The sequence below is a fragment of the Hymenobacter segetis genome, assembly GCF_038448715.1.
GTDB classification, from domain to species: Bacteria; Bacteroidota; Bacteroidia; order Cytophagales; family Hymenobacteraceae; genus Hymenobacter; species Hymenobacter segetis.
The window spans coordinates 1-56,588 of the sequence record NZ_JBCEVZ010000017.1; the positions used below are offsets into that span (position 1 = coordinate 1).

General features: G+C 57.6%; 56 protein-coding genes and 1 pseudogene (1 of these 57 running past the window's edge). 5 read left to right on the forward strand and 52 right to left on the reverse strand.

Annotated features, from left to right (window positions below; all coding sequences use genetic code 11):
- Positions 1–918 (reverse strand): hypothetical protein (locus AAFH49_RS08990; RefSeq protein WP_342297466.1); only part of this gene is annotated, 918 nt, incomplete at its 3' end.
- 1,022 nt (positions 919–1,940) lie between these two features.
- A complete protein-coding gene (locus AAFH49_RS08995) occupies positions 1,941–2,831 on the reverse strand; it encodes a murein L,D-transpeptidase catalytic domain family protein (RefSeq protein WP_342297468.1) in 891 nt (296 codons plus the stop codon).
- A 530-nt stretch (positions 2,832–3,361) separates the two neighbouring features.
- Here AAFH49_RS08995 and AAFH49_RS22205 point away from each other — a divergent pair.
- A pseudogene (locus tag AAFH49_RS22205) lies at positions 3,362–4,282 on the forward strand (alpha-amylase family glycosyl hydrolase); the annotation flags it as partial.
- A 960-nt stretch (positions 4,283–5,242) separates the two neighbouring features.
- The gene (locus AAFH49_RS22210) at positions 5,243–5,545 is read left to right on the forward strand and encodes a T9SS type A sorting domain-containing protein (protein ID WP_425293327.1); all 303 of its coding nucleotides are present in this window, start codon (positions 5,243–5,245) and stop codon (positions 5,543–5,545) included.
- 294 nt (positions 5,546–5,839) lie between these two features.
- Here the strand turns inward: AAFH49_RS22210 and AAFH49_RS09005 are convergent, their stop codons facing one another.
- From AAFH49_RS09005 to AAFH49_RS09030, 6 genes are all read right to left on the reverse strand, one after another.
- The gene (locus tag AAFH49_RS09005) at positions 5,840–8,125 is read right to left on the reverse strand and encodes a TonB-dependent receptor (RefSeq protein WP_342297471.1); all 2,286 of its coding nucleotides are present in this window, start codon (positions 8,123–8,125) and stop codon (positions 5,840–5,842) included.
- Positions 8,126–8,248: 123 nt separating this feature from the next.
- On the reverse strand, positions 8,249–8,485 hold the full coding sequence (locus AAFH49_RS09010; protein WP_342297473.1) for a hypothetical protein: 237 nt from the start codon (positions 8,483–8,485) through the stop codon (positions 8,249–8,251).
- A 145-nt stretch (positions 8,486–8,630) separates the two neighbouring features.
- On the reverse strand, positions 8,631–9,020 hold the full coding sequence (locus tag AAFH49_RS09015) for a hypothetical protein (protein WP_342297475.1): 390 nt from the start codon (positions 9,018–9,020) through the stop codon (positions 8,631–8,633).
- Between the two features lie 72 nt (positions 9,021–9,092).
- Positions 9,093–9,785, reverse strand: a complete 693-nt coding sequence (locus AAFH49_RS09020) for a HupE/UreJ family protein (protein ID WP_342297476.1) — start codon at positions 9,783–9,785, stop codon at positions 9,093–9,095.
- A 1-nt stretch (position 9,786) separates the two neighbouring features.
- Positions 9,787–11,070: a tetratricopeptide repeat protein gene (locus AAFH49_RS09025; protein WP_342297477.1), complete on the reverse strand. Its 1,284-nt coding sequence runs from the start codon at positions 11,068–11,070 to the stop codon at positions 9,787–9,789.
- Positions 11,071–11,233: 163 nt separating this feature from the next.
- Positions 11,234–13,426 (reverse strand): DUF4331 family protein, encoded by a 2,193-nt coding sequence (locus tag AAFH49_RS09030; RefSeq protein WP_342297478.1) that lies wholly within the window; start codon positions 13,424–13,426, stop codon positions 11,234–11,236.
- Between the two features lie 330 nt (positions 13,427–13,756).
- On the opposite strand from AAFH49_RS09030, the gene hscA reads away from it, so the two are divergent.
- Complete coding sequence (gene hscA / locus AAFH49_RS09035) at positions 13,757–15,628, forward strand: Fe-S protein assembly chaperone HscA (RefSeq protein WP_342297479.1); 1,872 nt, start codon at positions 13,757–13,759, stop codon at positions 15,626–15,628.
- Between the two features lie 71 nt (positions 15,629–15,699).
- On the forward strand, positions 15,700–16,872 hold the full coding sequence (locus AAFH49_RS09040; RefSeq protein ID WP_342297480.1) for an anhydro-N-acetylmuramic acid kinase: 1,173 nt from the start codon (positions 15,700–15,702) through the stop codon (positions 16,870–16,872).
- Between the two features lie 43 nt (positions 16,873–16,915).
- Here the strand turns inward: AAFH49_RS09040 and AAFH49_RS09045 are convergent, their stop codons facing one another.
- From AAFH49_RS09045 to lepB, 21 genes are all read right to left on the reverse strand, one after another.
- Positions 16,916–17,452 (reverse strand): hypothetical protein, encoded by a 537-nt coding sequence (locus AAFH49_RS09045; RefSeq protein WP_342297481.1) that lies wholly within the window; start codon positions 17,450–17,452, stop codon positions 16,916–16,918.
- Positions 17,453–17,545: 93 nt separating this feature from the next.
- On the reverse strand, positions 17,546–21,916 hold the full coding sequence (locus tag AAFH49_RS09050; protein WP_342297483.1) for a CARDB domain-containing protein: 4,371 nt from the start codon (positions 21,914–21,916) through the stop codon (positions 17,546–17,548).
- A 109-nt stretch (positions 21,917–22,025) separates the two neighbouring features.
- Positions 22,026–22,343, reverse strand: coding sequence for an FtsB family cell division protein (locus AAFH49_RS09055; protein ID WP_342297484.1), 318 nt, complete (start codon positions 22,341–22,343; stop codon positions 22,026–22,028).
- A 75-nt stretch (positions 22,344–22,418) separates the two neighbouring features.
- Positions 22,419–23,690: a phosphopyruvate hydratase gene (gene eno / locus AAFH49_RS09060; protein WP_342297487.1), complete on the reverse strand. Its 1,272-nt coding sequence runs from the start codon at positions 23,688–23,690 to the stop codon at positions 22,419–22,421.
- Between the two features lie 246 nt (positions 23,691–23,936).
- Positions 23,937–24,497, reverse strand: a complete 561-nt coding sequence (gene rplQ / locus AAFH49_RS09065; protein WP_342297489.1) for a 50S ribosomal protein L17 — start codon at positions 24,495–24,497, stop codon at positions 23,937–23,939.
- A gap of 170 nt (positions 24,498–24,667) precedes the next feature.
- Positions 24,668–25,657: a DNA-directed RNA polymerase subunit alpha gene (locus AAFH49_RS09070; protein ID WP_342297490.1), complete on the reverse strand. Its 990-nt coding sequence runs from the start codon at positions 25,655–25,657 to the stop codon at positions 24,668–24,670.
- A 90-nt stretch (positions 25,658–25,747) separates the two neighbouring features.
- Complete coding sequence (rpsD, locus tag AAFH49_RS09075; RefSeq protein ID WP_210521201.1) at positions 25,748–26,353, reverse strand: 30S ribosomal protein S4; 606 nt, start codon at positions 26,351–26,353, stop codon at positions 25,748–25,750.
- A 26-nt stretch (positions 26,354–26,379) separates the two neighbouring features.
- Positions 26,380–26,772: a 30S ribosomal protein S11 gene (gene rpsK, locus AAFH49_RS09080; protein ID WP_035567868.1), complete on the reverse strand. Its 393-nt coding sequence runs from the start codon at positions 26,770–26,772 to the stop codon at positions 26,380–26,382.
- Between the two features lie 154 nt (positions 26,773–26,926).
- Complete coding sequence (gene rpsM, locus AAFH49_RS09085) at positions 26,927–27,304, reverse strand: 30S ribosomal protein S13 (protein WP_196291020.1); 378 nt, start codon at positions 27,302–27,304, stop codon at positions 26,927–26,929.
- Between the two features lie 111 nt (positions 27,305–27,415).
- Positions 27,416–27,532 (reverse strand): 50S ribosomal protein L36, encoded by a 117-nt coding sequence (gene rpmJ / locus AAFH49_RS09090; protein ID WP_046246595.1) that lies wholly within the window; start codon positions 27,530–27,532, stop codon positions 27,416–27,418.
- Positions 27,533–27,553: 21 nt separating this feature from the next.
- Complete coding sequence (gene infA / locus AAFH49_RS09095) at positions 27,554–27,772, reverse strand: translation initiation factor IF-1 (RefSeq protein ID WP_035567874.1); 219 nt, start codon at positions 27,770–27,772, stop codon at positions 27,554–27,556.
- Between the two features lie 5 nt (positions 27,773–27,777).
- On the reverse strand, positions 27,778–28,563 hold the full coding sequence (map, locus tag AAFH49_RS09100; RefSeq protein WP_342297504.1) for a type I methionyl aminopeptidase: 786 nt from the start codon (positions 28,561–28,563) through the stop codon (positions 27,778–27,780).
- 6 nt (positions 28,564–28,569) lie between these two features.
- The gene (gene secY / locus AAFH49_RS09105) at positions 28,570–29,889 is read right to left on the reverse strand and encodes a preprotein translocase subunit SecY (RefSeq protein ID WP_342297506.1); all 1,320 of its coding nucleotides are present in this window, start codon (positions 29,887–29,889) and stop codon (positions 28,570–28,572) included.
- Between the two features lie 15 nt (positions 29,890–29,904).
- A complete protein-coding gene (rplO, locus tag AAFH49_RS09110; protein ID WP_342297508.1) occupies positions 29,905–30,354 on the reverse strand; it encodes a 50S ribosomal protein L15 in 450 nt (149 codons plus the stop codon).
- Between the two features lie 13 nt (positions 30,355–30,367).
- A complete protein-coding gene (rpmD, locus tag AAFH49_RS09115; RefSeq protein WP_035567880.1) occupies positions 30,368–30,547 on the reverse strand; it encodes a 50S ribosomal protein L30 in 180 nt (59 codons plus the stop codon).
- 5 nt (positions 30,548–30,552) lie between these two features.
- Positions 30,553–31,044 carry a 30S ribosomal protein S5 gene (rpsE, locus tag AAFH49_RS09120; protein WP_035567955.1) on the reverse strand — a complete coding sequence of 164 codons (492 nt, stop codon included), beginning with the start codon at positions 31,042–31,044 and terminating at the stop codon, positions 30,553–30,555.
- 90 nt (positions 31,045–31,134) lie between these two features.
- A complete protein-coding gene (gene rplR / locus AAFH49_RS09125) occupies positions 31,135–31,485 on the reverse strand; it encodes a 50S ribosomal protein L18 (RefSeq protein ID WP_342297509.1) in 351 nt (116 codons plus the stop codon).
- 9 nt (positions 31,486–31,494) lie between these two features.
- On the reverse strand, positions 31,495–32,049 hold the full coding sequence (gene rplF / locus AAFH49_RS09130) for a 50S ribosomal protein L6 (protein WP_342297511.1): 555 nt from the start codon (positions 32,047–32,049) through the stop codon (positions 31,495–31,497).
- A gap of 27 nt (positions 32,050–32,076) precedes the next feature.
- Positions 32,077–32,475, reverse strand: a complete 399-nt coding sequence (gene rpsH, locus AAFH49_RS09135) for a 30S ribosomal protein S8 (RefSeq protein WP_068191741.1) — start codon at positions 32,473–32,475, stop codon at positions 32,077–32,079.
- Between the two features lie 254 nt (positions 32,476–32,729).
- Positions 32,730–33,410 (reverse strand): metallophosphoesterase, encoded by a 681-nt coding sequence (locus AAFH49_RS09140; RefSeq protein ID WP_342297514.1) that lies wholly within the window; start codon positions 33,408–33,410, stop codon positions 32,730–32,732.
- Positions 33,411–33,564: 154 nt separating this feature from the next.
- Complete coding sequence (gene lepB, locus AAFH49_RS09145; protein WP_342297515.1) at positions 33,565–34,731, reverse strand: signal peptidase I; 1,167 nt, start codon at positions 34,729–34,731, stop codon at positions 33,565–33,567.
- A 195-nt stretch (positions 34,732–34,926) separates the two neighbouring features.
- On the opposite strand from lepB, the gene AAFH49_RS09150 reads away from it, so the two are divergent.
- On the forward strand, positions 34,927–35,649 hold the full coding sequence (locus AAFH49_RS09150) for a hypothetical protein (protein WP_342297517.1): 723 nt from the start codon (positions 34,927–34,929) through the stop codon (positions 35,647–35,649).
- A gap of 260 nt (positions 35,650–35,909) precedes the next feature.
- Here the strand turns inward: AAFH49_RS09150 and AAFH49_RS09155 are convergent, their stop codons facing one another.
- The 23 genes from AAFH49_RS09155 to rpoB form a co-directional block, all read right to left on the reverse strand.
- On the reverse strand, positions 35,910–36,947 hold the full coding sequence (locus tag AAFH49_RS09155) for a T9SS type A sorting domain-containing protein (RefSeq protein ID WP_342297518.1): 1,038 nt from the start codon (positions 36,945–36,947) through the stop codon (positions 35,910–35,912).
- Positions 36,948–37,048: 101 nt separating this feature from the next.
- On the reverse strand, positions 37,049–37,318 hold the full coding sequence (gene rpsN / locus AAFH49_RS09160; protein WP_035567891.1) for a 30S ribosomal protein S14: 270 nt from the start codon (positions 37,316–37,318) through the stop codon (positions 37,049–37,051).
- A 12-nt stretch (positions 37,319–37,330) separates the two neighbouring features.
- Positions 37,331–37,885 carry a 50S ribosomal protein L5 gene (gene rplE / locus AAFH49_RS09165; protein WP_342297522.1) on the reverse strand — a complete coding sequence of 185 codons (555 nt, stop codon included), beginning with the start codon at positions 37,883–37,885 and terminating at the stop codon, positions 37,331–37,333.
- Between the two features lie 15 nt (positions 37,886–37,900).
- Entirely contained in the window at positions 37,901–38,248 is a 348-nt protein-coding gene (gene rplX, locus AAFH49_RS09170) for a 50S ribosomal protein L24 (protein ID WP_342297525.1), read from the reverse strand.
- A 3-nt stretch (positions 38,249–38,251) separates the two neighbouring features.
- Positions 38,252–38,620: a 50S ribosomal protein L14 gene (gene rplN / locus AAFH49_RS09175; protein WP_035567895.1), complete on the reverse strand. Its 369-nt coding sequence runs from the start codon at positions 38,618–38,620 to the stop codon at positions 38,252–38,254.
- Between the two features lie 9 nt (positions 38,621–38,629).
- Positions 38,630–38,929: a 30S ribosomal protein S17 gene (rpsQ, locus tag AAFH49_RS09180; protein ID WP_168672178.1), complete on the reverse strand. Its 300-nt coding sequence runs from the start codon at positions 38,927–38,929 to the stop codon at positions 38,630–38,632.
- 5 nt (positions 38,930–38,934) lie between these two features.
- A complete protein-coding gene (gene rpmC, locus AAFH49_RS09185) occupies positions 38,935–39,147 on the reverse strand; it encodes a 50S ribosomal protein L29 (RefSeq protein WP_035567897.1) in 213 nt (70 codons plus the stop codon).
- Between the two features lie 3 nt (positions 39,148–39,150).
- The gene (gene rplP, locus AAFH49_RS09190; protein ID WP_035567899.1) at positions 39,151–39,576 is read right to left on the reverse strand and encodes a 50S ribosomal protein L16; all 426 of its coding nucleotides are present in this window, start codon (positions 39,574–39,576) and stop codon (positions 39,151–39,153) included.
- A 106-nt stretch (positions 39,577–39,682) separates the two neighbouring features.
- Positions 39,683–40,573 carry a 30S ribosomal protein S3 gene (gene rpsC / locus AAFH49_RS09195; protein ID WP_092676431.1) on the reverse strand — a complete coding sequence of 297 codons (891 nt, stop codon included), beginning with the start codon at positions 40,571–40,573 and terminating at the stop codon, positions 39,683–39,685.
- A gap of 6 nt (positions 40,574–40,579) precedes the next feature.
- A complete protein-coding gene (gene rplV / locus AAFH49_RS09200) occupies positions 40,580–41,002 on the reverse strand; it encodes a 50S ribosomal protein L22 (RefSeq protein ID WP_227787158.1) in 423 nt (140 codons plus the stop codon).
- Between the two features lies 1 nt (position 41,003).
- Positions 41,004–41,282, reverse strand: coding sequence for a 30S ribosomal protein S19 (gene rpsS, locus AAFH49_RS09205; protein ID WP_068191730.1), 279 nt, complete (start codon positions 41,280–41,282; stop codon positions 41,004–41,006).
- Between the two features lie 3 nt (positions 41,283–41,285).
- Positions 41,286–42,113, reverse strand: coding sequence for a 50S ribosomal protein L2 (gene rplB, locus AAFH49_RS09210; protein ID WP_196291007.1), 828 nt, complete (start codon positions 42,111–42,113; stop codon positions 41,286–41,288).
- Positions 42,114–42,165: 52 nt separating this feature from the next.
- On the reverse strand, positions 42,166–42,453 hold the full coding sequence (rplW, locus tag AAFH49_RS09215; RefSeq protein WP_035567908.1) for a 50S ribosomal protein L23: 288 nt from the start codon (positions 42,451–42,453) through the stop codon (positions 42,166–42,168).
- Positions 42,453–43,091, reverse strand: coding sequence for a 50S ribosomal protein L4 (gene rplD, locus AAFH49_RS09220; protein WP_245115527.1), 639 nt, complete (start codon positions 43,089–43,091; stop codon positions 42,453–42,455). Before rplD ends, rplW begins: the two co-directional genes overlap by 1 nt.
- Before the next feature lie 9 nt (positions 43,092–43,100).
- The gene (rplC, locus tag AAFH49_RS09225; RefSeq protein WP_196291005.1) at positions 43,101–43,721 is read right to left on the reverse strand and encodes a 50S ribosomal protein L3; all 621 of its coding nucleotides are present in this window, start codon (positions 43,719–43,721) and stop codon (positions 43,101–43,103) included.
- Positions 43,722–43,882: 161 nt separating this feature from the next.
- A complete protein-coding gene (locus AAFH49_RS09230) occupies positions 43,883–45,151 on the reverse strand; it encodes an O-antigen ligase family protein (protein WP_342297530.1) in 1,269 nt (422 codons plus the stop codon).
- A 96-nt stretch (positions 45,152–45,247) separates the two neighbouring features.
- A complete protein-coding gene (gene rpsJ / locus AAFH49_RS09235) occupies positions 45,248–45,553 on the reverse strand; it encodes a 30S ribosomal protein S10 (protein ID WP_035567915.1) in 306 nt (101 codons plus the stop codon).
- A gap of 39 nt (positions 45,554–45,592) precedes the next feature.
- Positions 45,593–47,731 carry an elongation factor G gene (gene fusA / locus AAFH49_RS09240; RefSeq protein WP_342297532.1) on the reverse strand — a complete coding sequence of 713 codons (2,139 nt, stop codon included), beginning with the start codon at positions 47,729–47,731 and terminating at the stop codon, positions 45,593–45,595.
- Between the two features lie 102 nt (positions 47,732–47,833).
- Positions 47,834–48,301: a 30S ribosomal protein S7 gene (rpsG, locus tag AAFH49_RS09245; RefSeq protein WP_035567919.1), complete on the reverse strand. Its 468-nt coding sequence runs from the start codon at positions 48,299–48,301 to the stop codon at positions 47,834–47,836.
- 96 nt (positions 48,302–48,397) lie between these two features.
- Complete coding sequence (gene rpsL / locus AAFH49_RS09250; RefSeq protein WP_068191715.1) at positions 48,398–48,829, reverse strand: 30S ribosomal protein S12; 432 nt, start codon at positions 48,827–48,829, stop codon at positions 48,398–48,400.
- 183 nt (positions 48,830–49,012) lie between these two features.
- On the reverse strand, positions 49,013–49,336 hold the full coding sequence (locus AAFH49_RS09255; RefSeq protein ID WP_046245258.1) for a DUF3467 domain-containing protein: 324 nt from the start codon (positions 49,334–49,336) through the stop codon (positions 49,013–49,015).
- A 388-nt stretch (positions 49,337–49,724) separates the two neighbouring features.
- Positions 49,725–54,077, reverse strand: a complete 4,353-nt coding sequence (gene rpoC / locus AAFH49_RS09260; RefSeq protein ID WP_342297535.1) for a DNA-directed RNA polymerase subunit beta' — start codon at positions 54,075–54,077, stop codon at positions 49,725–49,727.
- 390 nt (positions 54,078–54,467) lie between these two features.
- Positions 54,468–56,588, reverse strand: the 3' portion of a protein-coding gene (gene rpoB, locus AAFH49_RS09265) for a DNA-directed RNA polymerase subunit beta (RefSeq protein ID WP_342297597.1). 1,749 nt of this gene lie beyond the right edge of the window; the window shows 2,121 of its 3,870 coding nt (coding positions 1,750–3,870); the start codon falls outside the window, past its right edge; its stop codon occupies positions 54,468–54,470.

A 56,588-nucleotide genomic window follows, 5' to 3' on the forward strand; every position in this document is an offset into this window, starting at 1 on the left:
TTCTGCATTATCGCTGACCTTCGCTAACACCGGTATCAACATCACGGAAAACGCCAGAACGATGCCGTTGCCAAACCAGTTAATTATGCTATACACCAACAAGCCAACGCCATGCGTTACGCCATATACCAGCTTCCCCACGGTGCTGACATGGCTTGCCTCGAGGGATTGGTTTGCAGCGTTTAGTCGCACCGCATTGCCAGGGGCCATCATCACTACGCCGAAAGCGATAACGGCCAGCAGCAACAGGCCTAGCCACCAAAAACGGGTTGTTTTGTTGCGCAGGTTGAGCAATGCCCCTACTCCCACCCCAAACACGGCCAGCATGGCCGCAATAAAGTTGGTGCCTATCAGCAAAACCGTCATGAGTGCCGCAGCAGCCCAGTAGGCCCGGCTCACCTGTTCGTCCTGAAATGTGCGCATCACCAGCAGCAGTACAATGGCTCCCATGCTGATACTCATTTGGTAAGCCCAGTTGGCGTTCAGCCAAAACAGTGCTTCTGAAGTGCTGGGCAACTGGTACAGGTACAACACCATCACGGTGCACGTCAGCACCAGCGTTGCCAGCTTATCCCGCGTTAAGTACTTCATCAGCAGCCACACACTAACAATCATACTGCCCAGCCCGAGCCAGCAGGGTATCCAATACAAATCGAATCGGTTGTGAATTACTGGACTCAGCGGGCTGACCATTATCGCATTCGTCGTGTACAAGCCCTGCCACTTCATGTAAAAGTGTTTTTGAAATTCCAACCAGCCTAAGTGTTTGTAGAGGCTGGAGAAAACGTAGTCATCGGCACCCGGATGGCTATAAAAAGACAGCGCCAAAAAGGGAAGAACACTGATAAAAGCCAGTGCCAGGAAAAACACTTGATAAAGCCTGGTACTGTTGGGGATGAATTTGGCCGGATGGTCCATTGGGCAGTGGTCTATAATTTAGGAGTGAAGTTGTAAATCAACAAGTGTCTTTTACTCAACAGTGGTGCGCGTGCTGGAGTAGTGAGTGTATCGGGTGCATTGCCAGGTAGCGCGTTCGAGACAGGCATGTGGGTGAAGCAGGCCGCTCTCCGGCGCGGGTTGGGCTGGCGGCAGTATCCGAAGCGACTCAATATGCCCAAGCAATGAAGCGGCTGGCCGGCTGCATCTCGCCCCAGGTATCGTGCGAGCCAAGGCCGTTTCGTGCCGGCTGATAGCCGGGCTGCTAAAAAATGCGTAACGCTGCCTCCGCTGCCGCGACGCTGGCTGGCCATGGCGCGGGCCTCGTGCCGCATTGTGAATTGGTTGGTGGAATACCGGGACGTAGCCACGGTCCGGTCTCTGTGGGCAGCTTTGTCCCAAAGCTGACAGTCCTCCCCACACCAGGGGAAGAGGTACGCTAACGTGTTGCACGTCTGCAAATAGCCCTAGCCTTTTGGCGGCAGCAATTTCTGAGAGTACCACGGTGCTCACGCGTAGGATGATGCCGGCCCAAGCACAATGGCACTAGCGGTATTGGCAAAACCCGTAGTTGCCCATTGCACCAATGTTTGGGCGTGGCCGCGCAAAAACGCTGCTCGTTTAGCAACCGCCTGGCGATGTATAGCGCTCGAATTAAAATTACTATTGAGAGTCAAAACATCACCCTAAATTAGACTGCCACTACCTATTAAATACACCAAAATAGGATTTGTGCAAATATACACCACTCACGAGATACTGTCCTCGTTATAAGGTACAGTGGTAGGGTTTTTGCACAAAATCACAGGCCTTTCGGGGTAATAACCGGAGGTACTCTCTGCCACAGGCAGCTCGATTGAACTTGCGTTTGAGGATGCTGCGCGATGAGGCATTGAGCACTGCACAGTTCATTCGCCGGTTGGCTTCCGGGCGGGCTATTTAGGGTAGAAAACAAGGAAAACACCAGGAATACAACTCGTTTTCGCATGGCTTTTCCGGCACCTTCAGCGCCAGCCGCGCTGCAAAAACCGCCGGCCGGCGGCCCCGCCATCCAGCCAGCGCGAGGCCAGGCCGGGGCCGCTCACGAGGAGCATGCTGCCCACCCGTAGCGTGGCAATGATGTCTTTGAACTGCTCGGGCGGCAGGGCCGGGCAGCCCCGGCTGTAGCCCAGGTGGCCGTATTGCTGCACGTATTTCGGGCTGGCGTAATCGGCCGCGTGCAACACCACGTAGCGATCGAAGGCATTGGCATTTTGGCCTTTATCCAAGCCTTCGATGCGACGCGAGTAGCCGTGAATGCCGTCGTAGGTGCCCGCCGTGCGATAGAAGCCCAGCGAGGTGCAGGCCGAGGATTCCTGGTTGGAGAAGCGGCGTGCCCGCAGGTGGCCCGAGCCTTCGCCGTGAGCTACGAGGCTGCGGTGCAGCACCTGGGCATTCTTGAGGTCGATGACCCAAAGGCGCTCGGTGGTGTTGGGCAGGTCCATATCGGCCACGGCCAGCAGGCCGGCGCGTTCGATGCGGCCAGTGGGGTGTAGCGTGAGGTAGCCTACACAGGCCTGCTCCAGCACTTCGGGGCGCAGTGCGGCGGCGGCGGGGCCGAGGGCGGCGTGCAACTGCTGAATGGCTTGGTGCAGCGTATCGGGCACGGCGGCCAGCGCGGGTACCGGCGTTAGGCGGAGGGAATCGGGCAATGGCGCGGTGGTGGCCGGCGCGGCTGGGGTAGCGGCCGGCGTGAGGGGAGCAGCGGCCGAAACGAGTTTTTTGGCCGGCGTTTGTGCTTCCTCGGCCCGCAGTTGGCAGCCGGCTGTGAACAGCGCCGCCGCCAGGCAACTAACTAAGTGCACCCTTGCGGCGGCCGTTTTGGTAATGTCCCATAATGCTCTCAACCTAACCATGAGCCGAAATTACGGCAGGCCGCTACAGCTACCGCAAGCCAGCCAGCTCTTTTACAAAAATGAGTCAGTCATCGGACTGCGGACGGGCGGCGGACAAAGCACAGCACTAGGGATGAGCTAAAGACTAAAGAACAATAAATATTCGCACAGCACAATTATCCAAAAAATGCAATCGAATGCACAAATAATATTTTGTCATTTCAAGGCCATACAAACCATTTCTTCTACCTTGACGCCGTCAATCAGCAACAAAACCCGGTTTTTTGGGTGGCGACTGACTGGCAAGCCACACTTCAATTTTTCTTCACAAAACCCAATTCCCACACATGATGCATTTTACACCTCATTTTCCATTCCGCAAACGATTCCGGTTCACGCTGGCCCTGGCTTTGGCCCTGCTGGGGGCCGGCAACCAGAGCGCCCACGCCCAAAAAGTGGTGATGCAGGGCTTCTGGTGGGATTTCTGGAATTCGAACTACCCCAACGGCTGGGCCAATTACCTCGCCGACCTCGCGCCGCGCCTCAAAACCATGGGCGTGGACGCCATCTGGATTCCACCGACCATCAAAAACGCCAACCAGGGCAACGGCTACTCCCCTTTCGACAATTACGACCTAGGCGATAAGTGGCAAAAAGGCTTCCTGGCAACCCGCATGGGTACCAAGGACGAGCTGCTGCGCGCCGTGGCCGTGCTGCACGCCAATGGCGTAGAAGTAATTCAGGACGTGGTGCTGAACCACAACGACGGGGCTGGCTCCTCGAACGGCGCGGGCGGGCAGGACCCGGGGGCCTGGGAAGATGGCACGACCAGCAAGTACAAGAACTTCCGCTACGTGAGCTACGCCAAGCCCGTGACCGACGAGAGCGCCGCCGACTACTTCAGCCGCTCGGGACGCTTCTCGAAAAACTGGGAGAACTTCAACCCCAACCAAGGCAACAACTCGACCTCGGGCGACTGGAACGCACCCTACTTCGGCCCTGACATCAGCTACTACCCCGGCTCCTACGGCCAAAGCTCCAACGCCACCACCTACAACCCCGTGCAAGCCAGCGACTACATGCGCACCGGCAACCGCAACTGGCTGATTTGGTACAAGAAGCAGGTGGGTTTTGATGGCGTGCGGATGGATGCCGTGAAGCACTTCCCAGACTTCGCCAGCGAAGATTTCCTCTATAACCTGCAGAGCAATGCCGGCTGGGCCAGCGGCGGGGCCACCATGTACGCCGTGGGCGAATGGGTGGGCTCATCGAGTCAGATGGACGGCTGGGTGGCCAACGTGAACAACCGCGCCGGCACCTTCGACTTCTCACTGCGCAACGGGCTTTACAACATCGTGAGCCAGGGCGGCAGCTTCGATATCGGCACGCTGCCCACCTACCAGCAGAATACCCGCGTGGTGAACATCGGCGGGACGTATGTGCACCGCACGGTGCCCTTCGTGAACAACCACGACACGATGCGGCCCCAGGTGGACGCCAACGGCAACTACACCGGCTGGAACACCGGCTCGGAGCTGGCTCCGCACATCGACCCGTTCGACCCGCGCCTCTCGGCCGTGTATGCCGCCGCGCTGGCCATGGATGGCTCGCCGATGCTCTTTTTTGAGGACGTGTTCAACGTGGGCAACACCAGCAAGCGCTACAGCCACAGCCCCAAAAGCACCGTGGACCTGCCCACCCGCGACGACCTCGTGAACCTAGTGTGGTGCCACCAGAACCTGCATTTTAAGGACGGCGCGTACAAGGTGCGCTACCAGGCTGCCGACCACCTCGTGATTGAGCGCAGCACCAAGGCCATCATTGGCATCAACGACAACTTCACCACCTGGCAGAACAACACGGTGAGCTGCGATTTCGCCCCCGGCACCGTGCTCAAGGACTATTCCGGTGCCAACGGCACCGCTACCGTGACGGTGAGCGCCTCGCAGACGGTGGCCATCAACACGCCGCCGTGCAACGGCACAGCTGCCGGTGGCCGCCGGGGCTACTCGGTGTGGGCCCCCACCAACGCCGTGACCGGCTACACCCGCCCGGCCCTGACCACCACCCAGGAATGGGAGCTGGCCAACGACCTCGGCGACTCCGACAGCCGCTCGCTGGGCCAGGGCGGTGCGCTGCCGGCCGCCAGCACGGCCTACCGCACGGCCGGCCGCATCTACGTGGCCGCCAATAAAAGCGTCACCTACAACCTCTTTCCCGTTGATGCCACGCGCAGCCTGACGGTGGCCGTGCTCAACAGCGCCGGCACCGTGGTGAGCAGCCAGACCGGCACCGGCACCCTCACGGGCACCTACACGCCCACCACCGAGGGCTGGTACACCCTCAAAGCCAAAAACGCCAGCACCGCCAACCCCGCCCAAGGTGCCTTCGTGAAGGCCACCTACACCGCCCCCACCGTGGTAACCGGGGCCATGACCGGCCGCCGCGATGCCAACGCCCTGGCCACCACCCAAGAGGCCGCCACCGCCGAGGTGCTGGTGTACCCCAACCCCACCGCCGCCGACCGCATCGACGTGGTGATTACCGCCAACCGCGAACAGGCCGCCACCGTGCAGCTGCACGACCTCACCGGCCGCCTGGTGCACCAGGAAACCGTGCGCCTCTACAACGGCTCCAACGAGCTGCGCCTCGGCGTGAAAAAGTCGTTGCCGGCCGGCATCTACCAGCTGAGCGTGCCCGAGTTCCACGTTAGCCAGAAGGTGGCAGTGCAGTAAGTACCTACTTCATCTAATCAAAAAGCCTCTCTGGGAAACCGGAGAGGCTTTTTTGTGGCTGAGAGGGATGCGTTCATGCCATTTGTACATGCCATCAGGCCATTTGTATGTCCGATTGGACCATTTGCATATACAAACGGTCCATTTGCTCATCCGATTGGACTGTTTGTATGTACAAACGGTCCGTTTGCTTGTCCGATTGGACCGTTTGTACATGCAAATAGTCCATTTGCTCGTCCGATTGGACCGTTTGTATGTGCAATCGGTCCAATCGGACGAGCAAATGGATGTTCGCTAGAAAAACACGCTCACATTCAGCTTGGCATAGAATGGTGTGCCGGGGGTGAAGTGCAGTTCGTCCACGCCTTCGAGGGGTTCGCGCTTGGGAGCATTTATCAGACGGGTTTGGGTGGCGAACTGGGCCTGGTTCCATTCCACGTTCAGCAGGTTTTCGGCCGAAGCCCCGATTTGGAAGCGCGGCGTGGTGTAGGCCAGCACGGCATCGAGCAGGAAATAGCCGCGAGCGGTGATGCTGCCGTCGTCGTTGGCCGGGCGCGAGTCGATGTGGCGGTAGCGCAGGCTGCCGCTCAGGCCTTTGGGCGCTCGGTAAGTGAGGCCGCCGGTGCTGGTGAAGGTGGGTGCGAGCGGGATGTAATTGGCCTTTTCGGGCGCGTCGAGCTGGCGGCCGTGGTTGTAGTTGAAGTCGCCATCGACGAAAACCCGGCTGCCCAACTGGTAGCGCACCGACAAATCGAGGCCGTAGCGCTGGGTGGGGCCGGTGCTTTCCACCACGGCTTCATCGCCCACATACACCAGCTCATCCTGCAAATGCAGGCTCCAGAGGGCCGCATTCACCACCAGGCTGGGCAGAGGCTTGAACGTGCTGCCGATTTCGGAGCCCACGGCGCGGGGCAGCACGTTCGCATTCACGCCCTGAATTACGCCCCGCGCATCATTGGAATGGAACCCGAAGCCCGAGCGGGCAAACAGCTGCACGGCCGGCGTGAGTTGATAATACAGGTTGAGTTTGGGCGAGACGCGGGCGCGGGCCACTCGGCCCCGTAGCGGAGCCAGTTCGCCGGTGGCCTCATCGGTGCTCCGGCCCCGGAAATTGAAGGTGAAGAAATCGGCCCGCACGGCCGCGTTCACCGTGAGGCGGTCGGTCAGGGTCAGGGTTTCGTCGAGGTAGGCGTTGATGTTCTGTTCAAAGAGGCGGCCCGTGCTGATGGTATCGAGCACCTGCCGGCGCACGGTGTGGCGCAGGCCCAGGGTCGAGAAATCGTTGCGGGTGCCCACGCCCAGCGTGCTGTGCAGGGTGCGCGCGCCCAGCTGGTCGTCGCGCTCATACGTGGCGGTGTAGCCGAAGAGGTGCCGGTCGTCGGTTTGGTTGATTTCGTCGCCGTTGATTGAGTCGTGCAGGAAGAACGTAAAGTTGGAGTACAGGCTGAAATCGTACTTCGAGTAGTAGGCCTGCTGGCGCAGCACCGCATCGTGGGGCAGGGCGGTGGTGAGCACCGCGCTGGCGTTGGTGCGGCTGGTGCGGCCGCCTTCGGTGGGGTCGATGCTGCCGTAGCGCGAGATGATACCCTCCCGGATGCCGCGCTCGGGAATCTGCCCGCTGGCATCCCAGTTCGAGGTGAAGTGCGAGCCCAGCAGCGTGAGCGAAGTTTTATCGGAGAGCTGGCCCGTGTATTTGGCCATGCCGTTGAAGCGCTTGAAGTGCTGCGGCTGGTCGAAATACGAATTGGTGAAGTTGTACTCGGCCGCCACATAGGCGCTTTCGGGCTTTTTGCTGAGCAGGTGGTGGTTTTGGCCCAGCAAATCCAGCATCACCAGCGCCCGGCGGGTGTCAAACTGGCCCACTTCGAGCTTTACCTGGCTGTGCTCCAGCCGCGTTTTGGTGCTGAACTCGCCCGCGCCGGCCGTGGCAAAATCACCAAACCGCGCCGTGTACGGGCCTTTGTACACCTTCAGCTGCTCCACCGTTTCGGGTATCACGAAGTGAAAGTCGGCATAGCCCTGGCCGTGGGCGTGGCTCACCATGTTCACCGGCAGCCCGTCCACGCTCACCGCGAAATCGGTGCCGTGGTCGCAGTCGAAGCCGCGCAGGAAAATCTGCTCGGCCTTGCCCCCACCCGCGTGCTGGGCAATGAACAGGCCCGGCACAAGGCGCAGCAGGTCCTGGGCCGAGTTCACGGGCCGCAGCAGCTGGTCGATGTGCGAGATGGCGGCCAGGCTCTGGTTGGGGTCGCGGGGCTGGCTCACGGTCACTTCGGCCAGGCTGAGCGTGGTGGTGGCCACGCGCAGGCTCAGGCGCGGGCTTTCGCCGGCCGCCAGCGTCACGGGCACGGTCTGGGCGCGGTATCCCAGTGCCCCCACCCGCAGCGAGTAGCTGCCCGGCGCAAGGCCGCTAAGGCGGAACTGGCCCAGCGCATCGGTGGCGGTGCCGCCAGGCTGGCCCAGCAGACCTACGCTCACGCCTGCCACCGGCTGGCCGGAGAGGGAGTCAGCCACAGTGCCGCGTAGCGTGGCGGTGCCCTGCGCCTGCGCGGTCTGCGTCAATAAAAACAGCCCAAGCATAAGCCCCCAGGCTGAAAGTGCAGTAACAAGTTGTTTCATCTAGTCCGAAATCAAGGCCAATGGCAGGCAGCGCCGAAGCGCCGCCTGCCATTGGCTCAGTTGAATGAAAGGGAAATGTGCCGACTAGAAGTTGGCTTTGCTCATGCAGTTGGCACGGCACTGCGCCCGGTGCTGGGCCTGCTGCTGCGCTAGGTGGCCGCGCGACTGGTTGCGCCCGGCCGAAGCGGTATTGGCTGGCAATGCGCGGCTATTCGCATCGAACAAAGAGATGGCAATGCTGCCCGCCGCAGGCAGCTGCACGCGAGAAGTAACGCCCGTAGCGCCCGCTACGGGTTGGAGGGAATTGGCCCGGAAAATCATTTAATGAGGAGTTGAACGCGCCTCGGCACAGTGGCCCGCAGGCGGCGTCGGATTATTGGATAAGATGAAGCGGCACGGCTCCTTATCGGCAGCCGTACTCAGTGGCCCCGTTTGGATTCGAACCAAATCAGGACCAAAATTCAACTTATCCCCGACGGGGCGGTAACTCAATCTGGCCCCGGTAGCCCACAGGCACGGCCACCACACGGGCGGCCTGCCGGACCTCGGCAGCATTAAAAACCGGCCGGGCAAACACCACCCGCACTTCCGTGAGGCAGTGGGTGTCTAGGCCTTTGAGGGAGGTGAGCAGCTGCTGCAAAGGCAGGCGTTCACCGGTTTTCTTCACAGTGTACTGCACGCCGTTGCAGTCATCGAAACAGCCCAGGCGCAGGGTATGGCGCAGCTGGCAATCTTTGCTGTGCATGTAGGCAAAGGGCCGGTCAATCACCTTCGCCGGGCGCTCCACGAGGCCCGCCCCCACTACCAGCAGGTAGTTGAGCAGCAGCAGCAGCGTGAGGTACGGGCGGAAAAGCATGATGTGAAGAAGGCTGACGTTATCTACGGCGCAGGTGGTGAAAAAGGATGGATTAAACTTTCAATTAATTCTTCAGGCAAAAAACACGCGCTCCACGGTCCAGTAAGCCGCTATCAGGCCGATGACCACCGACACCGGCACTACCACCCGCTGCTTGTACCAGCTTTTGTTGGCGGCCCAGCGGCCCACCAGCGCCCAGCACAGCAGTATCACCGAAACCTGGCCCAGCTCCACGCCCACATTGAAGGAAATGAGCGAGCCAAAATAGTCCTTCTGCGGCAGCCCCAGTCCCGTGAGGGCACTGGCAAACCCCATCCCGTGCACCAGCCCGAACCCAAACACGATGAGCAAGCGCCACGGGTTGAGCTTATCGGTAATAATATTCTCGATGGCCACAAATAGGATGGACAGCGCGATAATCGGCTCAATCACCGACGAGGGCGGCTGAATAAACCCATACATGGCCAAGCCCAGCGTGATGGAGTGCGCCACCGTAAACGCCGTGGCCTGCATGAGCACCGGCTTCAGACGCGGCTCCAGAATGTAGAGACTGATGATGAACAGAATGTGGTCGAACCCCAGCGGAATGATGTGTGTGAAGCCCAGCTGCAGGTAAGTCCAGAAAATCTCCGTGCGCGAGAGCTTGCTCAGGTCCGTGTTGAGGACGTGCGCGGCGGCCGGTAGTGCCAGCAGCACCAGCAGCGGCAGGGCCACCAGGGCGCGGCGCGGCAGGCGCATTCCTCGCAACGGTCCGGTTGGTTTCATATTAGCGGGCGGCCAGCAGCTTTTTGCCCTCGGCCTCTACTTCGGGGTTGAGGTAGGGAGCGGTTTTCAGCGAGTTCTCAATCAGGGCCTGGCCCTCGGCATTCTTGCCGAGCTTGGTGAGAATGAGGCCGGCGCGGCATAGCAGCACCGGATTTTTCGAGCCCGTGCGGCGGGCTACCTGCATATATTTCTGAGCCTCGGCATACTGGCCGCGCTTGTAGAGCACCCAGGCCATGGTTTCGTTCACGTCAATGTTGTCGGGGCGGCGGTCGTACTCGATTTTGGCATGTTCCATCGCCTTGTCCAGCTCGTTGGTTTTGAGGTATGCGTAGGCCAGCTCGCGGTCGGCGTAGTGGCCCATTTGCTCGTTGCTATCGGCTTCCTTAGCGGCATTGGCCAGCATGTCGATGGACTCCTTCGCCATTTTATCGGCCTCGGCGGGCTGGCCATTGAGGCGGTACAGGTCGGTCAGCTCATCAGCAAAGGCATAATCCTTCACCGTAATGCGGGCTTCCTGGTAGAGCTTAATGGCCCGGGCATAGTCCTTATGCGCCGCCGCCATGCGACCCAGGCCTGCCAGCGCGTAGGCATAGCCGGGGCGGGCCGATAGCGCCATGAGGTAGTAGCCCCGGGCGTGGGCCGTGTCGCCGCTTACTTCGTAGAGGTGGCCCAGCGCCACGCGGGTCCACTCGGTTTGCTCCAGGCCAATGTAGCCGGCTTTGGTGGCCATATCCATGGCTTGGATGGCTCCAGGCACGTCGCCGTAAATCTCGCGCAGGTAGCTCACCCGGGCGTAGGCGGGCAGGTCGGGGCGCACGGCATTCATCTTGTCGGCCATCTTGATGGCCTCCTCGTAGTGGCCCATTTCCACGTTGGCATCGGTCAGCAGGCCGTATACGAAGCCGCTGTTGGGGTTCAGCTTCTGGGCCTGCTCGGCGATGCCGAGGCCCTGGGCGAAGTGGTGCTGCGTGAGGCAGAGCGACGCTTTGCAGCACAGGGCCTCAAAGTTTTCGGGCTCGGCGGCTAGCACCTGCTCCAGCAGGTCCATAGCCGCGCCGTCGTAATACGGGTGGTCGCCGGTCACGCGGCCTTCCTGCATGTAGGCCTGGGCCAGCAGCAGGCGGCTTTTCTGGTCCTTGGGGTTGGTGCGTAGCTTGGCCAACAAGCCCTCGATGGCGGCTTTGGTGTTCAGCCATTCGTTGCCCACCGAGAGGCTGCCGCGCCGGTCTTTCAACTCCGGCGTGCGAACCTCCGGCTTTTTAAAGAAGAATATGGCGGCCGCCATTAAGCCGAAAACAACCAATAAACCGGGGTATAAGTACTTTTTCAAAACAGAGAAAGATGACTGAGTGGAGGAGTAACCGTAAACATAATGCCTAAAAAAAGAGCCGCCGCCAGTCCAAACGAGGACCAAACGACGGCTCTTTTCAATCAGCTTCTAGCGCAGCTTATTGGCGCTCGATGCGTACCGATTGCACGACAGTGCTGCCGTTGTACAGCGTGGCGATGTATACGCCGGGGGCCACATCGCGGCCGGGCGTCCAAGCCAGCTCGTTGGCACCGGCACCGAAGGCTTTGTCCTTGGCAATGGTAGCCACCTTGCGGCCGGTCACGTCACTGATAACTACGCTCATCGTGCCTTTGGTGGGCAGCTCAAAGCGCAGCGTGGTGCGGTCGGCAAAGGGGTTGGGGTAAGCATTAGCCACCGTCAGGTTAGGCGACAAGCCGAGGCTGGACGAACGCTGCGCCAGGGCCACTGACTGGGCTTTAGTACCGCTCCAGGGTGTTTGCGAGTAAGGGAAAGCAGCTTTGAACGTGGTGTCGTTGGCCGTAACGCCGGCATTGAAGCCCAGCACGTTGCCCAACTGAGTGGTAACAGGGCTCGTCGAAGCCGGGGTGTAGTCGTCGTACCACAGGCCGATAGCAGCCAGCACCACGCCACCCACGGCTTGCAGCTCGATGCGGGTCACGTCATCCTCGAGGCGGCGACCGTTGGGGAAACCGTCCATGTTGGGGATGTTCTGCAGGCTAGCGTTGGCATTGTAGGTCGGGTTTGTCAGACCAGCTACAGCGGCGGCCAGCAGGCCCTCCGAACTGAAGCCAGCAGCGGCAGTACGTGGCGTAGGAGGCACAGCCATGTTCAGGCGCAGCATGTCGCCACCGGGGTTGCTGGCCGAACCACCCACCAACAGGAAGTTGTTGATGAAAGGCTTGCCGGCGGCCAGCGGGTTGCCGCCTTTGCCAGTAGCCAACTGATAAGGAGCCAGGTTTGGAACCCCCGTGTGGAAGATGGGCAGAATATCAACTGAGCGCGGCTTGCCGGCGCGCAGCAGGTAGGGGCCATAGGCATTAGCAGCCAATGCCGTACCGTTCAGGGCAGCGTTGCCAGCCAGGCCGCTCAAGCCGGCGGCTCCATTGCGGAAGTCAAAGCCAGCGAAGCTAGCTCCGCCCAGCCCACCCAGGCTCTGACCAGCCAGCGACTTGCTCTGAATACGCAATGCGTTGAGCAGCGTACCGGGGCCAGAAACAGCCTCCCCGTAGTACGTCGTGCTGGCAGTTTTGGGACCAGCTGGGGCTACCGGCGTATTGTCAGCCAGATACAGGCCCAGTTCGGGGTTCGACAGGTAGTCGTCCGTAGCAGCAACTTCGGCATAAGGAGTGCCGGAGTTCCAAGCATCTTTAGCACCAATGGGGTTGATAACTTCGTTCAGCAGCGGCATACCGATGCGCGACACCTGCACGTAGCTGCCCGACACGGTAGGCGCGGCACCCGTGGCCGACAGCACGCGGGTAGAAGGCCGGCTGGCCGAAGCCCACACGCCGATGATGTAGTTCGAATCCAGGATGTTGGTGGTGCTGGTGAGGGCCGTAGTGCCCGTCTTGGCCAGCACCGTCACCGGAATTTGCATCGCGATGGCGTGGGTGTTCTTGCGGGCGAGGCCGTCGCGGGCCGCGCCGGGAGCGCGAATACCGCCCAAGTCGAAGATGCCGCCGAGGTCAGCAAAGAACGGGTCGTCCGTCGGGCCGCAGAAGATTTTGGTGCCATCTGACAGCGTCTGAATGGCGTTGGTCATCAGCGTGGCATAAGGGGCTGTCTGGTTCAAGCCAGCAGGGCCATTAATAGAACGCGGGCCGATATTGGGGGGAGGCACAACGCCGTTGGTTACAACGGTTGTGAAGGCCCCACCACCTACGCTTTTTTCGCAGGTATAAGTGGTTTTCAGGTTCTGAAGTCCCAGCCGAATATTGAAAAAGGTGCCGGTGCCGGCTTCGTTGGTACGGGTGAACGTGAAACGGTACGTGATGTCGTCACCGGCCGTGGTCGGATTGTTCTTCACGTGGATTTCGTAGCGCACGTTTTCGCCGAACGTGTTGTAGTTCGGGCCGCCCTGGGGCAGCTCCAGCGGAATGTAGTTGGCGATGATGGTAACGCTGGCACTGCCGTCGTTGTTAGGCGAATCGGGGCTGCGGAAGGCGTACAGGTCGGTGTTATCGGCCAACGGGTCGTCGGCGATAAGTGGGGCTTCGCGGTGGCTGGAAGCTTCCAGCGTGTTGTGTTGGCTGCTCAGAGCCACCACACCTCCGGCCGCGGTTGCGAGCAGAGCAGCCTGGAAAAGAGGGCGAGTAAGTAGATTTTTCATAAAAAAGGATGTTGGGAAATGGGTTTTGGTGAAGGTGTAAGGCAACCTAAAAAACTCTCAAGCTGAACAGCATATTCCCTAATGCCCCGTGTGATGTGGCCTTTTTGAACCCGGCTGCGCAGTTGTACTTTCCTTACGTTCGTACTCACCGCCTCGGTTTGAATTTTTCTAACAATAGTTCAATAAGATTTTGGCTTGTTATAATGGCAGGGCCTGGGGGTATGTATTGCCCCGGTTATGGCGGGGTTTAGCCCGTACTTTTGCAGCGCGCTTTTCGGCGCCATTTACTTTCATTTTTCGGGCCGCCGGCAGTGGCCGCCCCTCGTTTATATGGCTACAGTAGCAATCAACCTGGCCACCGGCAGCCTTCAGCAGGAAGAAATCATCGTCGGCATCGACCTGGGCACCACCAACAGTCTCGTGGCCTACGTGCACCCCGAGAGCCACCAGCCCGCCGCCATCAACGATTTGGGCCGGGGCACCATCGTGCCCTCCGTGGTGCATTTCCCCGCCGATGGAGCCGACCCCATCGTGGGCACAGAGGCTCGTGAGTACCTCCTCACCGACCCGCAGCGCACCATTTATTCCGTGAAGCGCCTGTTGGGCAAAAGCTACCGCGACCTGGGCCAGCACGCCACCCAACTCGGCTACAAGGTCATCGACGACAACTCCGAAGGCTTGGTCAAAATCCGGGTCGATGACCGGTTCTTCTCCCCTATCGAGCTATCGGCCGATATCCTGCGGGAACTGCGGGCCCGCGCCGAGCACGCCCTCAAAACCCCGGTAAACCGCGCCGTTATCACCGTGCCGGCGTATTTCAACGACTCGCAGCGCCAGGCCACCCGCGACGCCGGCCGCCTTGCCGGCCTCGAAGTGCTGCGCATCGTGAACGAGCCCACGGCTGCGGCCTTGGCCTACGGCATCGGCCTCGACCCCGACGAAGAGAAAACCGTGGCCGTGTACGACCTTGGCGGCGGTACCTTCGACATCAGCATTCTGCGCATTCAGCAGGGCATTTTTGAAGTACTGAGCACCAACGGCGACACTTACCTCGGGGGCGACGACCTGGACCGCGCCGTGGTGGACCATTGGACGGCCACTTTCGGCCTTTCGGAGGCTTTCCACACCAACCCGCACCTCCAGCAGCAGCTGCGCTTGGCCGCCGAGATGGCCAAGAAATACCTCAGCCAGCACGATGATTTCACGACCCACCTCACCGACGAGGCCGGCCGGAATATCACCGTTACGCTCACCCGCGCGCAATTCAACGACCTCATCCGCCCGCTGGTGGACCGCACCATTGCGGCCTGCCGTCAGGCCCTGGCCGATGCCAAGCTCGAAACCAAGCTTGATGCGGTGCTGCTGGTAGGTGGCTCGACTCGCGTGCCGCTGGTGTACGATGCGGTTTCGGAGTTCTTCGGGCAGCCGGCTAACAATTCACTGAACCCGGATGAGGTGGTGGCGCTGGGCGCGGCCATTCAGGCCGATATTCTGGCCGGCAACCGGCGCGACGTGCTGCTGCTCGATGTGACGCCGCTCACGCTGGGCATCGAAACGCTGGGCGGCTTGCTGGACCCCATCATTCCGCGCAACTCGAAAATCCCGACCAAGGCCGGCCGCCAGTACACCACCAGCGTGGACGGGCAGGTGAACCTGAAAATTGCCGTGTACCAAGGCGAGCGCGACCTCGTGAGCCAGAACCGCAAGCTGGGCGAATTCACCCTGACCGGCATTCCGGCCATGCCCGCCGGCCTGCCCAAGGTCGACGTGAACTTCCTGCTGAATGCCGACGGCATCCTGAAAGTGGAAGCTATCGAGCTGCGCTCCAACACGCGCCAGCAGGTGGAAATAAAGCCCCAGTACGGCCTCACCGACGACCAAGTGGAGCAGATGCTGATGGATTCGCTGGTGAATGCCAAAGACGACGTAGCGGCGCGCCTGCTCATCGAAGCCCGCACCGCCGCTGAGCAGCTGCTGTACCAGGTGAATAATTTTACCCGCAAAAACCGCCAGCACCTCACCGAAACCGAGCTGACGGCTACCGAAGCCCAGGTTGCCACCGTGCAGGCCGCGCTGGCCGGCACCGACCGCGACCCCATTCTAAAAGCCATGGACGAGCTTGACGAGCTGACCCGTCCCTATGCCGAGCGGGTGATGAACATCTCTATCCAGCAAGCCATGGCGGGCAAGAAAATCGAGTAGCGCACTAAGAATCGGTACAACGGGGCACAAACCGCTTTTATACCTTCGCAAAAGTTTTCAAAGGCCCACCCGTGAATCCCTACCTCGCTCGCCTTTTCGCACTGGCTCAGCAGCCCAGCCGCCGCATCATTGGCCTGATGTCGGGCACTTCGCTCGATGGGCTGGATGTGGCGCTGTGCCGCTGCAAGGGCCACGGCACTCAGTTGCAGACCACGCTGGAGCACTTTGCCACGCTGCCCTACTCGGCGGAATTTCGGCAGCGGCTGCGGGCCATTTCGCAGCCCACTGTGGCGTTGCAGGATGTTACCATTCTCAACGCCGAGGTGGCCCGGCAGCACGCAGAAATGGTGCTGGTCTGCCTGCAATCCTGGCAGGTGGCGGCGGCCGAGGTCGACCTCATTGCCAGCCACGGCCAAACCATCTGGCATGCCCCGCGCCACCAGCATCAGCAGGCCGGTTTTCCGCACCACGCCACGCTGCAAATCGGCGATGGCGACCACCTGGCGGCGCTCACCGGCATCATCACCGTGGCCGATTTCCGGCAGAAACACGTAGCCCACGGCTTTGAGGGCGCCCCCCTAGCTGGCTATGCCGACGAGCTGCTGTTTTCTTCCCCCACCGAAAACCGACTGCTGCTCAATCTGGGCGGCATTGCAAACTTCACGTACCTACCGGCTCAGCCCACCCCCGGCCTGCCCCTCACCACCGATACCGGCCCCGGCAACACGCTGCTTGATGCCGTAACGCGGCAGTATTTCCCCGGCCGCGAGTACGATGAAAACGGTGCGATTGCGGCCAGTGGTACCGCTCATCCGGCTCTGCTACAGGAGCTACTGAGCCATCCATTTTTCGCCGCACCGCTGCCCAAAACAACTGGCCCGGAGCTATTCGGCCCCGACTACCTGCACGAGGCCCAGCTTAAAACCGGCACCACGTCCCTCCCACCCGCCGACGTGCTGGCCACCCTGGTTGAGCTAACGGCCACGGGCGTGGCCAGCGCCGTTCAGCAGTGTCTTCCAGAAGCCGAGCGGCCCGATGTAGCCTGCTACGTGAGCGGCGGCGGCAGCCACAACGGCGCGCTGCTACAGGCCCTGCAACGGCACCTGCCCACCGCCCGCTTTGCATCCATTGATGCGCTGGGCATTCCCGCCGATGCCAAGGAAGCCGTGCTGTTTGCCGTGCTGGCCAACGAAACCGTGGCGGGTAATCCTGACATCAGCCTGGGCAAAATCTGTTTGCCGTAGCCGTTTGCGTTATATGGCGCGGGGCAGGGCGGCAGCGCAATAGCTACCGGCTTTGTGATTTTTTCACCACCTGCTTTTTCGGCCGAGCAACCTCAGTCAGGCGCAGGCTGAAACCCAGTACTGCCCGGGAAGCCGTGTCCCGAAAAGTAACTTCCAGCAACTCTGATGGGATTCGCAGACTGGAATCAGCCGCGAAAGAAAAGCTGTAGAACAGCCGTGCGCTGCCCCTGTCGCCCAGGCGCACGCCCAGTTTGTAGAGTTCGATGGCCGTACCGCGCCCAGGCCGCTGACCACTTTTCCAGAGCGGCCGGGCCGCCGCAGTAAACCGGGCCAGGCCAATGCCCTGCCGGATTTCCGGTGCCAACCTACTATAAGCAGCCGAATAATTGGCCCGAAGTACGGCCCGCAGAAACTGGCCCGCCGCCTGCCCCTGGCTGAGCGGACGCCCCGTTTCTGCTCCCTGCCGCGCAGTCACCAGGCCACCGCCAACCGCTTCCACGGCTGCAAGAATGAGCATTAGCAGGCTTGCCCTGATGCTGATTTGCCACCGCAGTTGTTTCAGTCCTGGAAGTGCTTGCATGGCCAAAAATAAGCGGGGGCGGCTGGCCCGGACCAAGGTCCGGGCCGCCGCCCCCGCTCCGGCTCCTGGTGGGGGCCGGTTAGCTTGCGCAGGTTATTCGATTACCACGCGGCGCGTCACGTTCAGGTTCGTGCCCGTGAGGTGCAGCACATACACCCCGGTGGCCAGGCCGCGCGTCGAAATCTCGGCCTGATTGGCGCGGCCGGTGCCCAGCTGCATTTGCTGCGAGCTTACCCGCTGCCCCAAGGCATTGAATAAGTCGACCGAAGCCGTGCAGGTAGCGCCTACACCGGTCATTTGCACGCGCAGGGCGTTGCCATTGGCCACGGGGTTAGGCGCTACGGCCACGCTATAACCGGCAGTTTGCTCACGAGCAGCGAGCCCCTGAGTTACCGTCACGGCCAATGATGCGAGGTTGTTGGTTTCGTTCGCTTCCGTCACCACATTCAGCGGGTCGGCCACAAACAGCACGTAGTAAGCCCCCGGCGTGGTGTTAGCCGGCACGGCTGCCACCAACTGGCGGTTGGCACTCACGCTGGATGCCAGCGAAGTACCGGCGCTGCTGCCCAGCAGAATGTCGCTGGCATCCAGCGTCTGGTTGGTCGAGAGGTAATAGCCCACGGCCGAGCTGGCCGCCGAGCCGCCGCCCTGGTTGGCCACGGTAGCGCTCAATGACAAGTTGCCACCGGCGGGTACCGACGAAGGCGAAGCCCCAATCTGCGTCAGCAGCAGGTCGGGCAGAATCGTGGGGGCAGTTACGCAAGTCACGGTGGCATCGAAGCCCGAACCTACTACGCTGGCATCGCTCGTGAACACCAGCGTCAGAGCACCGGTCGAGTTGGTAGCCATGATGGGCAGCGAGGGCATTCCCGTCAGCGTGGCCAGCAGCGGCGACTGCGCGTCCGGTCCATCGTAAATCATCAGCCGGTCGCAGCAAGCCTCTACCGCAAACGAGTTGAACGAAAGCTGAATGCGGCTGTTAGCCGTGCCAGGGTTGATGGTCAGCGTGCCGTTGGCATTGTCCGAGTAGTTGCCAAATCCAGCGTGGTCATACACCGTCGTGCTGCAGGTGGTCACGGTATTGGTGCCCGAGAAAGGCACGACAATGCCCGTGAAGGGGCCCGTTACCGTGAAGTAGTAATAGGCCACGTTGTTGGTTTCGTTGGTTTCCGTCACCACGTTCGTGGGGTCGGCCACGGCCAGCAGGTAGTAGTTGCCAGCGGCGGTACCCGTCGGAATAGTCACGTTGCCATACGAGGTGAACCCCTGGAAGGCACCGAGTTGGCCGCCGGTGGTCGTGCTCATCAGCACATCGTTGGCATCCAGCGTCGAGTTCGTCGACAGGTAGTAGCCCACGTTGCTGCTCGGCGAGGGCGTGTTGCCCGCGTTGTAGACGTAGGAAGTAACCGCAACCGAAGTACCAGGAGCTACCGAGGTGAGCCCCATATACGTCTGCGTAATCTGCAGGTCGATGCTCGGGGCAACCACCTGAATGTTAGCAGTAGCCACGTTGTTGTTTTCGTTGGTTTCGGTCACGGCGTTGGCCGGGTCGGCCACGAACAGCACGTAGTAATAGCCCGGGGCTGTGCCCGTGGGAATAATAGCCGAAGCCGTGCGATACGAGCTGCCATTGGCCGCCAACTGGGTCCCAACCCCTGTAGTCAGCAGTACGTCGCTGGCATCCAGGGTCGAGTTCGTCGACAGGTAGTAGCCCACCGTGCTGCTTGGCGAGGTGATGGTGCCCGTGTTGTAGATATAAGAAGTGAAATTCAGCGTTGAACCCGTGCTCACCGTATAAGGCGAGGCATACACTTGGCTCATTTGCAGGTCGATGCCCGGCGCCGTCACCACCAAAGTAGTGCTGGCCACGTTGTTGTTCTCATTGGTTTCGGCCACCGCGTTGGTCGGGTCAGCCACAAACAGCACATAATACGTGCCCGAAGCAGTACCGGTCGGCACGGTAATAGTCGAGTAGATGTTCAGGTAGCCACCGCCGTTCAGCGTGCTGTTCGGCTGGCTGCCCACCAGCACGTCATTCGCGCTGAATACGTTGTCCGTCGACAAGTAGAAGTTGATGTTGGCCGGGGTGGCCGCGCTATTGCCCAGGTTGTTGAGGTAGCACGAAGCATTGGCACTGGCCCCCGCCGCCACCGTAGTGGGCGATACATACGGGTAGGTCACCGACAAATCAATCGTCGGCGCAACTACCTGAATAGTGGTGCTGGCGACGTTGTTGGTTTCGTTGGTTTCCGTCACCGCGTTGGCCGGGTCGGCCACGAACAACACGTAGTAGTAGCCCGCCGCCGTACCTACCGGCACTGTAGCCGAAGCATTACGGTACGAGCTGCCATTAGCTGCCAGTTGGGTTCCAACCCCTGTAGTCAGCAGTACGTCGTTGGCATCCAGGGTCGAGTTCGTCGACAGGTAATAGCCCACCGTGCTGCTTGGCGAGGTGATGGTGCCCGTGTTGTAGATATACGAAGTCAGGGTAAGCCCACCGCCAGCGCCTACGGTGTAAGGTGAGGCATACACCTGGCTCATTTGCAGGTCGATGCCCGGCGCCGTCACCACCAGGGTCGTGCTGGCCACGTTGTTGTTCTCATTGGTTTCCGTCACGGCATTAGCCGGGTCGGCCACGAACAGCAGGTAGTAAGTGCCCGAAGCAGTGCCGGTCGGTACCGCGATGGTCGAGTAAATGCTCAGGTAACCGCCGCCGTACAGCGAAGTATTCGTCTGGCTGCCCACCAGCACGTCATTCGCGCTGAATACGTTGTCCGTCGACAAGTAGAAACCAATATTGGCGGGACTAGCCACGGCATTGCCCAGGTTGTTGAGGTAGCAGGAAGTGCTGGCGCTTGCCCCCGCCGCCACCGTAGTCGGCGATACATACGGGTAGGTCACCGACAAGTCAATCGTCGGCGCGATTACCGTCAGGGCCAAGCTGCTCACGTTGTTGGTTTCGTTGGTTTCCGTCACCACGTTCGTGGGGTCGGCCACAAATAGCACGTAGTAGCTGCCCGCCGCCGTGCCCAGCGGCACCGTCAGGTTGGCCGAGCGGTACGAAGCCAGGTTGGCGGCCAGTGAGCCACCCGTTACGGTCGACAGCAACACGTCGCTGGCATCCAGCGTGGTGTTGGTCGACAGGTAGAAGCCCATCGTGCTGCTCGTGGCCGTCACGTTACCTTGGTTATATATCGATGCCGAAGCCTGCACTGTGCCACCCGCCACGGTAGAGTTGTAATAGAGCGACGGCTGCTGCACTATCAAATCCACGCCGGGAGGCGCTACGGTAATGGCAACCGACGCCACGTTGTTCGTCTCATTAGTTTCCGTTACCTGGCCCTGATAGTCGGCCACAAACAGGATGTAGTACGTCCCGGGCGTCAGGCCCGTCGGAATAGCCGCCGTGCCGTAGCGCGACGACGAATACGTCGTCGTGAGAGGCCCACCGTACTGCGAAGTCAACAGGATGTCATTGGCATCCAGCGTGGTATTGGTCGAAATATAAAAACCAACGCTGCTGCTGGCCGCCACGGCATTACCCGTGTTCAGGATAGAGCAGTTCATGGATATCGGGGTGCCCACGGCCGTAGTCGTCGGCGTCACCGAAGGCTGCAAAATGGTCAGGTCAATGCTGGGAGCCGTTACCGTCACGTTCACCGAGGCCACGTTGTTGTTTTCGTTGCTCTCGCTCACCTGGCTCAGATAATCGCCGGCAAACAGGATGTAGTAGCTGCCCGGAGCAGTCGTGGCCGGAATGGTAACCGTGGCATAGCGGCTGCTCGACAAACCCGGGTTCAGTGCGTAGCCCGTCGAATTACCCAGTAATACGTCGTTGGCATCCAGCGTAGCATCCGTCGAGAAATAATAGCCAACGTTGCTGCTGGTAGCCACCCCGGCCCCAATGTTATAGATAGAGCAGCTCAGCGACACCGAATTGCCGGCCACCGTGCTCAGCGGGCTCACCGAAGCTCCCTGCACGGCCAAATCGGCCAGCGGCACCGTCGTCACGCACGAAATGGCCGCCTCAAAGCCGCTAAAACTGTAGTAGTAGTCGCTCTGGAGCACCACCGTCAGGCTACCCGTCGCGTTGGTGGCATATATCGAAGCCGGGGGCAGATTGTAGTTGGTGTACTCGCCAATCAACGGGGCCGAGGTCGAACTGCCGTCATAAACCCGTACTACATCGTAGTAAGGGTCGATATTGAACGGACTGAATTGCAACCGGATTTTATTGCCGGCCGTGGCGGGCACCAGCGTAGTGCCCCCCAGCGCGTTGGTCGAATAGGCTCCCGACGGCCCGCCATCGTCATAGAGCGTGCCCGCGCAGGTAGTTACAGTAGTCATGCCCGAGGCGGGCAGCAGGTAGGTCTGCGCAGTCGCCAGTTGGCTCCAGAGCAGCACGGCCACCAATACGCACCAGCGCAAAGGTTTCCGGAAAATCGCATTGTAGGATTGTTTCATGTGAAAAGGTTTAGGAATGAAAAGGGAATTAGTAGTAATGTCAGAAGTGGGAAGACAACAGATTCCACCCAACGATATTGTTATACCGTTGCGCTACCGCAGTTTTCCGCTATTGATTTTCGCTTTGGGGCACCAGCACGAATACGTCCTCACCGGGGCGTTTCATCAGATATTTTTCCCGCGCAAATTTTTCCAGCAATGCTGGCGAGCTCATTAGTTCGGCCCGGTCTTTTTTTACCACCTCAATATTGTCGAGGTAATATTGCTTCTCATTGCGCAGTTCTTTCCACTTCTGGTAGATATCGAACTGTTTGCCCACATCGTTGGCATCGAACACCAGCATCCAGACTAAAAAGCCCACGCCGGTCAAAAAATAGAAGCTGCGCACCACCCGAAGTATCGGGCTAATGAAGAAAGGTAGATTCATCGATATAAAGGTAATACAAACGGCCAATTCCGCGAATGCGAAATTGGCCGTTTGTGCTCTTAATCACTGAAATAATTACATCTTCTTACCGGGGAAGTACGCCACCTCGCCTAACTCCTCCTCAATGCGGAGCAACTGGTTGTACTTAGCCATCCGGTCTGAGCGCGAAGCCGAGCCCGTCTTAATCTGGCCGGTATTCAGCGCCACGGCCAAATCAGCAATCGTGCTGTCCTCCGTCTCACCCGAGCGGTGGCTCATGATGGACTTGTAGCCATTACGACGGCCCAGGTTCACAGCCGCAATCGTCTCGGTCAAAGTGCCAATCTGGTTCACTTTGATGAGGATGGCGTTGGCGATGTTCTCGTCAATGCCACGCTGCAAACGGTCCACGTTGGTCACGAACAAATCGTCGCCCACCAGCTGGGTCTGCTTGCCCACGCGCTCCGTCAGCGACTTCCAGCCGCTCCAGTCATCCTCGTCCATGCCATCCTCCAGGCTGATGATGGGGTATTTCTTCACCCAATCAGCCCAGTAGTCCACCATCTGGCTCGAAGTCAGCTTGTCACCGGTGCTCTTCTTGAAGTGGTACACGCCATCCTCGTAGAACTCCGACACGGCCGCATCCATCGCAATGAACACGTCCTCGCCGGGGCGGTAGCCAGCCGTTTCAATGGCCTGCAACACGATTTTGATAGCGTCCTCGTTCGACTTAATGTTCGGCGCAAAGCCGCCTTCATCGCCCACGTTGGTGCTAAAGCCCTGCTTTTTCAGCACCGCCTTCAGGTTGTGAAAAATCTCCGTACCCCAACGCAACGCTTCCGAAAAAGACGAAGCGCCGGTCGGCATAATCATGAATTCCTGGAAGTCAATCGAGTTGTCGGCGTGCGAGCCACCGTTCAGGATGTTCATCATCGGCACCGGCAAGGTCGAAGCCCCTACCCCACCAATGTAGCGGTAAAGCGGCATGCCCGCATCCTGCGCCGCAGCGCGGGCAGCCGCCAAGCTCACGCCCAGAATCGCGTTAGCACCCAGATTGGCTTTGTTCGGAGTGCCGTCCAGCTCAATCATGATTTTGTCGAGCAGCGCCTGCTCGTACACCGAGAAGCCAACCAATTCCTCCGCAATGCGCGAATTGACGTTCTCCACCGCCTTCAGCACACCCTTACCCATAAACTGACTGGCGTCGTCGTCGCGAAGCTCAACAGCCTCGTGTTTGCCTGTGCTGGCACCCGAAGGAACGGCCGCCCGGCCCACTACACCGGAGTCAAGCGTAACGTCTACTTCTACCGTCGGATTACCGCGGGAATCAAAAATCTGGCGAGCGTGAATTTGCGAGATGAAGCTCATAGCAAGTCGTTTTGTAAACAGTTAAATACGCTGCAAACGTACGCGAATCAGCCGGCATAAGCACGATTCGTACATTAAAAGAACGTTTTGGAGCGGCTTCAATGGCAGTATGCATAGCCTGCGCTAACGATTGAATCTGCCCTAGCAAGGAGTATGGTTTGCTGTTGCCGCCCAGAAATTTTCGCACAAAAAAGAGGGACACACCTCACGGCATGTCCCTCTTCAGGTCTTAGTAACTTGCGTTACTTAAGCAGCAGTTTCGTCAGCTTTGGTTTCAGCAGCCGGAGCAGCTTCTTCCGTGGCAGCAGGAGCAGCAGCTTCAGCTTTCACTTCGGTAGCCGAAGTGGTAGCGTCATCGCCAGCAGCCTTCTTACCACCACGACGCGAACGACGGGTAGTAGCAGCAGCCTTCTCGGTAGCAGCCTGCTTCGACTCAATCAGGGTCTCGTTGAAGTCAACCAGCTCGATGATGCACATCTCAGCGTTGTCACCCAGACGGGTATCGCTCAGCTTCAGGATGCGAGTGTAGCCACCGGGACGGGTTGCAATTTTGCTCGAAATGTTCCCGAACAATTCTTTAATCGACTCCTTGTCCTGCAAAGCAGCGAAAACCATACGACGCGAGTGCGTGGTATCGTCTTTCGACTTAGTCAGCAGGGGCTCGATGTACTTACGCAGGGCCTTAGCCTTAGCCACCGTGGTGGTGATGCGCTTGTAGAGGATGAGCGAAGACGACATGTTCGACAACATGGCGTGGCGGTGGGCGGTAGTCCGGCCCAGGTGGTTGATTTTTCTTCCGTGACGCATCGGTCGTTTGAAAAAGTGTGTGCTTGCGGGCGGCGACCACGGCGGGCCTCTAAGGCCTCATTAGAACCGCTGCCCCTGGGGCACACTGGTGAAATAGTAAATGGATAAAAAAGAAGATGTGCTAACCCGCCGGACAAGTCCAGCCAATCAGCACATCGTTAATATGTATTCTAGTCTTCGTCCAGGCGATACTTGCCCAGGTCCATCCCAAACTCCAAACCACGCTCTTCAACGAGGTTTTCCAGCTCGGTCAGGCTCTTCTTGCCGAAGTTGCGGAACTTCATCATGTCGGCAATTTCGAGCTGCACCAATTCGCCCATCGTCTTGATGTCGGCAGCCTTGAGGCAGTTCTTAGCGCGTACGCTGAGCTCCATGTCCTCCAAGGGAGTCTTGAGCATCTTGCGCATTTGCATGGTTTCCTCATCAATCGGCTCATCTTCGGTCACGCGCGGACCTTCGAGGGTCATCGTGTTGTCCGAGAACAGCATGAAGTGCTGAATGAGGATGTTAGCCGCACCTTTCAGTGCTTCCTCCGGGTGAATCGAACCGTCGGTCTGAATCTCGATAACGAGCTTCTCATAGTCCGTCTTCTGCTCCACGCGGGTGTTCTCGATGCTGTACTTCACGTTCTTGATGGGCGTGTAGATAGCGTCGATGGCAATCTGACCGAAAACCTGGTCAGCCGGCTTGTTCTCGTCGGCGGGCACATAGCCACGGCCACGGGCAATCGTCAACTCAAACTCCAACTCGGTGCTGGGGTCCAAATGAGCGATAACGTGGTCGGGGTTCAGCACTTCGAAGCCGCTGGCGAACTTGGCAATATCAGCGCCCGAGAAGGTATCCTGGCCTTTCACGCGCACCGTAATTTTATCCGAGATGGCGTCGCTCACCTTCTTGAAGCGAACCATTTTCAGGTTCAGGATGATTTCGGACATGTCCTCAATCACCCCTTCGATGGTCGAAAACTCGTGCAATACGCTGCTAGTGCGTACCGACGTGATGGCGAAACCCTCCAGCGACGACAACAGAATGCGACGCAGCGCATTGCCGATGGTGACGCCGTAGCCCTTCTCGAGCGGCTTAAATTCAAACGTCCCGGTGAAGTCGTCGGATTTCTCCATCACCACTTTCTCCGGCATCTGAAAAGCTAAGATTGACATATGTGGGGCGTAAAAAATGTAAAAAATGGGGGTGAAGTATACGCACAAGAGCGGCCCGACAAATTGCCGGGCCGCTACCAGTAGCGCTATTTACTTCGAATACAGTTCGACGATGAGCTGCTCGGTGATTTTCTCCGGAATCAGCTCACGGGCGGGGGCGTTGATGAACTTGCCAGCCAACTCCTTGCCGTCCCACTCCAGCCACGAGAACTGGCGCGAGTTGCGAACCGACAGGCTCGTGGTGATGGCTTCCAGTGACTTCGACTTCTCACGCACGGCCACAATGTCGCCGGGACGGAGGTGGTACGAAGGGATGTTCACCACTTCACCGTTCACGGTGATGTGCTTGTGACCAACGAGCTGGCGGGCAGCGCGACGCGTCGAGGCAATGCCCAAACGGTACACGGCGTTGTCCAGACGGGCTTCCAGCAGGGCGAGCAGGTTGTCGCCGGTGATGCCGGGGAGGGCTGCTGCTTTGTGGAACAGGTTTTCGAATTGCTTCTCCAACATGCCGTACATGTACTTCACCTTCTGCTTCTCCATCAGCTGGACAGCGTACTCCGACTGCTTCTTGCGACGGCCACGGCCGTGCTGGCCCGGAGGATAGGCTTTCTTGTTGAGCGCTTTGCTCGGGCCGAAAATCGGCTCGTTGAAGCGACGGGCAATTTTTGAGGTAGGGCCGGTATAACGTGCCATTGTAATCTAATTTCTGAAGTGGAAAACTAAACGCGACGACGCTTGGGGGGGCGGCAGCCGTTGTGCGGCAGCGGCGTTACGTCGCGGATGGTGGTCACCTCAATGCCCACGTTGCCGAGGGCGCGGATGGCCGACTCACGGCCCGAGCCTGGACCTTTTACGAACACTTCGGCTTTGCGCATGCCCAGGTCGTGGGCCACTTTGCCGCAGTCGCTCATCGCCATTTGAGCGGCGTAGGGCGTGTTTTTCTTCGAACCGCGGAAGCCCATTTTGCCGGCCGAAGCCCACGAAATAACTTGACCGTTGTTGTTGGTGATGGAGATGATGATGTTGTTGAACGAGGCACGGATGTGTACCTGGCCCACCTGCTCCACCACGACAACGCGCTTCTTGGCTTTGTCTTTTCTTTTTTGTGCCATTTGGTTATCGCAAAAAATGCGGGAGGTGTTAGGGTCAGTAGTAAGTAGCTAGTAGTAAGTAGTAAGATTGGTTTGGAACGCATTCGCGCAGCCATCTTCGTCTTACTACTTGCTACTTGATACTTACTACTAATTCCTGATTCCCGGTTATGAATTATTTGGTTGCCTTCTTCTTGCCGGCCACCGTTTTGCGCTTGCCCTTGCGGGTACGCGAGTTGTTCTTGGTGCGCTGACCACGAACCGGCAGACCTTTGCGGTGACGCAGACCACGGTAGCAGCCGATGTCCATCAAACGCTTGATGTTCGTCGTTACTTCCGAGCGCAGCACGCCCTCAGTCTTGTGCTCGGCGGCAATGATGGCGCGGACGGCACCCGACTCCTCGTCGGTCCAGTCCTTCACCTTCTTGTTGACGTCGACGCCAGCTTTTACCAGAATCTTGCTGGCGTTGCTCCGGCCAATGCCGAAAATATAAGTCAGCGAAATTTCGCCGCGCTTGTTGTCCGGGATATCAACCCCTGCGATACGAGCCATTGTGTGTGGTTATGTGTTTGCGGACAGAAACCCGGCAACTACTTGGAAGGCGGGCCGAAGGCTAACAACCAACGACCCAGTACCCAAGGTTCCGGGGTTCTAAAAATTGAATTAACCCTGACGCTGCTTGAAGCGTGGGTTTTTCTTGTTGATGACGTAGAGCTTGCCATTACGGCGGACCAGTTTGCAGTCCACGCTACGCTTTTTCACCGAGGTTTTTACTTTCATGACCTGTGAAGGGAAACGGGTTTATTTATAACGATACTTAATCCGGCCCTTCGACAAGTCGTAGGGCGACATTTCCAGTTTCACCTTGTCGCCGGGCAGAATCTTGATGTAGTGCATCCGCATCTTGCCCGAAATGTGGGCAATCAGCTGGTGACCGTTCTCCAATTCCACGCGGAACATGGCGTTAGAAAGGGCTTCCAGGATGGTTCCGTCCTGCTCAATCGAGGCTTGTTTTGCCATAAGGGCTACTGCTGCAATGCTTTTTCGATGTATTCAAAGGAGGTGAGAATCTCCGCCTTTTCTTTTCTAACTACTACGGTGTGCTCGAAGTGCGCCGAGGGCTTGCGGTCTCGGGTGCGGATAGTCCAGCCATCCGCCTCCTGCACCACGTCCTTCTTACCCAGGTTCACCATCGGCTCAATGGCGATGACCAAACCCGTTTGCAAGAGCGGCCCGGAACCCCGTTTGCCGTAGTTCGGCACATCGGGACTCTCGTGCAGCTTCGCGCCAACTCCGTGACCGACCAACTCGCGCACCACCCCATAGCCCAAGGGACTTACATGGTTCTGGATAGCGTAGCTGATATCACCCACGCGGTTGCCGCTCACGGCTTGTTCGATGCCTTTGTACAGCGATGCTTTCGTTTCCTTGAGCAGCGTGAGTACTTCCGGCGCCACCTCCCCGATTGGGTAAGTGTAAGCACTATCTGAATGAAAGCCATTCAGGAAAACCCCGCAGTCCACCGATAGCACGTCGCCACTTTTCAGCGGCTCGTCGGTGGCAAACCCGTGCACCACCACCGAGTTCGGCGAGAGGCACAGGCTGTAGGGAAACTTATTGTAGCCTTTGAAGGACGGTACCCCACCGTTGTCCCGGATGAATTCTTCTGCGCGCTTATCAAGCTGCCGCGTCGTCACTCCTTCCTTAATCATGCTCGCGACTTCGCCGTGAGCCTTAGCCAGCACTAGCGCACTGGCCCGGATGAGGTCAATCTCTTCTTCGGTCTTGTATTGAATCGGACCTTTTGCCATTGCTACTTACGAGGCTATCGAAATGGGCTGGGCCGTGCGACCGCGCAGTTTGCCCGATTTCATCATGCCGTCGTAGTGCTGCATCAGCAAGTAGCTCTGCACCTGGTTCACCGTGTCGAGTACCACACCCACCATGATGATGAGCGACGTACCGCCATAGAAAGCCGAGAACGGACGAGTTACGCCAAGCAACAGGGCGATGGCCGGGAAAATGGCAATCAGCGCCAGCGCTACAGCACCCGGCAGCGTTACACGCGTCAGGATTTCATCGATGTACTCCGAGGTCTCACGGCCTGGCTTCACACCGGGTACGAAACCACCGCTCCGCTTCAGGTCATCGGCAATTTGGTTAGGATTGACGCTGATGGCCGTGTAGAAGTAGGTGAAGATGATAATCAGCAGGCCGAAGGTCAGGTTGTACTGCCACGAAGTGTAGTCCGAGAACTTCACGCCGATGTAGCTGGCGGTATCACTCTGGTTCTGCCATACCGACGCCACAATGGCGGGCACGAACATCAGCGACTGCGCGAAAATGATGGGCATTACGCCGGCCGCATTCACCTTGAGGGGAATGAACTGACGTTGCGCATCAAGCTGCGTGGTGCCGCCTACCTGCTTAGCGTACTGCACCGCGATGCGGCGAACAGCTTGCGTGAGCACGATAACCGCCATTACCACTAGGAACAGCACCACCATTTCCAGCAGGAAAATCAGGGACTTGTTCACGCCTTTAGCAGCGGCTTCACCGATGATGGCACCGGGGAGACGCGATACGATGCCAATCATGATAATCATGGAGATACCGTTGCCGATGCCTTTGTCCGTGATTTTCTCGCCCAGCCACATGCAGAACAACGTGCCGGCCGTGATGATAATCATGGTCGAAACGGTGAAGAATGTGCCGGGGTTGATGATGGCCTCAGCGTTAATCGTGGCGATAAAGCCAACCGATTGGGCCAATACAATCGGAATCGTAAGAATCCGGGTGTACTGGTTGATTTTCTTACGTCCCGACTCGCCTTCCTTCTGGAGCTTCTGAAAGTAAGGCACAGCAATCGTGAGCAGCTGCAACACGATAGACGCCGAGATATACGGCATGATGCCCAGTGCGAAAATCGACGCGTGGCTGAATGCGCCGCCGAGCAGCGTATCCAGAATGCCAAACAGACCCTGGGCACCCGTCTTGAGTTGGGTGGGGTCCACGCCCGGCAGCACCACGTACACGCCGAGGCGATAGATGGCAATGAAGAAAAGCGTATTGAGGATTCGCGTACGCAAATCCTCAATCGCAAAAATGTTTTTTATCGACTCGATAAACTTATTCATTGCCGAAGGTAGCTTTTAGAGCGTTACCGCTTTGCCGCCAGCTTTCTCGATGGCTTCAACAGCCGACTTCGAGAATGCGTGAGCATGAACTTCTACTGCCGTGGCGATTTCGCCGCGACCGAGGATTTTGATTTTAGCGTTCTTGGAAACCAGGCCGTTAGCCACGAAGTAGGCAGCATCCATCGTAGTGGCGCTGTTTTTTTCGAGGAGGGTAGCGAGCGCATCGAGGTTGATGGCTTTATACTCTACACGGTTGATGTTCGTGAAGCCGAACTTAGGCACACGACGCTGGAGGGGCATTTGGCCACCTTCAAAGCCGGACTTGCGCTTGTAGCCCGAACGCGACTTGGCGCCTTTGTGACCACGGGTCGACGTGCCACCGCGCGTGGAGCCTTCGCCCCGGCCAATCCGCTTCTCGTTTTTAGTCGAGCCGTAGGCGGGCGATAAATTGCTGAGATTGAGCATGACGATACTAGTCTTACAGTTCGGTTACTAGGAGCAGGTGCTGCACGCTTTTAACCATGCCCATAACGGACGGGTTCACTTCGTGGGTAGCAGTGCTGTTGAGTTTGTTCAGGCCGAGGGACTGAACGGTGCGCTTCTGACGCTCGGGGCGGTCAATGGCGCTGCGCACGAGCTTTACTTGAATTTGTGCCATGTCAATTAACCGTTAAAAACGCGGGCCAAAGAAATACCACGGGCTTGAGCGATTTGCAACGGGTCGCGCATTTTGGCGAGGGCTGCAAACGTAGCTTTAACCACGTTGTGAGGGTTCGACGAGCCTTTCGACTTCGCCAGCACATCCTTGATACCGGCGCTCTCGAATACGGCGCGCATTGCACCGCCGGCGATTACACCCGTACCAGCCGCTGCGGGCTGGATGAGCACGAAACCACCGCCGTAGCGGCCTTCCATGAGGTGAGGAACGGTGTGCTTGTACATCGGCACTTTCACCACGTTCTTCTTGGCGTCGTCAATGCCTTTGGCAATGGCGTCGGTTACTTCGTTGGCTTTGCCGAGGCCGTAGCCTACGTTGCCGTTGCCGTCGCCTACTACCACGATGGCAGAGAAGCTAAAGCGGCGACCGCCTTTCACCACCTTCGCTACGCGGTTGATGGCTACTACTTTTTCTTTGAAGTCGGAGTCAGCACCCATGCGGGAGTTGTCCTTGTTCCGGTCGCGGTCGTTGCTGCGCTGACGGTCTCCGCCAGGACGATTGTTGTCGCGTTCTTGCGCCATGATAGTTTAGAAATTGAGGCCGCCTTCGCGAGCACCTTCAGCCAATGATTTTACGCGACCGTGGTAGAGGTAGCCCGAGCGGTCGAACACCACTTTCGTGATGCCTTTCTCCAGGGCAACGGCGGCTACCTGACGGCCTACGGCGGCGGCCAAAGCCACGCCATTGCCACCCTCGGCCGTTACTTTTTTCGACGTGGCAGCAGCCAGCGTGCGGCCGGTCGTGTCGTCGATAATTTGAGCGTAAATGCCCGTATTGCTACGGAACACCGACAGCCGGGGCCGCTCGGAGGTGCCAGCCACCTTGGTACGGATGATGCGCTGAATCCGCTTGCGGCGAGTTGCTTTATCAAAAGCCATAATGCGAATTTATTTAGAGGCCGTTTTACCAGCTTTGCGACGGATGATTTCGCCCACGAAACGCACGCCTTTGCCTTTGTAAGGCTCGACTTTACGCAAGGAACGAATTTTGGCGGCCACTTGGCCCAGCAACTGATTGTCGATGCTGTTGAGCGTGACAATCGGGTTTTTGCCTTTGTCGGTAACAGCGGTAGCCGTTACTTCACCCGGCAGGGCGATGTACACGTTGTGCGAGTAGCCTAGGGCCAGCTCCAGCGTGCTGCCTACCAGCGAGGCTTTGTAACCTACACCTACCAGCTCCAACTTCTTCTCGAAGCCTTTGCTTACGCCTTCCACCATGTTGTTGATGAGTGAGCGGTAGAGGCCGTGCATGGCCTTGTGGCGCTTCTGCTCGGTGGGACGGGTTACCGTGAGGGTGCCGTCTTCGATGGCTACGGTGATATCGCGGTCTACTTGCGTAGTGAGCGTGCCTTTAGGGCCTTTCACCGTCACCGCGTTGTCTTTGTCGACCGAAATAGCGACCCCGGCGGGGACGGAAATCGGCAGTTTACCAATACGTGACATAATTGAATTTGCTAAAGCGGTTCCGGACTAGTACACGTAGCACAGCACCTCGCCGCCCACGTTCTCGGTTTTGCACTCTTTCTCCGTCATCACGCCTTTCGAGGTCGAGATGATGGCGACACCCAGGCCGCTGAGGACGCGGGGCAGGTTGTCGGCGGCCACGTACTGACGCAAGCCGGGCGTCGAAACGCGCTGCAGCTTGGTGATGGCGGGCGCCTTCGTGGTCGGGTTGTACTTCAGAGCAATTTTGATGGTGCCCTGAACCGACGAATCATCAAAACGGTACGACTGGATGTACCCTTTGTGGTACAGCACTTTCGTGATTTCCTTTTTGATGTTGCTGGCCGGGATTTCTACCACCCGGTGGTTCGCCTTGATGGCGTTGCGTACCCGGGTCAGGTAGTCGGCAATGGGGTCAGTGTTCATTATTTATTAAATACGTCCGCTTTTTTCGGAGCGCAAAGATAAGAAAATTTCGCCGGGTGCCCAACGGGACCAACGAAATTTCGGTTAAGACTACTTGGCATGTCCGGCGACGGCACAGCCAATGGTTTCTTTTGGCAACCTGCCAAAGGTTTTTGAGGCAAGCCTCGGGGTTTTGGGAGTGCAAAGGTAGCAGGCTTACAGGGCTTTTGCAAGTGGGCTGCGGAAATTCCCATTACAGTATCGACTGTCGGCGCTTATCTGCCCTTCACACCGGGGTATAGCTCGGGCACCGGGTCGCTTTGCACAAACTCTTTGGTGCGCACATTCAGCATACTCAGACGGCCATTATAGCCTGCACCCTGGTCGAGGTTCCAGACATTGTGGGTATGGCAGGGGACTTCCTTGTAGGACCAGGTGGACGTGTGCCCGATAAAGCATTCGTGGTAGCCCGTGGCAGTTTGGTTGCCACTCCAGAGGTCGCGGTTCCAAATCAGGTCATAGGGGTCCTGCTCGGCGATGGGGCGGGTAGGGTCGTAGCCGCCGTGCATGTAGAGGTTGTTGGCTTCGTCCTCGAAGTAGGGAAGCTGCTCACAGAAAAATGATTCAAAGTGCTGGTACCGCCCCGACCGTGATAAGTACTGGTAGGCATCGAAAGTGGCTTTTCCGCCTTGTCGATACCAGCTTTGGCTCACGTCTTCCAATGGGAGTTGGGTGGCCAGCCATTCGGAGGCCCACCAGTCGTGGTTGCCTTGTAGCCAGATGCTGTTGGGGATGCTGAGCAGGCGCTCGACGCAGGCGGGGGTTTCGGGCCAGCCGTCGGCCACGTCGCCGAGCTGGATGAGACGGTCGATGCCGGGGCGGAAGGGGCTGCGCTCCAGTACCTGGTCGAGGGCACGTGCAGCGCCGTGGATATCACCGATAACGTAGGTTTCCATGCTCGTGGGATTGTTGATGCTTTCGCTATGGAATACGGACAGCTTAAAAATAGGCGCGGCTTGCGTTTCAAATGAAACTGTTTGAAAACAGAAACAGGGTCGCACCGATGAACGGGCAACCCTGTTTCTGTTTTAGCTAACTGGCTACGGCAGTTTAACTAATGGAGCGGAACAAGCGGCTCCACCGGATTTTGTGCAGGAAGTCGGCGTTGGGGTCGAGGGAAAGCCAGACTAATATGGCCTTGCCCACAATGTGGTCTTCGGGTACGAAGCCCCAGAAGCGGGAGTCTTCGGAGTTGTGGCGGTTGTCGCCCATCATGAAGTAGTAGTTCTGCTTGATGGTGTAGTGCGTCAGCGGCTGGCCGTTTTGCTGAATCATGCCGTCCTTCCAGCTGATGCCTTGGTTGTGCTCGTATTGCGACACGATTTTGTAGTAGACTGCCGCATTGGCTGGCGTCAGAGTAATATTCTGTCCCTTCTTCGGCACGGGCAATGGGCCGTAGCTGTCGAGTTGCCAATGGTTGGGCGCGACACTGGCAGCGGTTGAGACATCAAAATCGGCCGCATCGGGGAATAGCTGGACCTCGTAGGGCAGCACGGTCAGGGCTTTCACGTAGGGCTGCTGCCGGAAGTAGCTGGCCACCGCAGCAGGGCAGCTGATGACGAAGCCCGACTGCCCGGTAGTTGGGTCGGCCACGACCTGGGGAATACCATCGGGCTCGCGGTAATCGACCACGCCGTGCTCGCGCAGGGCTTGGCGGATTTCATCGTTGGGCGCGGGCACGGCCATGAAGTAGGTGGTTTGGGGCTGGCCGGCTACCGCGCCCGGCTGGCCATTGAGGAACACCTGGCCGTTGCGTATTTCCAGGGTGTCGCCGGCTACTGCGATGCAGCGCTTGATGAGGTTGGTGCGCAGGTCGGCGGGTCGTTGCGGCTCGTGCGGCACATGAAAGACCACGATATCGTTGCGCTGCACCGAGCTGAACCCCGGGAAGCGGTAGGTGGGCAGCTGAATGAGGTCGCAATAGCTTGGCGGCCCTTTCTCCCAGAGAGTTTGGTGCGTGAGGGGCACCTGTAAGGGCGTTTGGGGCGTGATGGGGCCGTAGTGCAGCTTGCTCACGAACAGGTAATCGCCCACCAGCAGGGTGCCCTCCATGCTTTCCGAAGGGATGGTGTAGGCCTCCACCGCCGACCAGCGGAGCAGCGTGGCCGCCACAATCGCAAAAATCAGCGAGTCGGCCCACTCCCGGGTTTTGGTTTTGGGCGGCTTGGGCGCGGGGCAGGGAGTGGTGCGTTTGGTTTGGAAGAAGGGTATCCGCATGGGTTTCGGCTGAAGAGTGGGTAAGACAATAGCCACGGCCGCGCCGCAGCAACAAGGGTTGCTCTAACGCACCAACAGCCCAAATAGTACGGTAGGACGGTATAGCCCCGCCCCTCCCCTATTCCCCAGCATTTCCTGCCTACTATTGATGCGCCTGCGGGCAACAATGCCCGTGGTTTATTTACCCTATTCCCAATGGCCAAATCCCCCAACAAGCTTTTCAGCCGCAAATTCCGCAACTGGCTGCTGCACCTCGTCGTGTCGCGGCAGGATTTGAAATCCATCACCGGCTACACCCTGCAAGCCCTGCAGCAGGATGACAAGCAGTGGCAGGAGAAAATCGACCTGCTCCAACCCCTCTATGACGGCTTCGAAACCGGCCTTGTGGGCCAGGCCGGGGCCAGCGCCGGCCGCGGCTCCCAAACCTTGCTGGCCGAAACGGCTTTCGGCCTCGTACAGCAGTTCATGAAGCGGGCCTATAAAGTCAATTTCGCCGCGCTCGAAGAAACCGCGCCGGAGCTGTTCAAGAAATTCTTCCCCGAGGGCCGCTCGCAGTTTTCGGGCGCCTCGCGCCAAACGATGGGAACCGCCTTCGCTGCCTTCGTCAAAACCCTGACGCTGCATAAGGACGACGTGCCGCAAGGTGCGGCTTTGCTCAAAGATGCCCAGACGCTGAACACCAACTACACCCTGGCCCGCCAGCAGCAGGACCAGCGCAAGAAGCAAGTCAAAACCGCCGGTACCGACCTCGATGCCGGCGAAACCGATATTCTCACGGAGTTATTCGGCGTGTACGCCGCCCTCTTGGCCCACTACTACAGAACGCCCGAGCGCGTGGCCGAATACTTCGACTTTTCGGTGCTGCCCCCCTCCTACCGCTCCTCCGATGAGGAAGCGACAGCCCTGGCCTCAGCTTAGCAGCCATCAAGTGTTCTACCGACACCTCCAAATTTTCAGAGGTGCCCGTAAAATGGTTTTCAATGCTTCTGGAAATTCAGAAGGTCCCATAGAGCGTTTTACAGAGCCCCTGGAAATTCGAAGGCCTCCGAAAAACGTTTTGCGGGTACTTCTGGATTTCCGGAAGCCTCTGTAAAAACCCCGTTCACCTAAAGCAAAAGCGGGCTGCTCCATCACTGGAGCAGCCCGCTTTTGCTTCAAGACGGTCAATCAGCGCGCTACTATTCCAGCGTCAGTTTCCGCAGATAATTCCCGTGGTCAGTACTAACCCGGACCACATAAGCACCTGCTGCCACGGAGGCCACATCCAGCACTAAGCGGTTATCAGCCGCCATCGCGGGGGCCGCGTCGATGGTTTTGCCCATCATGTCAAGCAATTCTACCCGGGCCACCTTTTGCTTAAAACCGGGCCCAAACTGCAGCGTCACCCGGCCTTTCGCCGGGTTGGGATAAATCGCCAAATTGGCGTTCAGCTGTTGCTGGCCGGTGCTGCTGGCCACCGTGCACAACGACCCCGCCTTGGGCCCATTAAACGAGAAGTTGTCCAGCAGCTCCGCCCCCCCTTGGCGCGAAGCCGCAATGTCGATGGTGTGGCGGGTCGAAGCCACCCACAGCGCATCCGTGAAGGTGACGGTGCGACTGCCCACGCTCACCGGTGTGCCAGTACCCGTCGTGCCGATATCGAAAAGCTCAAGCTTGGCATACACCTGGTCGTTAAACTGGCCACCGTCCGAACGGTGCTGCACCACGAACTTGTACCAATGCCCGGTGACAAGCGCAGCCATTATCGTCTGGCCGTTTGCGCCATAGGTAGTATACGACAGCTCAAATACCCCGGGCTGGTAATTCACATACCGGCGAAGCTGGCAAATCAGGTAATGGTTTACGGCGTCGCTTTCGAAATTAATCTTGACTGGTTGAACCACCGCGTTAGGGTTCACCAACGTCGCATTGTACTTAAAGCACAGCGACGTTTCCGTTAGCCCCCCCACCGGATTGGCATAGGTCGAGCAGTAGTTGTAATAGTCTAGGTTGTAGTTCGCCACACTCGGGGGCACCACTGCCCCGCCGGTGATGCCCCCCGTGGCAACCTGCGTGAACAACCCCGGCGCCGCCGCCCGCCCAATCAGGAATCGGTTAGCTAAATCATTATCGGTCGCCGAAACATAGGAATTAAAATCAACGGTTTCGACCACCGATTGGCCCTGCCCCACACGGGCAACACCAGCAAGCAGAAAAAGAAGAAGAAGTTTTTTCATAAGAGTATGCTAGAATAACGTCCACGAGAAAGCCCCTCCGCAAATGGCTTACACCACCGACGGAAGGGCTTTTTACTTAAGCGAAAAGCCTAAACCGGATACTACCAGCTCGACTTGGTTACACCAGGAATCTTCCCGGCGAGAGCCATTTCGCGGAAACGCACGCGGCTGATGCCAAACTTGCGCATGTAGCCGCGGGGGCGGCCGTCAATCATGTCGCGGTTGTGCAGGCGCACGGGCGAAGCGTTTTTGGGCAGCTTGTCGAGACCTTCGTAGTCGCCGGCAGCTTTCAGAGCCTTGCGCTTCTCAGCGTAGCGGGCCACGGTGGCAATGCGCTTGCGCTCCCGTGCTTTGATGGATTCTTTAGCCATGAGTTCGGGAGATTAAGCTTCTTTTTTAGCGTTGGCGAAAGGCATACCGAAAGCTTTCAGCAGCTCGTAGCTCTGCTCATCGTTCTCAGCCGTGGTCACGAACGTGATGTCCATGCCCGAGATGCCTTTGATTTTGTCAATCGAGATTTCGGGGAAGATGATTTGCTCCTTCACGCCGAGCGTGTAGTTGCCACGACCATCGAAACCTTTGTCGTTGATGCCTTTGAAGTCACGTACGCGGGGCAGGGCTACCGTCAGCAGACGGTCCATGAACTCGTACATTTTCTCGCCGCGCAGCGTCACTTTCGCACCGATAGGCATGCCTTCGCGGAGCTTAAAGTTCGACACCGATTTCTTGGCGATGGTGGCAATGGCTTTCTGGCCGGTGATAACCGTCAGCTCTTCCACGCCGTTGTCGACCAATTTCTTATCGGCTACCGCCGCGCCAATGCCGCGGTTGATGCAGATTTTGGTGACTTTGGGTACCTGCATGATGCTCTTGAACTGGAATTTCTCCTGGAGCGCGGGTACGATGTCCTTATTATAAATGTCTTTGAGACGGGCCATGATGAAGGGGGCTGCTTAAGCCGTTTTCTTGGCAGTGGCACGCTTGGCTTTAGCCGGAGCAGCAGCCGGAGCTGCAGCCGAGGCGGCGCCTTTACGTACCCGCTCACCAGTGGTGGGGTTGATAGCCTGCACGTTGCTTACGTGCATGGGCGCCTCCATCTTGGTGATGCCGCCCTGGGGCGATTTGGCGCTCGGCTTGTTGTGTTTCGTCACCAGGTTCAGCCCTTCAACGGTTACGCGCTGGGTTACCCGGTTTACCGACTTAATCACGCCGGTTTTGCCCTTTTCGTCGCCAGCAATCACCTTCACGGTATCGCCCGACTTTACGTGCAGCTGCACGGGGTCTGCTTTTCTGATAGCCATGGCTTAGAGTACTTCGGGGGCTAGGGATACGATTTTCATGAACTGACGCTCACGCAGCTCGCGGGCCACTGGGCCGAAGATGCGCGTGCCGCGGGGCTCGTCGTTGTTATTGAGCAACACAGCAGCGTTGTCGTCGAAGCGGATGTATGAACCGTCTTTGCGGCGTACTTCTTTCTTCACACGCACTACTACGGCCTTGCTCACGGTGCCTTTCTTGGCGTTGCCCGAAGGGATAGCCGACTTGATGGCTACCACAATCTTGTCGCCAACGCTGGCGTATTTCTTGCCCGTGCCACCCAAAACGCGGATGCAGAGGACTTCCTTGGCGCCGCTATTGTCGGCCACCGTCAGGCGGGATTCTTGCTGTATCATCGAATTAGATTATTTAGCGCGTTCAATAATTTCCACCAGGCGCCACCGCTTGGTTTTGCTCAGCGGGCGGGTGCTCATGATGAGAACCGTGTCGCCTTCGCCGCACTCGTTTTTCTCGTCGTGGGCGTGGAATTTCGTGGTTTTGGTCACGAACTTGCCGTATTTGGGGTGCTTTTGTTTCTGCACCACAGCCACGGTGATGGACTTGTCCATCTTGCTGCTCGTCACCTTGCCGGTGATTTCTTTGCGCATGTTGCGCGAAGCTTCATCAGCAGCGGTTTGGTCTTGGGTTGTTACGTCGGTTGCCATCGGAATTAAGCGGGGTTAGAGGCCTGCTCGTTGTTCCGACGAGTCTGCTCGGTGAGCAAGCGGGCGACGTTTTTACGGTTGGCCTTGAGGCGGGCGGGGTTTTCCAGGGGCGAAATCGCATGAGCGAAACGCAGCTGCTGGCCCGTAGCCTGCTCGGTTTTGATTTGCTCTTTCAGCGCGTCGGCGGAAAGGCCTTTGTGGTCGGTCTTGTTCTTCATGACTTAGGCAGCGTCCGTATAGTCGCGGCGAACCACGAATGAAGTACGAACCGGCAGCTTCTGAGCCGCGAGACGCAGCGACTCTTTGGCTACTTCCAGCGATACGCCGTCCGACTCGAACATGATTTGACCCGGCTTCACGCAGGCTACCCAATACTCGGGCGAGCCTTTGCCCTTACCCATCCGCACTTCAGCAGGCTTCTTGGTAATGGGTTTATCGGGGAAAATGCGAATCCATACTTGCCCTTCGCGTTTCATGGCGCGGGTCATGGCAATACGGGCAGCCTCAATTTGGCGAGCCGTAATCCAAGACACTTCCAGCGACTTGATAGCGAACGAACCGAAGTCTATGGAGCTGCCGCGGTAGGCGAGGCCTGTTACGCGACCCTTTTGCATCTTGCGATACTTGGTCCTTTTCGGTTGTAACATTTGATTTTAAATAAAGAGAGTGTTCTGTAAGAGAGAGGGTCGAACAGCCGAACATTTCGCTTCGTTCACCAAAGCGGCAAACGAAGCGAAATGACTTGGCTTGGTTCTAGCGACGCGGGCCGCGAGCGGCACCACCGGCAGCACCACCACCTTGGGCGGGGCCGTTGCGGCGGGGACCAGCGTTGTCGCCGCGGGGAGCACCACCGCCGGCGTTGCCGCCACGGTCGTTGCCACCACGGCCACCAGCACCACCGTCACGACGCGGGCCGCGGTCGCCTTCACGACGCTCGCCACGGGGGCCACGGTCGTCACGACGTCCACCGGCATCGCCACCGGGGTTGGTGAGCTGCTGGTTCGGCGAGAGGTCGGGCTTGCCGAACACCTCACCGCGCATTACCCACACCTTGATGCCGATTTTGCCATACACGGTCTGAGCTTCCGACAAAGCGTAGTCGATGTCAGCGCGCAACGTGTGCAGCGGCGTACGACCTTCTTTGTACTGCTCCGAACGGGCAATCTCCGCACCGCCGAGACGGCCACCGCACTGAATCTTGATGCCTTCGGCACCAACACGCATCGCAGCTTGAATCGACATTTTCATGGCGCGACGGAAGGAGATACGAGCGGCCAACTGCTGGGCGATGCTCTCGCCTACCAGTTTGGCATCCAACTCCGGACGCTTGATTTCGAAGATGTTGATTTGAACGTCTTTGCTGGTGATTTGCTTCAGCTCGTCCTTAATCTTGTCAACTTCCTGGCCGCCTTTGCCAATCACCACACCCGGACGAGCCGTGTTGATGGTGATGGTGATGCGCTTCAGGGTGCGCTCAATCACAATGCGGCTGATGCCACCTTTCTGAATGCGCGCGTTGATGTACTTGCGGATTTTCTCGTCCTCCACCAATTTCTCGGCGAAGTCCTTGCCGCCGTACCAGTTGGAGTCCCAGCCTTTGATAACTCCCAAGCGGAAGCCAACCGGATTTACTTTCTGTCCCATATTAAATTAGGATTTGGCGTCGGCCTTAGGGTTTTCGGTAGTACCAACTTGCTTAGCGTGCTCGGTGGTTTTTTTGCCGAGCTTCTCCACTTTCGTGTCGATTTTCAGCGTCACGTGGTTGCTGCGCTTGCGGATGCGGTGACCACGACCCTGAGGGGCGGGGCGCAGGCGCTTCAGCTGGCGTCCTTCGTCCACGAAGATTTCGCTGATGTAGAGGTTTGCGTCCTCAATCCGCTCTTCTTCGTTGTGCTGCTGCCAGTTGGCCAAGGCCGAAAGGAGCAGTTTCTCAATCTTCTCGGCGCCGATGTTGGCTTCGAAGCGCAACAGGCCGAGGGCCTGGGTCACTTTCTTGCCGCGCACGAGGTCGGCCACCAGTCGCATCTTACGAGGCGAGGTCGGCACATTGCGGAGTTTTGCTACTGCTTCCATCTTAGCGCTTGCCTTTATCTTTTTTGGCGACGTGACCACGGAAGTTACGCGTCGGGGCAAATTCGCCCAACTTGTGCCCTACCATGTTCTCGGTCACATACACCGGGATGAACTTATTGCCGTTGTGAACAGCGAACGTGTGGCCAACGAAATCCGGGGAAATCATCGAGCGGCGCGACCAAGTCTTCACCACCGATTTCTTACCAGCCGTTTCGAGTGCCGTGACTTTCTTTTCCAGCCGGAAGTCAATGTACGGCCCTTTTTTGAGTGAACGTGCCATATATTACTTCTTGCCTTTGCGGCTCACAATCAGGTTCTCCGAATACTTGTTCTTGTTACGGGTCTTCTGGCCCTTAGCCAAAATGCCGTTACGGCTACGCGGGTGACCACCCGACGATTTGCCTTCGCCACCACCCATGGGGTGGTCGACAGGATTCATTACCACACCACGAACGCGGGGACGACGACCAGCCCACCGGTTCCGGCCAGCCTTACCCATCACAGTGTTCATGTGGTCGCCGTTCGACACGGTACCAACGGTAGCCATGCAGGTAACGAGCACCATGCGCATCTCGCCCGAAGGCAATTTCAGCGTGGCGTACTTCTCTTCGCGGGCTACGATTTGGGCGTAGGTACCAGCCGAGCGAGCCATTGCCGCACCCTGACCGGGCTGCAATTCGATGTTGTGGAGGATGGTACCGAGGGGAATCTCGCGTAGCGGCAGGGTGTTACCTACTTCGGGAGCGACGCCGGGGCCCGACACAATCTTCGCGCCTACCGTCATGCCGGCGGGAGCGATGATGTAACGCTTCTCACCATCGGCATAGTTGACGAGGGCGATACGCGCAGTGCGGTTGGGGTCGTACTCGATGGACTTCACGACGGCCGGAACACCGGCTTTGTCGCGCTTGAAGTCCACGATGCGGTACTGGGTTTTATGACCACCGCCGATGTAGCGGTTGGACATTTTACCGGAAGAGTTCCGGCCACCCGATTTGGAGAGGGAAGTCATCAAAGACTTCTCCGGGGTCGACGTCGTAATCTCGTCGAACGCCGGCGCAACGCGGAAGCGCTGCCCTGGGGTTGTTGGTCTGAGTTTTTTAAGTGCCATTACTAGCTAGTTGTGCTTTTGCGGCGAAAAATTTGAGGCGAAGCTTTGCGGCCTAGAGGTTGCCGTAGAAGTCGATAACATCGCCTTCTTTCACGGTAACAATGGCTTTCTTGCCGTGGGCGCGACGACCGGAAACCTGGCCGCCTTTGGTGCCTTTCGACTTCATTTTGCCAATAGTGCGCATCGTGTTGATGTCGGTAATCGTCACGCCGTACAGCGTTTCGATGTCCTTCTTAATTTGCACTTTGTTGGCGGTGCGCTCCACTTCGAAGGTGTAGCGACCTTTCTCGTTGAGGCCGGTGGCCTTTTCGGTAACGATGGGGCGTTTCAGCGTGCTCATTATTCGGCGGTGCTATAGAGTTCAACCAATGAAGCCATGCCGTCTTCCGAAATCAGGAGCGTGTCCGTGTTCAACAGGTCGTGGGTGTTGAGGCCGATGGGCGTCGACACTTTCACTTTCTGCAGATTGCGGGCGCTGAGGATGACGTTCTTGTTCACCTCGCCGGTTACAAGCATGGTCTTTTTGCCGTTGGTCAGCTTGAGGCCGTCCAGGATGGCAACGAAGTCCTTGGTGCGGGGAGCCGACATGGCAATGTTCTCCACAACGGAGATTTTGCCATCCTTCGCCAAGCTCGACAGAGCCGACAAACGAGCTACGCGCTTGGTCTTCTTGTTCAGCTTGAAGCTGTAGTCGCGGGGCTGCGGACCGAACATCCGGCCACCACCTACGAACACACCCGACTTCATGCTGCCGGCGCGGGCACCGCCCGTACCTTTTTGTTTCTTCAGTTTCTTCGTGGTGCCGTGCACCTCGTTGCGCTGCTTGGACTTGTGCGTGCCCTGGCGCTGGTTGGCCAGGTACTGCTTCACGTCCAGGTACATCACGTGCTCGTTTACTTCGAGACCGAAGATGGCGTCAGACAGGGTCACTTTGCGGCCGGTGTCTTCGCCTTTGAGGTTATATACTGCGAGTTCCATCGTACTAGTCTATTTCTCGATTACCACGTAAGAATTCTTCGCGCCGGGAATCGAGCCGCTCACCAGAATCAGGTTCTTGTCGCCTACTACGCGCATCACCTTCAGGTTCTGCACTTTCACGCGGTCATTGCCCATGCGGCCACCCATGCGCATTCCTTTGAATACGCGCGAAGGCCAGGAGCAAGCACCGATAGAACCGGGGTGACGCAGGCGGTTGTGCTGACCGTGGGTCTGGCCACCAACACCCTGGAAGTTGTAACGCTTTACAACACCCTGGAAACCCTTGCCTTTGGAAGTGCCTACTACGTCCACAAACTCGCCCTCTTCGAAGAGAGTCGCGTCGATGGTAGCGCCAGCGGCGTAGGTCGATTCGGCGTCGAGGCGGAATTCAACCAATTTTTTCTTGGGGGTCGTACCGGCTTTTTTGAAGTGACCAACCAAAGCTTTGGTGGTGTTCTTCTCTTTTTTCTCGCCGTACCCAATTTGAATGGCGGTGTAACCGTCATTCGCGATAGTCTTAACCTGCGTCACTACGCACGGACCCGCTTCGATGAGCGTGCAGGGAATGTTTTTCCCGTCCGGAGTGAAGAGGCTTGTCATACCGATTTTTTTACCGATGATGCCAGGCATTCTATTTGGTTATTAATGAACACAAAAAGAAAACGGCCGAGTGCCGTTTTCGCTAAGGGAGTGCAAAGATAGAAAAAAAGCCCGGGCTATCACAATGATGGGTAGAAATATTTTCTCAGTGAGGCTGTTAGCTTTCTAAAAGAGGCTATTTGCGGCCCGGTTTACGCCGGCCGCCAGGTTGGGTCACTCTCTTCGCATGGCATCAGGCCCTGTAGCGCCAGAAGCAGGAAGAAAACCACGAATGCAAGGCCCACCTGTGTTTCCAGCGTGTATTCGACAAGGAATGATAAGGCAATGCTGACGTATTGCGCTAATAGCAAAGGCGCATGTTTGCAGCGCGCCCACCAAGCGGGATAGAACAGACTGAGGCAGAATATGAGCAATCCAATAGCGCCATAAGCCGCCAGATTGTACAGGTATTGGTTGTGGGGCAGAATGTAGAATTCCGGCGTGAGCTGCGGGTACAGCTTAGCATAGCGCTTGGCCATTTCACCTTCTAGGTTTGGCTTCCCCACTCCTACCAGCTTATTATCACGCCACACTGCAAGTGCCGCTTGGTACGAATACACCCGGGCCGAGATGGAGAAATTCTTCCCTTCGGAACTCTCCTGCACTTTGCTCACATCTTCCTGAGTATTGTAGACCCGATTGCGGAAGGTGGGAAATACTAGGTAGCTCACCACGGGTAGCAATATCAATGCTACAGCTAAAAGCATGGCCTTCTTCCATTGGTTTCTGGAAAAAGCCAGCCATAGCACGACCATTCCACCCAAAGCGTAAAAGGTCATCTCCCCGCTTCTCACAGCTAGCAGGTGCAGGAATAGCGCCAGCCCTACAATGGCAGCTTTAACCCAACTACGCCATGCCTGTGATATTGCCTGATGGGCAAGTAGCAGAACGGCGGCGGCAATAGCCATTGTGATGATGATGCTGAAGCGGATATGGTCCGGCTCAGTCGGCATCACTTTAGAGTGCATGTAGGACTCGTTGATTTCCTGGGCATGCAACAGATAGTTAATGGTGGCACCCAAAGCTGCCAGCACCGTCATGGCGATAAAAATTCCCCATAACCGGCGTAAGTAGCGGCTGGGCAACGCGGGCAATAGCCAGAACGAAAGCGGCAGAATCAGGAATGGCATCTGCATTCCCAGGTCAAATCGATACTCGTCCATATTATCGGCTCGGGTATGAAATCCGGCCATCACATGCAATACAAAAACCATTGCGATGCTCCCGAAGACGGGCCACAACGTGCGGTTAGCAATGCGTTTATGCACCAACGCGAAAATCACGCTCGTCACCGCCAATCCTCCCATTGCAATACCCAGCGCTACCCGTAGCCAATTGACTAGGAAAATGCTGATGATAATGCAGGCACAAAAGAAGAACGCTGACTGGTGTATTCGCTTAAGAGAAAAAAGAGACGGCATGAATATTCAGTAGTGGCAGCGCAAGTTCGAAAGAAAAAGCCCCACCGCGACGAATCACGGTGGGGCTTTAACTCAATTAAGACTGAAATCGGTGCCTCAGACTTTGATTTCTACGTCAACGCCGCTGGGCAATTCCAGCTTCATCAGGGCATCTACAGTCTTCGACGAGGTCGAGAAGATGTCCACGAGGCGCTTGTAGGTGCAAAGCTGGAACTGCTCCCGGCTCTTCTTGTTCACGTGGGGCGAGCGCAACACGGTGAACTTTTCCTTTTGGGTCGGCAAAGGAATCGGGCCGCTAACGATGGCACCGGTGGCCTTCACAGCTTTCACGATTTTCTCGGCCGATTTGTCTACGAGGTTGTGGTCGTAGGACTTCAGCTTAATGCGAATTTTCTGGTTCATTGGGGGTTTTGGTCCGATTGACCAAGTTAGTGACCGGTATTATTTGTTGCCTTTTACTTTAGCGATGATGCCTTCAGCCAGGTTGCTCGGCACTTGCTCATAGTGCGAGAACGTGAGCGATGCCGAAGCACGACCCGACGAAATCGTACGCAAGGCGGTTACGTAACCGAACAGCTCCGACAGCGGCACATCGGCCTTAATCAGCTGGGCACCGCCTTTGGTGTCCATGCCTTTCATCAGACCACGACGACGGTTCAAGTCACCGGTTACGGGACCCGTGTACTCGTCGGGGCAAACCACTTCCACGCTCATGATGGGCTCGAGCAATTTCGGGCCAGCCTGACGGGCAGCTTCGCGGAAACCACCACGGGCGGCGAGTTCGAACGACAGGGCGTCCGAGTCAACGTCGTGGAAGGAACCGTGATAGAGACGCACTTTCATGCCCTCAATCGGGAAGCCGGCCAACGGACCTTGCTTCATGGCCTCTTCAAAACCTTTCTGAATCGGCTGGATGAATTCGCGGGGGATAACACCACCCACGATGGCGTTGTCGAACTCGAAGCCGGGCTTTTCGGGCTCGGTCTCTTTCGGGCCGAGTTCGAACACGATGTCGCCGAATTTACCGCGGCCACCGGTCTGCTTCTTGTAGGTTTCGCGGTGGTCGACTTTCTTGGTGAGAATCTCCTTGTAGGCCACCATTGGGGCGCCCTGGTTGATTTCCACTTTGAATTCGCGACGCATGCGGTCGATGATGATTTCCAAGTGCAACTCGCCCATGCCACGGAGAACGGTCTGGCCCGTTTCGGGGTCGGTGTTAACTTTCAGCGTGGGGTCTTCCTCGATGAGCTTGGCGATTGCCATGCCCATTTTATCAACGTCAGCCTGCGTCTTAGGCTCGATGGCGTAGCCAATTACCGGCTCGGGGAAGCTCATCGACTCGAGGACGATGGGGTTCTTCTCGTCGGTCAGCGTATCGCCGGTTTTGATGTCTTTGAAACCAACACCTGCAGCAATGTCACCGGCCTGAATCTTGTCGATGGGGTTCTGCTTGTTGGAGTGCATCTGCATGAGGCGCGAGATACGCTCCTTCTTGCCGGTGCGGTTGTTGAGCACGTACGAGCCCGAGTCCAGCACACCGCTGTAGCAGCGGAAGAAGCACAGACGGCCTACGAACGGGTCAGTAGCAATTTTGAACGCCAGGGCGGTGAAAGGCTCCGAGTTGTCGGGGTGACGCTCGATTTCCTCACCAGTTTCGGGGTGGGTACCGATGATGGCGGGCATGTCGAGGGGCGAAGGCAGGTAAGCCATAACGGCATCCAGCATCGTTTGAACACCCTTGTTTTTGAAAGCCGAACCGCACAATACGGGCGAGAATTTCATGTCGATAACCGCCTGGCGGATAACAACCATCATTTCCTCTTTCGTAATGGAATCGGGGTTGTCGAAGAATTTCTCCAGCAACGCGTCATCGTACTCAGCTACGCTCTCCACGAGCTTCTGACGCCACTCGGCTACCGTTTCAACGAGGTCCTCGGGAACGGGGATTTCGTCGTAAGATTTGCCTTCGGTTTTGTCGTCCCACACAATGGCTTTGCCAGTCAGCAGGTCAACTACGCCTTTGAACGTGTCTTCAGCGCCAATCGGAATCTGCAACGGAATCGGGTTAGCACCCAATTTGTCTTTGATTTCATTAACGGCCTTGAAGAAGTCGGCACCGGCACGGTCCATCTTGTTGACGAAGCAAATGCGGGGCACTTTGTACTTGTCAGCCTGACGCCATACGGTTTCCGACTGGGGCTCAACGCCCGAAACGGCGCAGAACAGGGCCACAGCTCCGTCGAGCACACGTAGCGAACGTTCTACTTCTACCGTGAAGTCAACGTGGCCGGGAGTGTCAATCAGGTTGATTTTGTACTGCTTGGTGTCAGCAGTCGGGTCACCCTTGATATCGGTGGGGTAGTTCCAGAAGGTAGTAGTGGCAGCCGAGGTAATCGTGATGCCGCGCTCCTGCTCCTGCTCCATCCAGTCCATCGTGGCGGCACCATCGTGCACTTCCCCGATTTTGTGGGTTTTACCCGTGTAATACAGAATACGCTCCGACGTCGTGGTCTTACCGGCGTCGATGTGCGCCATAATCCCGATGTTACGGAGGTAATAGAGGTCTTTGTTAACGGCCATTGTTACGATAAGTGAATGAGTGAATGGCTGAATGGGTGAATGAGGTAAATGGTTCCGCTTAGAAACATTCACTCATTCACCCATTCAGTCATTCGCACTTGTTTAGAAACGGAAGTGCGAGAAGGCTTTGTTAGCCTCGGCCATGCGGTGGGTGTCGTCTTTTTTCTTAACGGCAGCACCTTCGCCTTTGGCGGCAGCAATGATTTCGCCAGCCAGCTTGTCCTTCATGGTCTTCTCACCACGACGACGGGCGTACTGAATCATCCATTTGGCACCTACCGAAATGCGGCGGTCGGCGCGCACTTCAATCGGAACCTGGAAGGTGGCACCACCTACGCGGCGGCTTTTCACTTCCACGGTGGGCATCACGTTGTTCAACGCTTTGCGCCACATTTCGAGGCCGCTCTCCTTTGTGCGCTGCTCCACGAGGTCGCAGGCGTCATAGAAGATGGTGTACGCCAGGTTTTTCTTGCCGTCGTACATCATGTAGTTCACGAAACGGGTTACCAGCGTCTCCTTGTACTTAGGGTCCGGCAGCAAGATGCGCTTCTTCGGTTTTGACTTTCTCATGATAGTAGTAAGTATGTAGTAGTAAGTATTGAGTAATAAGTAGCAAGACCGTATTGGTCTCACTACTCAATACTTACTACTTGCTACTAATTCTATTTATTTCTTTTTAGCGGGTGCGCCTTTGCCACCCTTGCCAGCTGCTGCGGCGGGTTGACCCGGCTTCGGACGCTTGGCACCGTACTTCGAGCGGCGCTGCGTGCGGCCGCTTACACCGGCGGTGTCCAGGGCGCCACGGATAATGTGGTAGCGAACACCTGGCAAGTCTTTAACCCGGCCACCACGAATCAGCACGATGCTGTGTTCCTGGAGGTTGTGGCCTTCACCGGGGATGTATGCGTTTACTTCCTTACCGTTGGTAAGGCGCACACGGGCCACTTTGCGCATAGCCGAGTTCGGCTTCTTAGGCGTGGTGGTGTACACACGGGTGCACACGCCCCGACGCTGCGGGCACGAATCAAGGGCGGGCGACTTCGACTTGGTAGTCAAAGCCTCACGGCCTTTCCGTACTAACTGATTGATGGTTGGCATTTAGCGAATGGTTTGTTTGGAGCCGTTTGCCCCTAAAATTTGGCTTGCAAAGGTAGGATTATTTCGCCGCAATAGCAAACAGGGTGAGGATGTTAATTTTAAGAGTGTCCGTTTTGTCCGAAAATCGAAAGCGCCTCCACTGAAAAATGGAGGCGCTTTCGCAGCTAGAGCGTCTGGTTCAGCTTACGCCTCCCCTACCGCGCCGCCGAAGTTCATCGGATAGCTGGGGGCTTCGCTTTGCATCTTGATGGTGCCGAAAGCGGCTTCAAACCGCTCGATGTTCTCGGTGAGGGCTTGCAGGAGGCGCTTGGCGTGCTCGGGCGTGACGACGATGCGTGCCTTTACCTTGGCCTTGGGCAGGCCAGGCATCATGCGGATGAAATCAATCACGAACTCGCTGTTACTGTGCGCAATCATGGCGAGGTTGGCGTATTCGCCTTCGGCCATGGCTTCGGAAAGCTCGATATTGATGGCGTTGGGGTCCGGGTTTTGGTCAGTTGGTTGCATGATTCTGGTTTATTAGAAAAGCCCGAACAATGATATCATTACTCGTTAGCTCTGGTTTTTGGGGAAGAAAATCAATGTATAAATCCCAACTAGCATTGGAACAGGAATGAGTAAGATAAACCATCCCATTGCGTCACCAATTATTGGAGGACCTGCAATAGCCAATATGAGTGCTACTAAAGCACCTCTTTTTCTTGTAGAGGATGACTTTCTGTTCAACACCATAACTAACGCTACTATGAACAGTAAGCCAATTACAAGCCAGAGAATCCAATGCATCAAATTGAAGTTTTAGGTAGAAGTGTGGAATGAGGTCTGGCGTAAAGTAAAATAGAAAAAGCCGACCGGGATACCCCAGTCGGCTTTTCCATTACAAACCTACGGCAGATTACTCAGCCGACACTTCGCGCTTGCCAGCACGGCTGGGGCGTTTGGCGGGAACGGCAGCTTCGGCAGCCTGGGCGGCTTGGGCAGCCTCCATCTCCTCTTTCGAGCCGACAATCTGACGCGTGTATTCGCGCAGACCGGTACCGGCCGGGATGAGGTGACCGACGATTACGTTCTCCTTCAAGCCCAACAACTGGTCGGCCTTGCCACGGATGGCAGCTTCGCTCAGCACCTTGGTCGTCTCCTGGAAGGAAGCGGCCGAGATGAACGACTGCGTGCCCAGCGAGGCCTGCGTGATGCCTTGCAGCGTGGGGCGCGAAACCGAAGGCTGCGCGTCGCGCACTTGCACGAGGGCAAGGTCGCGGCGTTTCAGGCTGCTATTCTCGTCGCGGAGGCGACGGGCCGTCACAATCTGACCAGGCTTCATGTTGCTCGAATCACCAGCTTCGGTCACCACTTTCATGTCGATAATCATGTCATTCTCGGCCATGAAGATGATTTTATCAATCACCTGATTTTCGAGGAACGACGTGTCACCCGCATCCAGAATCACCACTTTCTGCATCATCTGGCGAACAACCACCTCGATGTGCTTATCGTTGATTTTCACACCCTGCAAGCGGTACACTTCCTGAATCTCGTTCACGAGGTACTCCTGCACGGCACCGGGACCCTGAATGCTCAGGATATCCGAAGGCGTGATGGCACCATCCGACAGCGGCATGCCGGCGCGGATAAAGTCGTTGTCCTGCACCAGAATGTGCTTCGACAGCGGCACCATGTACTTCTTCTTGACACCGTCTTTCGACTCGACGTAGATTTCACGGTTACCGCGTTTCACGGTGCCGTAGGTTACGACGCCGTCGATTTCCGATACTACAGCGGGGTTCGACGGGTTCCGGGCTTCGAAAAGCTCCGTCACACGCGGCAGACCACCGGTGATGTCGCGGGTCTTGCCCACCGAGCGAGGAATCTTGGCGAGGATGTGACCAGCCGTGATTTTCTCGTTATTCTCAACGTTCAAGTGCGAGCCCACCGGGATGCTGTAGGCTTTCTGACCTTCGGCATCGCCCTTTTTGCCGGGGCGGATGATGATGGACGGGTTCTGGTCCTTGGCTTTCGATTCGATAATCACCTTCTCGCGGTGACCGGTCTGTTCGTCCGATTCCTCACGGAAAGTGATACCCTCGGTGATGGCGTCGAACTGAACGGTACCATCAAACTCGGCCAGAATAACGGCGTTGTAGGGGTCCCAAGTGTTCAACTCCGTGCCTTTATCTACTTCCTGGCCTTCCGATACGAGCATGAACGAGCCGTAGGGAACGTGGTTGGAAGTGAAGACGCGGCCGGTGCCTTTCTCCACGATGCGGATTTCACCCGAGCGGCCCATTACCACGGCACCCTTCACGCCTTCCGGCGTCACGGTGGCGACGGTACGAACGTCTTCGAATTCTACCACACCAGCGAATTTGGCTTTGATGTTCGACTCAACGGCGATGTTGGAAGCCGTACCACCTACGTGGAAGGTACGCAGGGTCAGCTGCGTGCCGGGCTCACCAATCGACTGCGCGGCGATAACACCCACGGCCTCGCCACGCTGCACCATGCGGCCCGAAGCCAAGTTGCGGCCGTAGCACTTGGCGCAGATGCCGCGCTTGCTTTCGCAAGTCAGCACCGAGCGGATTTCCACCGATTCGATGCTCGTGGCATCGATGCGGCGGGTGGTGTCCTCCTTGATTTCGGAACCCGAAGTCAGGATGACGTCGCCGGTCAGCGGGTCGATGATATCGTGAACCGTCACGCGGCCCAGGATACGCTCGGCCAGTGGCTCCACGATGTCCTCGTTGTCTTTCAACGCAAAGGTTTCGATACCGCGCAGCGTGCCGCAGTCCGGCTCGTTCACAATGACGTCCTGCGAAACGTCCACCAGACGACGGGTCAGGTAGCCGGCGTCGGCCGTCTTCAGAGCCGTATCAGCCAGACCTTTACGGGCACCGTGCGTCGAGATAAAGTACTCGATTACGTCGAGGCCTTCTTTGAAGTTCGACAGAATCGGGTTTTCGATAATCTCGCCAATCGAGCCTTGCAGCGACTTCTGGGGCTTGGCCATCAGGCCACGCATCCCGCCCAGCTGACGAATCTGCTCGCGCGAGCCACGGGCTCCCGAGTGCATCATCATGTAGATGGAGTTGAAGCCCTGATTTTCCTTCTCCAGACGGCCCATCAACGTTTCCGTAATCTGGTTGTTGATGCGCGTCCAGATGTCGATAACCTGGTTGTAACGCTCGTTGTCGGTAATCAGACCCATCTGGTAGTTCTGGGTTACCGCCTTCACGTCGTTCTGGGCTTGCAGCACCAGCTCGTCCTTCTCTTTCGGGATGTTGATGTCGCCCAGACCCATGCTCAAGCCGCCTTTGTAGGCCGACTGGAAACCAAGGGTCTTGATGTCATCAAGGAATTGCGCGGTACGAGCCATGCCCGTGCGCTTAAACACCGTCGAGATGATTTGCTGGAGTTTCTTCTTCGTCAGCAGCTCGTCCACGAAACCTACCTCTTCCGGCACGAGCTGGTTGAACAGCACGCGGCCGGCAACGGTATCCACGATTTTGGTTACCAAATCGTCGTTTTCGTCGCGAATCTGCGTCCGCACCTTAATGAAGGCGTGCTTCGAAAGCTGACCTTCGTTGATGGCAATCACAACTTCTTCGTCCGAGTAGAAAACCCGGTCTTCACCGACAATCTTCTCGTTTTCGGTGCTGCGCTTGCCTTTGGTTACGTAGTACAGACCCAGAACCATGTCCTGCGACGGTACCGCGATGGGCGCGCCGTTGGCAGGGTTCAGGATATTGTGCGAGGCCAGCATGAGCATGGAGGCTTCCAGAATAGCGGCCGGGCCGAGGGGCACGTGCACAGCCATCTGGTCACCGTCAAAGTCAGCGTTGAAGGCCGTACAAACGAGGGGGTGCAGTTGGATAGCCTTGCCCTCGATGAGGCGCGGCTGGAACGCCTGGATGCCCAGACGGTGAAGCGTAGGAGCCCGGTTGAGGAGCACTGGGTGGCCTTTCAGCACATTTTCCAGGATGTCCCACACCACAGCGTCCTTGCGGTCCACAATTTTCTTAGCCGATTTCACCGTCTTCACAATGCCGCGCTCGATGAGCTTGCGGATGATGAACGGCTTGAACAGCTCGGCCGCCATGTTCTTGGGCAGACCGCACTCGTGCAGTTTCAGCTCCGGACCCACCACGATTACCGAACGACCCGAGTAATCGACCCGCTTACCGAGCAGGTTCTGACGGAAGCGGCCCTGCTTGCCTTTCAGCATATCGGACAGCGACTTCAGGGCACGGTTGCCTTCGGCGCGCACGGCGTTCACCTTACGCGAGTTGTCGAACAAGGAGTCAACAGCTTCTTGCAGCATGCGCTTCTCGTTCCGCAGAATCACTTCAGGAGCCTTGATTTCAATCAGGCGCTTGAGGCGGTTGTTGCGGATGATAACGCGACGGTACAGGTCGTTCAAGTCGGAAGTGGCGAAACGGCCACCGTCGAGCGGAACGAGCGGGCGCAGTTCTGGGGGAATCACCGGCACCATGCGGATAACCATCCACTCGGGCTTGTTCTCCACACGGGTAGCAGCGTCGCGGAAAGCTTCCACTACGCGCAGACGCTTGAGGGCTTCTGCCTTCCGCTGCTGCGAGGTTTCGTGGGCAGCCGAGTCACGCAGCGAGTAGCTCAACTCGTCCAGGTTGATGCGCTCTAGCAGCATGTGCAGGGCATCGGCACCCATGCGGGCGATGAACTTGTTGGGGTCCTCGTTGGGCAGCATCTGGTTCTCCCGGGGGAGTTTGTCGATGATGTCCAGGTATTCATCCTCGGTGAGGAAGTCGAGCACTTGCACGCCTTCTTCAGCCAGCGAACCGGGCTGAACGACGACGTACCGCTCGTAATAGATAATCTGATCGAGCTTCTTGGTGGGCAGGCCCAGCAGGTAGCCGATTTTGTTGGGGAGCGACTTGAAGTACCAGATGTGGGCAACGGGCACCACCAATTCGATGTGGCCCATGCGCTCCCGACGCACCTTCTTCTCGGTCACCTCCACGCCGCAACGGTCGCAGATAATGCCCTTGTAGCGGATGCGCTTGTACTTACCGCAGTGGCATTCCCAGTCCTTCACAGGGCCGAAAATCCGCTCGCAGAACAAGCCACCCATTTCGGGCTTGTACGTGCGGTAGTTGATGGTTTCAGGCTTCACCACTTCGCCGGTGCTGCGCTCCAGAATTGCTTCGGGCGAGGCCAGCGAAATAGTGACTTTGGAGAAGTCCTGAACTATTTTCTTGTTTTTTGCGAAAGCCATTTGATTGGTTTTAAGCTGATAGCTGTTGGCTTTGAGCTGTTTGACGCCTCATTCTTCGCCAGAAGAATGCAAGAGTTCCAAACAGTTTGACGCTTAGAAAAGTGCCTTTGCGGAACAGATAGGTATGTTGAGCAAAGGCACTTCTAAAAGGTCTATTTATTAAATCTGACGGCAGAGCAGAACGGCGGGAAGGCCTTCGATTAAGTTGCTTAGGGAGCTTTGATGCTGAACTGACCATATCTCGGAACAGCTTCCCCAGCTTCTTTCACCGAAGCGTTTTCTCACCTTTCGTTACCAGAGTCGCTCAATCAGCGCCTCCTGTTGCCTGCCGGCAGACAAACCGCGAGTTGCGGCCGAAGCTTGCGCCCCGGCCGCAACTGCAGCAATTCACTATTCCATCGTGATTTCGAGTGCCAGACCACGGAGTTCGTGGAGCAACACGTTGAACGACTCGGGGATGTTCGGCTTGGGCAGAACGTCGCCTTTTACAATGGCTTCGTACGCCTTGGCACGGCCCACCACGTCATCCGATTTCACGGTCAGGATTTCCTGCAGCACGTTGGAAGCACCGAAGGCCTCCAATGCCCACACCTCCATCTCGCCGAAGCGCTGGCCACCGAACTGCGCCTTACCACCCAGCGGCTGCTGCGTGATGAGCGAGTACGGCCCGATGGAGCGAGCGTGCATCTTGTCGTCAACCAAGTGACCCAGTTTGAGCATGTAAATCACGCCCACCGTCACCGGCTGGTCGAAACGGTCACCGCTCAGACCATCGTGCAGGTAAGCACGGCCCCAGTCGGGCAAGCCAGCCTCGGTCAATTCGCGAGCTACTTCGTCCTCGGTAGCGCCGTCGAAAATCGGGGTAGCATAAGTGCGACCCATTTTCAAACCAGCCCAGCCAAGTACGGTCTCGTAAATCTGACCGATGTTCATCCGGCTTGGTACACCAAGCGGGTTCAGCACGATGTCCATCGGGGTGCCATCGGGCAGGAAGGGCATGTCCTCATCGCGCACGATGCGGGCTACTACACCCTTGTTACCGTGGCGGCCGGCCATTTTATCACCCACCTTCAGCTTGCGCTTCTTGGCGATATAAACTTTGGCAAGCTGCACGATGCCAGCGGGCAGTTCGTCGCCCACTTCCAGGGTGAAGCGCTGACGCTTGAATTTCGCGGTGATGGTGTTGCGGCGCTTGGCGTAGTTACGCACCAGCTCCAGCACCAGACCATTCACGCGGGCATCAGCCGTCCAGCCTTCCAGAATCAGGTCCTTAAACAGGTTCACTTCTTCCGGAACGGCGTAGTTGCTTTCGTCCTTGTAGGGGTTCTTCTCGGGGAACATCCCCTCGTTGATGTTCTTGCGGTTGAACTTCACGCCCTTGGCAATCATCTCCTCGCCGAAGCGGTGTTTGATGCCCTGCGACGTTTTGCCTTCCAGCAATTGCACCAGCTTGTCAATCATGATGGCTTTCACACCACGCAGTTCCTGCGCGTAGGTCGCCTTCAAATCTTCCACTTCCTTCTTCGACTTAGCCCGGAGGTTTTTGTCTTTCTTAGGACGCGAGAAGAGCTTGGTGCCGATAACCACACCCTGCAAGGAGGGCGGCGCTTTCAACGAAGCATCCTTCACATCGCCGGCCTTGTCGCCGAAGATGGCACGGAGCAGCTTCTCTTCCGGAGTTGGGTCCGTCTCGCCTTTCGGCGTGATTTTACCAATCAGAATGTCGCCCTCTTTCACCTCCGCGCCGAGGCGGATAATGCCGTTGTCGTCGAGGTTGCGGACAGCTTCTTCGCTCACGTTCGGAATTTCCGAGGTCAGCTCTTCTTCGCCGCGCTTGGTCTCGCGCACTTCCAACTCAAACTCCTCAATGTGAATCGAGGTGAAGATGTCGTCGCGAACTACGCGCTCCGAGATGACGATGGCATCCTCGAAGTTGTAGCCCTGCCACGGCATAAATGCCACCTGCATGTTGCGGCCCAGAGCAAGTTCGCCCTGGTTGGTGCCGTAGCCTTCGCAAAGCGCCTGGCCTTTGGTCACCCGCTCGCCGCGCTTCACGAGCGGCGTCAGGTTGAGGCAGGTGTCCTGGTTGGTGCGACGGAACTTGATGAGGTCGTACGTAATACGCTCGGCGTCGAAGCTCACCATGATGTCGTCCTCCGTGAGGTCGTACTTCACCACGATTTTGTTGGCGTCCACGTAATCAATCACGCCTTCGCCTTCCGACATAATCAGGGTACGCGAGTCGCTGGCAATGCGGCCTTCCAGACCCGTACCCACAATCGGAGCCTCGGGACGCAAAAGTGGCACTGCCTGGCGCTGCATGTTCGAGCCCATCAGTGCTCGGTTGGCGTCATCGTGCTCCAGGAACGGAATCAGCGAGGCAGCTACCGAAACAATCTGGTTCGGGGCCACGTCCATGTAGGAGTACTCCGACGGGTTCACCACCGGGAAGTCACCCTCAAAACGGCCTTTCACCAACTCCTGGGTCAGGTTGCCGCCTTCATCCAGCAG

What these genes read in the sequence shown, in the direction of transcription:
- AAFH49_RS08995 (WP_342297468.1), bottom strand. Translation starts at nt 2,831, where the DNA reads ATGGTTAGGTTGAGAGCATTATGGGACATTACCAAAACGGCCGCCGCA.
- AAFH49_RS22210 (WP_425293327.1), top strand. Translation starts at nt 5,243, where the DNA reads ATGACCGGCCGCCGCGATGCCAACGCCCTGGCCACCACCCAAGAGGCC.
- AAFH49_RS09005 (WP_342297471.1), bottom strand. Translation starts at nt 8,125, where the DNA reads ATGCTTGGGCTGTTTTTATTGACGCAGACCGCGCAGGCGCAGGGCACC.
- AAFH49_RS09010 (WP_342297473.1), bottom strand. Translation starts at nt 8,485, where the DNA reads ATGATTTTCCGGGCCAATTCCCTCCAACCCGTAGCGGGCGCTACGGGC.
- AAFH49_RS09015 (WP_342297475.1), bottom strand. Translation starts at nt 9,020, where the DNA reads ATGCTTTTCCGCCCGTACCTCACGCTGCTGCTGCTGCTCAACTACCTG.
- AAFH49_RS09020 (WP_342297476.1), bottom strand. Translation starts at nt 9,785, where the DNA reads ATGAAACCAACCGGACCGTTGCGAGGAATGCGCCTGCCGCGCCGCGCC.
- AAFH49_RS09025 (WP_342297477.1), bottom strand. Translation starts at nt 11,070, where the DNA reads ATGGCGGCCGCCATATTCTTCTTTAAAAAGCCGGAGGTTCGCACGCCG.
- AAFH49_RS09030 (WP_342297478.1), bottom strand. Translation starts at nt 13,426, where the DNA reads ATGAAAAATCTACTTACTCGCCCTCTTTTCCAGGCTGCTCTGCTCGCA.
- hscA (WP_342297479.1), top strand. Translation starts at nt 13,757, where the DNA reads ATGGCTACAGTAGCAATCAACCTGGCCACCGGCAGCCTTCAGCAGGAA.
- AAFH49_RS09045 (WP_342297481.1), bottom strand. Translation starts at nt 17,452, where the DNA reads ATGCAAGCACTTCCAGGACTGAAACAACTGCGGTGGCAAATCAGCATC.
- AAFH49_RS09050 (WP_342297483.1), bottom strand. Translation starts at nt 21,916, where the DNA reads ATGAAACAATCCTACAATGCGATTTTCCGGAAACCTTTGCGCTGGTGC.
- AAFH49_RS09055 (WP_342297484.1), bottom strand. Translation starts at nt 22,343, where the DNA reads ATGAATCTACCTTTCTTCATTAGCCCGATACTTCGGGTGGTGCGCAGC.
- eno (WP_342297487.1), bottom strand. Translation starts at nt 23,690, where the DNA reads ATGAGCTTCATCTCGCAAATTCACGCTCGCCAGATTTTTGATTCCCGC.
- rplQ (WP_342297489.1), bottom strand. Translation starts at nt 24,497, where the DNA reads ATGCGTCACGGAAGAAAAATCAACCACCTGGGCCGGACTACCGCCCAC.
- AAFH49_RS09070 (WP_342297490.1), bottom strand. Translation starts at nt 25,657, where the DNA reads ATGTCAATCTTAGCTTTTCAGATGCCGGAGAAAGTGGTGATGGAGAAA.
- rpsD (WP_210521201.1), bottom strand. Translation starts at nt 26,353, where the DNA reads ATGGCACGTTATACCGGCCCTACCTCAAAAATTGCCCGTCGCTTCAAC.
- rpsK (WP_035567868.1), bottom strand. Translation starts at nt 26,772, where the DNA reads ATGGCACAAAAAAGAAAAGACAAAGCCAAGAAGCGCGTTGTCGTGGTG.
- rpsM (WP_196291020.1), bottom strand. Translation starts at nt 27,304, where the DNA reads ATGGCTCGTATCGCAGGGGTTGATATCCCGGACAACAAGCGCGGCGAA.
- rpmJ (WP_046246595.1), bottom strand. Translation starts at nt 27,532, where the DNA reads ATGAAAGTAAAAACCTCGGTGAAAAAGCGTAGCGTGGACTGCAAACTG.
- infA (WP_035567874.1), bottom strand. Translation starts at nt 27,772, where the DNA reads ATGGCAAAACAAGCCTCGATTGAGCAGGACGGAACCATCCTGGAAGCC.
- map (WP_342297504.1), bottom strand. Translation starts at nt 28,563, where the DNA reads ATGGCAAAAGGTCCGATTCAATACAAGACCGAAGAAGAGATTGACCTC.
- secY (WP_342297506.1), bottom strand. Translation starts at nt 29,889, where the DNA reads ATGAATAAGTTTATCGAGTCGATAAAAAACATTTTTGCGATTGAGGAT.
- rplO (WP_342297508.1), bottom strand. Translation starts at nt 30,354, where the DNA reads ATGCTCAATCTCAGCAATTTATCGCCCGCCTACGGCTCGACTAAAAAC.
- rpmD (WP_035567880.1), bottom strand. Translation starts at nt 30,547, where the DNA reads ATGGCACAAATTCAAGTAAAGCTCGTGCGCAGCGCCATTGACCGCCCC.
- rpsE (WP_035567955.1), bottom strand. Translation starts at nt 31,044, where the DNA reads ATGGGTGCTGACTCCGACTTCAAAGAAAAAGTAGTAGCCATCAACCGC.
- rplR (WP_342297509.1), bottom strand. Translation starts at nt 31,485, where the DNA reads ATGGCTTTTGATAAAGCAACTCGCCGCAAGCGGATTCAGCGCATCATC.
- rplF (WP_342297511.1), bottom strand. Translation starts at nt 32,049, where the DNA reads ATGTCACGTATTGGTAAACTGCCGATTTCCGTCCCCGCCGGGGTCGCT.
- rpsH (WP_068191741.1), bottom strand. Translation starts at nt 32,475, where the DNA reads ATGAACACTGACCCCATTGCCGACTACCTGACCCGGGTACGCAACGCC.
- AAFH49_RS09140 (WP_342297514.1), bottom strand. Translation starts at nt 33,410, where the DNA reads ATGGAAACCTACGTTATCGGTGATATCCACGGCGCTGCACGTGCCCTC.
- lepB (WP_342297515.1), bottom strand. Translation starts at nt 34,731, where the DNA reads ATGCGGATACCCTTCTTCCAAACCAAACGCACCACTCCCTGCCCCGCG.
- AAFH49_RS09150 (WP_342297517.1), top strand. Translation starts at nt 34,927, where the DNA reads ATGGCCAAATCCCCCAACAAGCTTTTCAGCCGCAAATTCCGCAACTGG.
- AAFH49_RS09155 (WP_342297518.1), bottom strand. Translation starts at nt 36,947, where the DNA reads ATGAAAAAACTTCTTCTTCTTTTTCTGCTTGCTGGTGTTGCCCGTGTG.
- rpsN (WP_035567891.1), bottom strand. Translation starts at nt 37,318, where the DNA reads ATGGCTAAAGAATCCATCAAAGCACGGGAGCGCAAGCGCATTGCCACC.
- rplE (WP_342297522.1), bottom strand. Translation starts at nt 37,885, where the DNA reads ATGGCCCGTCTCAAAGACATTTATAATAAGGACATCGTACCCGCGCTC.
- rplX (WP_342297525.1), bottom strand. Translation starts at nt 38,248, where the DNA reads ATGGCTATCAGAAAAGCAGACCCCGTGCAGCTGCACGTAAAGTCGGGC.
- rplN (WP_035567895.1), bottom strand. Translation starts at nt 38,620, where the DNA reads ATGATACAGCAAGAATCCCGCCTGACGGTGGCCGACAATAGCGGCGCC.
- rpsQ (WP_168672178.1), bottom strand. Translation starts at nt 38,929, where the DNA reads ATGGCAACCGACGTAACAACCCAAGACCAAACCGCTGCTGATGAAGCT.
- rpmC (WP_035567897.1), bottom strand. Translation starts at nt 39,147, where the DNA reads ATGAAGAACAAGACCGACCACAAAGGCCTTTCCGCCGACGCGCTGAAA.
- rplP (WP_035567899.1), bottom strand. Translation starts at nt 39,576, where the DNA reads ATGTTACAACCGAAAAGGACCAAGTATCGCAAGATGCAAAAGGGTCGC.
- rpsC (WP_092676431.1), bottom strand. Translation starts at nt 40,573, where the DNA reads ATGGGACAGAAAGTAAATCCGGTTGGCTTCCGCTTGGGAGTTATCAAA.
- rplV (WP_227787158.1), bottom strand. Translation starts at nt 41,002, where the DNA reads ATGGAAGCAGTAGCAAAACTCCGCAATGTGCCGACCTCGCCTCGTAAG.
- rpsS (WP_068191730.1), bottom strand. Translation starts at nt 41,282, where the DNA reads ATGGCACGTTCACTCAAAAAAGGGCCGTACATTGACTTCCGGCTGGAA.
- rplB (WP_196291007.1), bottom strand. Translation starts at nt 42,113, where the DNA reads ATGGCACTTAAAAAACTCAGACCAACAACCCCAGGGCAGCGCTTCCGC.
- rplW (WP_035567908.1), bottom strand. Translation starts at nt 42,453, where the DNA reads ATGAGCACGCTGAAACGCCCCATCGTTACCGAAAAGGCCACCGGCCTC.
- rplD (WP_245115527.1), bottom strand. Translation starts at nt 43,091, where the DNA reads ATGGAACTCGCAGTATATAACCTCAAAGGCGAAGACACCGGCCGCAAA.
- rplC (WP_196291005.1), bottom strand. Translation starts at nt 43,721, where the DNA reads ATGCCTGGCATCATCGGTAAAAAAATCGGTATGACAAGCCTCTTCACT.
- AAFH49_RS09230 (WP_342297530.1), bottom strand. Translation starts at nt 45,151, where the DNA reads ATGCCGTCTCTTTTTTCTCTTAAGCGAATACACCAGTCAGCGTTCTTC.
- rpsJ (WP_035567915.1), bottom strand. Translation starts at nt 45,553, where the DNA reads ATGAACCAGAAAATTCGCATTAAGCTGAAGTCCTACGACCACAACCTC.
- fusA (WP_342297532.1), bottom strand. Translation starts at nt 47,731, where the DNA reads ATGGCCGTTAACAAAGACCTCTATTACCTCCGTAACATCGGGATTATG.
- rpsG (WP_035567919.1), bottom strand. Translation starts at nt 48,301, where the DNA reads ATGAGAAAGTCAAAACCGAAGAAGCGCATCTTGCTGCCGGACCCTAAG.
- rpsL (WP_068191715.1), bottom strand. Translation starts at nt 48,829, where the DNA reads ATGCCAACCATCAATCAGTTAGTACGGAAAGGCCGTGAGGCTTTGACT.
- AAFH49_RS09255 (WP_046245258.1), bottom strand. Translation starts at nt 49,336, where the DNA reads ATGCAACCAACTGACCAAAACCCGGACCCCAACGCCATCAATATCGAG.
- rpoC (WP_342297535.1), bottom strand. Translation starts at nt 54,077, where the DNA reads ATGGCTTTCGCAAAAAACAAGAAAATAGTTCAGGACTTCTCCAAAGTC.